The organism is Curtobacterium sp. BRB10, from assembly GCF_031844325.1.
Lineage (GTDB): Bacteria > Actinomycetota > Actinomycetes > Actinomycetales > Microbacteriaceae > Curtobacterium > Curtobacterium poinsettiae_A.
In genome coordinates, this window is sequence record NZ_JAUZVA010000002.1 from 1 (window position 1) to 56,106 (window position 56,106).

General features: G+C 71.7%; 52 protein-coding genes and 2 pseudogenes (1 of these 54 only partly in view). 23 read left to right on the top strand and 31 right to left on the bottom strand.

Translation table 11 applies throughout. From position 1 onward, the window contains the following. Positions 1-116 precede the first annotated feature (116 nt). Complete coding sequence (locus Q9R26_RS03810) at positions 117-1,055, bottom strand: serine hydrolase (RefSeq protein ID WP_311226584.1); 939 nt, start codon at positions 1,053-1,055, stop codon at positions 117-119. Beyond that, a complete protein-coding gene (locus Q9R26_RS03815; protein ID WP_311226585.1) occupies positions 1,055-3,019 on the bottom strand; it encodes a M13-type metalloendopeptidase in 1,965 nt (654 codons plus the stop codon). The genes Q9R26_RS03810 and Q9R26_RS03815 overlap by 1 nt, the downstream gene beginning before the upstream one ends. Before the next feature lie 81 nt (positions 3,020-3,100). On the opposite strand from Q9R26_RS03815, the gene Q9R26_RS03820 reads away from it, so the two are divergent. Both Q9R26_RS03820 and Q9R26_RS03825 read left to right on the top strand, forming a co-directional pair. After that, positions 3,101-4,438, top strand: a complete 1,338-nt coding sequence (locus Q9R26_RS03820) for a solute carrier family 23 protein (RefSeq protein WP_311226586.1) — start codon at positions 3,101-3,103, stop codon at positions 4,436-4,438. Positions 4,439-4,622: 184 nt separating this feature from the next. Beyond that, positions 4,623-5,054 (top strand): hypothetical protein, encoded by a 432-nt coding sequence (locus Q9R26_RS03825; protein WP_182064221.1) that lies wholly within the window; start codon positions 4,623-4,625, stop codon positions 5,052-5,054. Positions 5,055-5,119: 65 nt separating this feature from the next. Here the strand turns inward: Q9R26_RS03825 and Q9R26_RS03830 are convergent, their stop codons facing one another. Beyond that, entirely contained in the window at positions 5,120-5,377 is a 258-nt protein-coding gene (locus Q9R26_RS03830) for a hypothetical protein (protein ID WP_182064220.1), read from the bottom strand. Between the two features lie 172 nt (positions 5,378-5,549). Between Q9R26_RS03830 and Q9R26_RS03835 the strand changes: the two genes are divergently transcribed. From Q9R26_RS03835 to Q9R26_RS03845, 3 genes are all read left to right on the top strand, one after another. Then, positions 5,550-6,860: an MATE family efflux transporter gene (locus Q9R26_RS03835; RefSeq protein ID WP_311226587.1), complete on the top strand. Its 1,311-nt coding sequence runs from the start codon at positions 5,550-5,552 to the stop codon at positions 6,858-6,860. Between the two features lie 92 nt (positions 6,861-6,952). Continuing rightward, positions 6,953-8,125, top strand: coding sequence for a hypothetical protein (locus Q9R26_RS03840; RefSeq protein ID WP_311226588.1), 1,173 nt, complete (start codon positions 6,953-6,955; stop codon positions 8,123-8,125). Between the two features lie 292 nt (positions 8,126-8,417). Next, the gene (locus Q9R26_RS03845) at positions 8,418-8,609 is read left to right on the top strand and encodes a YtpI family protein (RefSeq protein WP_311226589.1); all 192 of its coding nucleotides are present in this window, start codon (positions 8,418-8,420) and stop codon (positions 8,607-8,609) included. Here Q9R26_RS03845 and Q9R26_RS03850 read toward each other — a convergent pair. Together Q9R26_RS03850 and Q9R26_RS18595 are read right to left on the bottom strand one after the other, a co-directional pair. Then, positions 8,606-8,851 (bottom strand): annotated as a pseudogene (locus Q9R26_RS03850) (MFS transporter); the annotation flags it as partial. The gene Q9R26_RS03845 and the pseudogene Q9R26_RS03850 sit on opposite strands and share 4 nt — an antisense overlap. A gap of 625 nt (positions 8,852-9,476) precedes the next feature. Further along, the gene (locus Q9R26_RS18595; RefSeq protein ID WP_396136815.1) at positions 9,477-9,647 is read right to left on the bottom strand and encodes an LPXTG cell wall anchor domain-containing protein; all 171 of its coding nucleotides are present in this window, start codon (positions 9,645-9,647) and stop codon (positions 9,477-9,479) included. 142 nt (positions 9,648-9,789) lie between these two features. Here Q9R26_RS18595 and Q9R26_RS03855 point away from each other — a divergent pair, with 142 nt between their 5' ends. From Q9R26_RS03855 to Q9R26_RS03865, 3 genes are all read left to right on the top strand, one after another. Further along, a complete protein-coding gene (locus Q9R26_RS03855) occupies positions 9,790-10,320 on the top strand; it encodes a matrixin family metalloprotease (RefSeq protein ID WP_311226590.1) in 531 nt (176 codons plus the stop codon). An 11-nt stretch (positions 10,321-10,331) separates the two neighbouring features. Continuing rightward, positions 10,332-10,886, top strand: a complete 555-nt coding sequence (locus tag Q9R26_RS03860) for a hypothetical protein (protein ID WP_311226591.1) — start codon at positions 10,332-10,334, stop codon at positions 10,884-10,886. A gap of 175 nt (positions 10,887-11,061) precedes the next feature. Next, positions 11,062-11,211 (top strand): hypothetical protein, encoded by a 150-nt coding sequence (locus Q9R26_RS03865; protein ID WP_311226592.1) that lies wholly within the window; start codon positions 11,062-11,064, stop codon positions 11,209-11,211. Positions 11,212-11,277: 66 nt separating this feature from the next. Here Q9R26_RS03865 and Q9R26_RS03870 read toward each other — a convergent pair whose 3' ends face one another. Continuing rightward, complete coding sequence (locus Q9R26_RS03870) at positions 11,278-12,402, bottom strand: substrate-binding domain-containing protein (protein WP_311226593.1); 1,125 nt, start codon at positions 12,400-12,402, stop codon at positions 11,278-11,280. A gap of 105 nt (positions 12,403-12,507) precedes the next feature. Here Q9R26_RS03870 and Q9R26_RS03875 point away from each other — a divergent pair, with 105 nt between their 5' ends. Next, on the top strand, positions 12,508-13,791 hold the full coding sequence (locus Q9R26_RS03875) for an MFS transporter (protein ID WP_311226594.1): 1,284 nt from the start codon (positions 12,508-12,510) through the stop codon (positions 13,789-13,791). 12 nt (positions 13,792-13,803) lie between these two features. Here Q9R26_RS03875 and Q9R26_RS03880 read toward each other — a convergent pair whose 3' ends face one another. The 6 genes from Q9R26_RS03880 to Q9R26_RS03905 form a co-directional block, all read right to left on the bottom strand. After that, positions 13,804-15,327 (bottom strand): helix-turn-helix domain-containing protein, encoded by a 1,524-nt coding sequence (locus Q9R26_RS03880; protein ID WP_311226595.1) that lies wholly within the window; start codon positions 15,325-15,327, stop codon positions 13,804-13,806. Then, positions 15,324-16,418, bottom strand: coding sequence for a DUF917 domain-containing protein (locus Q9R26_RS03885; protein WP_311226596.1), 1,095 nt, complete (start codon positions 16,416-16,418; stop codon positions 15,324-15,326). Before Q9R26_RS03885 ends, Q9R26_RS03880 begins: the two co-directional genes overlap by 4 nt. Positions 16,419-16,513: 95 nt before the next feature. Further along, positions 16,514-17,638: a DUF917 domain-containing protein gene (locus Q9R26_RS03890; RefSeq protein ID WP_311226597.1), complete on the bottom strand. Its 1,125-nt coding sequence runs from the start codon at positions 17,636-17,638 to the stop codon at positions 16,514-16,516. Then, complete coding sequence (locus Q9R26_RS03895; RefSeq protein ID WP_311226598.1) at positions 17,635-18,789, bottom strand: DUF917 domain-containing protein; 1,155 nt, start codon at positions 18,787-18,789, stop codon at positions 17,635-17,637. Before Q9R26_RS03895 ends, Q9R26_RS03890 begins: the two co-directional genes overlap by 4 nt. Then, complete coding sequence (locus Q9R26_RS03900; protein WP_182064213.1) at positions 18,786-20,342, bottom strand: hydantoinase/oxoprolinase N-terminal domain-containing protein; 1,557 nt, start codon at positions 20,340-20,342, stop codon at positions 18,786-18,788. Before Q9R26_RS03900 ends, Q9R26_RS03895 begins: the two co-directional genes overlap by 4 nt. 149 nt (positions 20,343-20,491) lie before the next feature. Then, the gene (locus tag Q9R26_RS03905) at positions 20,492-21,865 is read right to left on the bottom strand and encodes a cytosine permease (RefSeq protein WP_311226599.1); all 1,374 of its coding nucleotides are present in this window, start codon (positions 21,863-21,865) and stop codon (positions 20,492-20,494) included. Between the two features lie 174 nt (positions 21,866-22,039). Between Q9R26_RS03905 and nucS the strand changes: the two genes are divergently transcribed. The 4 genes and pseudogenes from nucS to Q9R26_RS03925 form a co-directional block, all read left to right on the top strand. Continuing rightward, a complete protein-coding gene (nucS, locus tag Q9R26_RS03910; protein WP_182064211.1) occupies positions 22,040-22,735 on the top strand; it encodes an endonuclease NucS in 696 nt (231 codons plus the stop codon). 103 nt (positions 22,736-22,838) lie between these two features. Beyond that, positions 22,839-23,513, top strand: coding sequence for an HAD hydrolase-like protein (locus Q9R26_RS03915; protein WP_209132610.1), 675 nt, complete (start codon positions 22,839-22,841; stop codon positions 23,511-23,513). After that, the gene (locus Q9R26_RS03920; RefSeq protein ID WP_311226600.1) at positions 23,510-24,787 is read left to right on the top strand and encodes an MFS transporter; all 1,278 of its coding nucleotides are present in this window, start codon (positions 23,510-23,512) and stop codon (positions 24,785-24,787) included. Before Q9R26_RS03915 ends, Q9R26_RS03920 begins: the two co-directional genes overlap by 4 nt. A gap of 314 nt (positions 24,788-25,101) precedes the next feature. Continuing rightward, positions 25,102-25,647 (top strand): annotated as a pseudogene (locus Q9R26_RS03925) (ArnT family glycosyltransferase); the annotation flags it as partial. A gap of 1,380 nt (positions 25,648-27,027) precedes the next feature. Here Q9R26_RS03925 and Q9R26_RS03930 read toward each other — a convergent pair. After that, positions 27,028-27,861 carry an SDR family oxidoreductase gene (locus Q9R26_RS03930; RefSeq protein ID WP_311226601.1) on the bottom strand — a complete coding sequence of 278 codons (834 nt, stop codon included), beginning with the start codon at positions 27,859-27,861 and terminating at the stop codon, positions 27,028-27,030. Between the two features lie 94 nt (positions 27,862-27,955). Further along, positions 27,956-28,597 (bottom strand): nucleoside/nucleotide kinase family protein, encoded by a 642-nt coding sequence (locus tag Q9R26_RS03935; RefSeq protein ID WP_311226602.1) that lies wholly within the window; start codon positions 28,595-28,597, stop codon positions 27,956-27,958. Positions 28,598-28,651: 54 nt separating this feature from the next. Here Q9R26_RS03935 and Q9R26_RS03940 point away from each other — a divergent pair, with 54 nt between their 5' ends. Further along, on the top strand, positions 28,652-29,020 hold the full coding sequence (locus tag Q9R26_RS03940; protein ID WP_311226603.1) for a VOC family protein: 369 nt from the start codon (positions 28,652-28,654) through the stop codon (positions 29,018-29,020). A gap of 9 nt (positions 29,021-29,029) precedes the next feature. On the opposite strand, the gene Q9R26_RS03945 is transcribed toward Q9R26_RS03940, so the two are convergent. The 4 genes from Q9R26_RS03945 to Q9R26_RS03960 form a co-directional block, all read right to left on the bottom strand. Beyond that, positions 29,030-29,470 carry an NUDIX hydrolase gene (locus Q9R26_RS03945; RefSeq protein WP_182064205.1) on the bottom strand — a complete coding sequence of 147 codons (441 nt, stop codon included), beginning with the start codon at positions 29,468-29,470 and terminating at the stop codon, positions 29,030-29,032. Between the two features lie 277 nt (positions 29,471-29,747). After that, the gene (locus tag Q9R26_RS03950; RefSeq protein WP_182064204.1) at positions 29,748-30,338 is read right to left on the bottom strand and encodes a TetR/AcrR family transcriptional regulator; all 591 of its coding nucleotides are present in this window, start codon (positions 30,336-30,338) and stop codon (positions 29,748-29,750) included. A gap of 77 nt (positions 30,339-30,415) precedes the next feature. Further along, complete coding sequence (locus Q9R26_RS03955; protein ID WP_311226604.1) at positions 30,416-31,738, bottom strand: carboxylesterase family protein; 1,323 nt, start codon at positions 31,736-31,738, stop codon at positions 30,416-30,418. Positions 31,739-31,909: 171 nt separating this feature from the next. After that, positions 31,910-33,208 (bottom strand): MFS transporter, encoded by a 1,299-nt coding sequence (locus tag Q9R26_RS03960; protein WP_259578604.1) that lies wholly within the window; start codon positions 33,206-33,208, stop codon positions 31,910-31,912. A gap of 250 nt (positions 33,209-33,458) precedes the next feature. On the opposite strand from Q9R26_RS03960, the gene Q9R26_RS03965 reads away from it, so the two are divergent. Further along, the gene (locus Q9R26_RS03965; RefSeq protein WP_182064199.1) at positions 33,459-34,259 is read left to right on the top strand and encodes a sugar phosphate isomerase/epimerase; all 801 of its coding nucleotides are present in this window, start codon (positions 33,459-33,461) and stop codon (positions 34,257-34,259) included. Then, positions 34,256-35,371 carry a Gfo/Idh/MocA family protein gene (locus tag Q9R26_RS03970; protein ID WP_182064198.1) on the top strand — a complete coding sequence of 372 codons (1,116 nt, stop codon included), beginning with the start codon at positions 34,256-34,258 and terminating at the stop codon, positions 35,369-35,371. The genes Q9R26_RS03965 and Q9R26_RS03970 overlap by 4 nt, the downstream gene beginning before the upstream one ends. A 125-nt stretch (positions 35,372-35,496) precedes the next feature. On the opposite strand, the gene glgX is transcribed toward Q9R26_RS03970, so the two are convergent. The 7 genes from glgX to Q9R26_RS04005 form a co-directional block, all read right to left on the bottom strand. Beyond that, positions 35,497-37,515, bottom strand: a complete 2,019-nt coding sequence (gene glgX, locus Q9R26_RS03975) for a glycogen debranching protein GlgX (RefSeq protein WP_311226605.1) — start codon at positions 37,513-37,515, stop codon at positions 35,497-35,499. A 59-nt stretch (positions 37,516-37,574) separates the two neighbouring features. Then, a complete protein-coding gene (locus Q9R26_RS03980) occupies positions 37,575-38,189 on the bottom strand; it encodes a TetR/AcrR family transcriptional regulator (RefSeq protein WP_071248778.1) in 615 nt (204 codons plus the stop codon). Between the two features lie 134 nt (positions 38,190-38,323). Continuing rightward, complete coding sequence (locus Q9R26_RS03985) at positions 38,324-38,860, bottom strand: MarR family winged helix-turn-helix transcriptional regulator (protein ID WP_182064196.1); 537 nt, start codon at positions 38,858-38,860, stop codon at positions 38,324-38,326. An 18-nt stretch (positions 38,861-38,878) separates the two neighbouring features. Beyond that, the gene (locus Q9R26_RS03990; RefSeq protein WP_071404431.1) at positions 38,879-39,061 is read right to left on the bottom strand and encodes a hypothetical protein; all 183 of its coding nucleotides are present in this window, start codon (positions 39,059-39,061) and stop codon (positions 38,879-38,881) included. Between the two features lie 148 nt (positions 39,062-39,209). After that, on the bottom strand, positions 39,210-39,779 hold the full coding sequence (locus Q9R26_RS03995; protein ID WP_311226606.1) for a hypothetical protein: 570 nt from the start codon (positions 39,777-39,779) through the stop codon (positions 39,210-39,212). Position 39,780: 1 nt separating this feature from the next. Beyond that, a complete protein-coding gene (locus tag Q9R26_RS04000) occupies positions 39,781-41,814 on the bottom strand; it encodes a primary-amine oxidase (RefSeq protein ID WP_311226607.1) in 2,034 nt (677 codons plus the stop codon). 49 nt (positions 41,815-41,863) lie between these two features. Then, a complete protein-coding gene (locus tag Q9R26_RS04005) occupies positions 41,864-43,357 on the bottom strand; it encodes an APC family permease (protein ID WP_182064191.1) in 1,494 nt (497 codons plus the stop codon). A 193-nt stretch (positions 43,358-43,550) separates the two neighbouring features. On the opposite strand from Q9R26_RS04005, the gene Q9R26_RS04010 reads away from it, so the two are divergent. The 4 genes from Q9R26_RS04010 to Q9R26_RS04025 all read left to right on the top strand — a co-directional run bounded on the left by Q9R26_RS04010 (position 43,551) and on the right by Q9R26_RS04025 (position 46,610). Continuing rightward, positions 43,551-45,068, top strand: coding sequence for an APC family permease (locus Q9R26_RS04010; protein ID WP_311226608.1), 1,518 nt, complete (start codon positions 43,551-43,553; stop codon positions 45,066-45,068). Beyond that, complete coding sequence (locus Q9R26_RS04015; RefSeq protein ID WP_259362633.1) at positions 45,065-45,718, top strand: helix-turn-helix domain-containing protein; 654 nt, start codon at positions 45,065-45,067, stop codon at positions 45,716-45,718. Before Q9R26_RS04010 ends, Q9R26_RS04015 begins: the two co-directional genes overlap by 4 nt. Positions 45,719-45,827: 109 nt before the next feature. Continuing rightward, positions 45,828-46,271 carry an Hsp20/alpha crystallin family protein gene (locus tag Q9R26_RS04020; protein ID WP_182064189.1) on the top strand — a complete coding sequence of 148 codons (444 nt, stop codon included), beginning with the start codon at positions 45,828-45,830 and terminating at the stop codon, positions 46,269-46,271. 12 nt (positions 46,272-46,283) lie between these two features. Further along, positions 46,284-46,610 carry a hypothetical protein gene (locus tag Q9R26_RS04025; protein WP_182064188.1) on the top strand — a complete coding sequence of 109 codons (327 nt, stop codon included), beginning with the start codon at positions 46,284-46,286 and terminating at the stop codon, positions 46,608-46,610. Positions 46,611-46,692: 82 nt separating this feature from the next. On the opposite strand, the gene Q9R26_RS04030 is transcribed toward Q9R26_RS04025, so the two are convergent. After that, positions 46,693-47,574, bottom strand: coding sequence for a manganese catalase family protein (locus tag Q9R26_RS04030; RefSeq protein WP_182064187.1), 882 nt, complete (start codon positions 47,572-47,574; stop codon positions 46,693-46,695). A 300-nt stretch (positions 47,575-47,874) separates the two neighbouring features. Here Q9R26_RS04030 and Q9R26_RS04035 point away from each other — a divergent pair, with 300 nt between their 5' ends. Both Q9R26_RS04035 and Q9R26_RS04040 read left to right on the top strand, forming a co-directional pair. Then, positions 47,875-49,086, top strand: coding sequence for a sensor histidine kinase (locus Q9R26_RS04035; RefSeq protein WP_259362632.1), 1,212 nt, complete (start codon positions 47,875-47,877; stop codon positions 49,084-49,086). Then, complete coding sequence (locus Q9R26_RS04040) at positions 49,083-49,754, top strand: response regulator transcription factor (protein WP_182064186.1); 672 nt, start codon at positions 49,083-49,085, stop codon at positions 49,752-49,754. Before Q9R26_RS04035 ends, Q9R26_RS04040 begins: the two co-directional genes overlap by 4 nt. Here the strand turns inward: Q9R26_RS04040 and Q9R26_RS04045 are convergent. Continuing rightward, entirely contained in the window at positions 49,751-50,503 is a 753-nt protein-coding gene (locus Q9R26_RS04045; RefSeq protein WP_311226609.1) for a TetR/AcrR family transcriptional regulator, read from the bottom strand. The two genes, Q9R26_RS04040 and Q9R26_RS04045, sit on opposite strands and share 4 nt — an antisense overlap. A 79-nt stretch (positions 50,504-50,582) precedes the next feature. On the opposite strand from Q9R26_RS04045, the gene Q9R26_RS04050 reads away from it, so the two are divergent. After that, positions 50,583-51,425 carry an NAD(P)H-binding protein gene (locus Q9R26_RS04050; protein WP_311226610.1) on the top strand — a complete coding sequence of 281 codons (843 nt, stop codon included), beginning with the start codon at positions 50,583-50,585 and terminating at the stop codon, positions 51,423-51,425. On the opposite strand, the gene Q9R26_RS04055 is transcribed toward Q9R26_RS04050, so the two are convergent. The 4 genes from Q9R26_RS04055 to Q9R26_RS04070 all read right to left on the bottom strand — a co-directional run. After that, entirely contained in the window at positions 51,418-52,179 is a 762-nt protein-coding gene (locus Q9R26_RS04055; protein ID WP_311226611.1) for a triose-phosphate isomerase family protein, read from the bottom strand. The two genes, Q9R26_RS04050 and Q9R26_RS04055, sit on opposite strands and share 8 nt — an antisense overlap. Then, positions 52,176-53,882: a dihydroxyacetone kinase family protein gene (locus Q9R26_RS04060; protein ID WP_311226612.1), complete on the bottom strand. Its 1,707-nt coding sequence runs from the start codon at positions 53,880-53,882 to the stop codon at positions 52,176-52,178. Before Q9R26_RS04060 ends, Q9R26_RS04055 begins: the two co-directional genes overlap by 4 nt. Continuing rightward, positions 53,879-55,270 (bottom strand): MFS transporter, encoded by a 1,392-nt coding sequence (locus tag Q9R26_RS04065; protein ID WP_311226613.1) that lies wholly within the window; start codon positions 55,268-55,270, stop codon positions 53,879-53,881. Before Q9R26_RS04065 ends, Q9R26_RS04060 begins: the two co-directional genes overlap by 4 nt. A 120-nt stretch (positions 55,271-55,390) precedes the next feature. Then, positions 55,391-56,106, bottom strand: partial view of an SDR family NAD(P)-dependent oxidoreductase gene (locus tag Q9R26_RS04070; protein ID WP_311226614.1) — the 3' portion only. Its footprint extends 70 nt past the window's final position; the window shows 716 of its 786 coding nt (coding positions 71-786); its start codon lies beyond the right edge, outside the window; it ends in the stop codon at positions 55,391-55,393.

Sequence of the window (56,106 nt, forward strand, 5' to 3'; positions counted from 1 at the left end):
GGTCACGAAGAACTTCCTTCCGAGCGCGGAGGTCGCGCCTCGCACCGATTCGTACCCGTCGGACGCTGGGCACCGGTCGGAGGGCTATCCTCCTCGCGCGTTGCCCGGGCGCGCGGTCAGCGCCGCGCCGGAGCGTGCACGGCCTCGAGCACCTCGGTCCCCATGGTGCGCAGCGCCTCGACGACGGCCAACCGCCGCTGCAACGAGGCGTCGTCGAACGTCACCGTCACGGCATAGCTGACCGACGACTCAGGCCCCCGCAGGATCCCCGCCTCGGCGCGCACGCCGGTACTCGACCCGGTGACCGCGACGACCTGCAGCCCGTGGTCGAGCGCACGGTGTGCCAGGGGGTCGAGCCCGAAGGAACCGGCGACCAGGTTCAGGTCACTCGCCAGGGACAACCAGCCGAGCACCCGGTTCGACACCGCCTCGTCGACGACCTCGCCGAGCGCCAGTCCGCGCATCACCCACGACAGCTCCCCGGTCGGCGCGACGGAGGCGTCGGGGGCGTCGTCCGGGCCGCGGCGGTCCCGCACCCGGTCGATCAACGCCGTGCGCTCGATGCCCAGGGACTCCGCGCGCTCCCGGACGGCGTCGATGCCCACGGTCGACAGCAGCGCGTTCACGGCCCAGGCGTCGGCGGTGGCCCCGACCAGGGTCGCCAGGTCGGGTACCTGCATGGTCGGCTCCTGCAGGAACTGCCACAGGCCGGCGCCGGTCGCGGTGTCCCGTGCCATCCGCTGCAGGCGGTCACCGTGCAGGCGGCCGTCCTCGAGCTGGGCGGCGACCTCGATCAGCAGCAGGACCCGGCCCAGGCTCGCGACCGGCTGCACCAGGGTGTCGTCGATCGCGAGCAGGGCCTTGCCGCTGGAGGTGTCGATCACCGAGGCGCTGACCCCGGCGCCCTCGAGCGCGAGGGCGCCGAGGGCCTCGGTGGTGGCGGTGAAGCGGTCGTCGGCCCGGCCGCTGTGCCGACCACGACCGCGGCCGCCACCTGCTGGGCGGTCGTCCGGTCGCCGGCGGCGCGACGACCGGGCCGCGTCCGGCTCCGTCATCACCAGATCGCGACCCGCTCGGCGGGGTCGAGGTACATCGCGTCCTGCTCGGTCACGCCGAAGGTGTCGTACCAGACGTCGATGTTCCGCACGACCTGGTTGCAGCGGAACTCGTTGGGCGAGTGCGGGTCGATGCTCAGCAGACGAGCCGCCTCTTCCGGGCGGATCGCCATGCGCCAGGCCTGGGCCCAGCTCAGGAAGAAGCGCTCGGCACCGGTGAGGCCGTCGACGACCGGGGGCTCCTGGCCGTCGAGCGACAGCAGGTACGCCTTCCACGCGATCGACAGGCCACCGAGGTCACCGATGTTCTCGCCGATCGTCAGGGCACCGTTCACGTGGCTGTCGGGCACCTCGGTCGGCACCAGGGCGTCGTACTGGGCGATGAGGGCCTTCGTGCGCTCCTCGAACGCCGCGCGGTCGGCCTCGGTCCACCAGTTCTCGAGCTTGCCGTCGCCGTCGTACTGCGACCCCTGGTCGTCGAAGCCGTGGCCGATCTCGTGGCCGATGACGGCGCCGATCGCACCGTAGTTCGCGGCGGCGTCGCGGCCGGCATCGAAGAACGGGAACTGCAGGATCGCAGCCGGGAACACGATCTCGTTGAACCCGGGGTTGTAGTACGCGTTGATGGTCTGCGGGGTCATGAACCACTCGTCGCGGTCGATCGGCTTGCCGATCTTCCCGAGCTCGCGGTCGACCTGGAACGACGCGTTGGCGCGGACGTTCGCGACGAGGTCGTCGGCGCGGACGGGCAGCGCGGAGTAGTCGCGCCACTTCACCGGGTAGCCGATCTTCGGCGTGAACTTGTCGAGCTTGTCGAGCGCGCGCGCCCGGGTCTCGTCGGTCATCCAGTCGAGCGCCGTGATGCTCTGCCGGTACGCCTCGACCAGGTTGGCGACGAGGTCGTCCATCTTCGCCTTCGAGGTCTCGTCGAAGTGCTCCTGCACGTAGATGCGGCCGACGGCCTCACCCATCGCACCCTCGACCAGCGAGACGCCGCGCTTCCAGCGCTCGCGCTGCTTGGGCGCACCGGTCAGTGCGGTGCCGTAGAACGAGAAGTTCGTGGCCGAGAACGCGCTGTTCAGGTACGCGGCCGAGCCACGGATGACCTGCCAGCGCAGCCAGTCCTTCCAGACCTCGAGCGGCTGGTCGTTCAGCAGGTCGGCCAGGCCCGTGATGAACGAGGGCTCGCGGACCACGACGGTCTCGAAGGCGCCGGCCGGGGCGTCGATGGCCTGCCACCAGGTCTGCAGGTCGACGCCCTTCGCGAGCGCGGCGACCTCGGCCCAGGGCAGCTTGTTGTAGGTCTTCTGGCTGTCACGCGTGGTGACGTTGTCCCAGTGCTGGGCGGCGAGCGCCGTCTCGAGCGCGATGACGTGCTCGGTGCGGGCCCCGCCGTCGTCGAGGCCGGCGAGCGGGAACATCGCCGCGACGAACTCGCGGTACTTGGTCCGGATGTCGGCGAAGCGCTCTTCGCGGTAGTACGACTCGTCGGGCAGCCCGAGGCCGGACTGCTCCAGGAACACGACGTAGGACTCGGGGTCGCCCGGGTCGTTGTCGACGAAGAGCTGCAGGAAGCTCGGCAGGCCGAGGCGCTCGAAGCGGCCGACGGCGGCGATGACCTCGGGCACGGACTGGATCTCGGTGATCTCGGCGAGCAGGTGCTCGATCGGTGCGGTGCCGAGCTCCTCGAGCCGGGCTTCGTCGGTGAACGAGGTGAAGAGGTCGCCGACCTTGCGCTCCTCGGTGCCGGGGGCGGCCTGCTGCGAGCGTTCGATGATGTCGCGCACGGCGATCTCGGCGGCTTCGGCCAGCACCGTGAAGGAGCCGTACCGGGCCTTGTCGTCGGGGATCGGCGTCGCCTCGATCCAGGTCCCGTTCACGTGGCGGTACAGGTCGTCCTGGGGGCGCACCGCGGGGTCGAGTTCGTCAGTGTGGATGCCGGAGGCACGTGCGACGTCGGTCATGCGGTCCACGATAGCCACCGACCCCATGGGGCAGGCCGATCCGGGTCGTCACCGGCACACGGCTGCCGGTACGGTCATCGCATGGGACTTCCGTGGAAGCTGCACGGAGACGGCAAGACCGTCTCCGCGACGACGATCGTGGCACCCGATGAACGGCTCACCTGGCCCCGGACGATCGGTCTCGGCGTGCAGCACGTCGTCGCGATGTTCGGCGCCACGTTCCTGGTGCCGCTGCTGACCGGGTTCCCGCCGTCGACGACGCTGCTGTTCAGCGGCATCGGCACGATCCTGTTCCTGCTCATCACGGGCAACCGCCTGCCGAGCTACCTCGGCTCGTCGTTCGCCTTCATCGCCCCGATCGGTGCGGCGACCAAGATCGGTGGCATCCCGCTCGCCCTGTCCGGCATCATCGTCGTCGGCGTGCTGCTGGCGATCGTCGGGCTCGTCGTGCACCTGGCCGGCGCCGGCTGGATCGACCGGTTGATGCCCCCGGTGGTGTCCGGCGCGATCGTCGCCCTGATCGGCTTCAACCTGGCCCCGGCGGCCCGCGACAACTTCACGGCGGCCCCGGTCATCGCGCTCATCACCCTCGCGGCGATCATCCTGGTCACGGTCCTGTTCAAGGGCCTGATCGGCCGGCTGTCGATCGTCATCGGTGTGCTCGTCGGCTACGTCGCGGCGCTCATCGGCGGCCAGGTCGACTTCTCGAAGGTCGACGCAGCACCGTGGATCGGTCTGCCGGAGTTCACCGCTCCCGCCTTCGACCCGTCGCAGCTCGCGATCTACCTGGCGTTCGTGCCGGTCGTCCTGGCACTGGTCGCCGAGAACGTCGGTCACGTCAAGGGCGTCGGACAGCTCACCGGCCGTGACCTCACCCCGCTCACCGGTCGCGCACTCCTGGCCGACGGCGTCTCGACCGTCCTCGCGGGCGTCGGCGGCGGCTCCGCCACCACCACCTACGGCGAGAACATCGGCGTCATGGCCGCCACCCGCGTCTTCTCGACGGCGGCCTACTGGGTCGCCGCCATCGCCGCGATCCTGCTCGGCCTGTCGCCGAAGATCGGCGCCGTCATCTCCTCCGTCCCCGCCGGCGTGCTCGGCGGCGCCACCACCGCCCTGTACGGCCTGATCGGCGTCATCGGCATCCGCATCTGGGTCGAGAACCGCGTCGACTTCGCGAAGCCGAAGAACCAGCTGACCGCGGGCATCGCCCTGATCATCGGCATCGCGGACTTCACGTTCCGGTTCGGCCAGGCCAGCTTCGGCGGCATCATCGTCGGCACGATCGCCGCGATCGTCGTCTACCACGTGATGGATCTGATCGGTCGGGCCCGCGGCACGGACGAGCCCTCGACCGAGGTCGCCGACCCGGCACACGCCGCCACCGGCGGCGTCCCCGCCGAACCGCGCGCCGACTGACGCGAGTGGTCGGCCGGAACGCGCGTCCGGCCCGACGACGTGGGACCACCGGACTGGAGGCCCGTGGCGGACACGGCCACGGGCCTCCAGTCCGTCACGGTGCGGGGTGCAATCAGGAACGCGTCCGGCTCGGGCTGAGCAACGGGGACGACGCCCACGGCAGATCAGCGGCAGACTCGTCCCCGTGAACCTCCGCACACCCGCTGTCTCCGGGATGCTCCTCGCCGCTGCGCTGTCGATCACGAGCTGCGCCCACCAGGGCCAGGAAGACGGGTACCTCACGCTGACTGCGGGCGAGGCCACCCTGTCGGCTTGTCCGACCGCGGCGCCGGTGCAGGTCGAGGCGTTGCGGACCGAGGAACTGCCCACCTGTGATCCGATCGGGCAGACCCTCGTCTTCCCCGACGGCGAGCAGATCCAGCTGCCGGAGCAACAGGGCGGCGGCGGCGCGTCGACCTCGGAGTCGGGCGACCACTACGCGTACCAGAACGTCGGCAACTGGGGACTCGTCGCGGCCCGGGCGGACGCCGACTGCTCGCACGTGCAGGAGTGGGGCAACCCGGAAGCCCTCCGACGCGTGCACGAGGCGTTCGGGAGCGGATGGGTCTGTCCCTGACCCTGCCCGAGTGACGAGCGCGCAGCTCCGCCGCGGCGTGGACGAGGGCGTTCGCCGTGCCCGATTCACCCGTCCGTCTCGGTCGCCGTTCCGGTGGGCGAGCGCTCGGCGTGGTCGTTCCACAGCGCTCGGCGACGCCGGACCGCCCTGAGCGTCACCTGCCAGCAGACGAGATAGCCGATGCCGACGAACGGCAGGACCGCCCACTGCGGGGCACCGAGCCAGCCGGCAAGACCTGCCAGGGCGACCACTCCGAACATCGACCCGACGAGGATCAGTGACTGGACGTTGCGGAGACGGCGTTCGCGTCTGCTCGGCTTCACCCGCTCACGATAGCGACCACGATCAGGAACCGGGGACGGCGGACTGGAGGCCCGTGGCGGCGCCGCCACGGGCCTCCAGTCCGCCGTGGGGTCGCGCCCACCCCGCTCGGCGACCACGACGTGTCGGCATCGCCGACAGAATGGGTCGGTGCACCGACCCAACCGACCCGCTGTGACCGCTGAGCGGCGCGCGGTCGACCGCGACATCGTGCGGCTGGCGGTGCCGGCGCTCGGCGCGCTCGTGGTCGAGCCGCTGTTCCTGCTCACCGACACCGCGCTCGTCGGGCACCTCGGGGCGACGCCGCTGGCGGCCGTCGGGCTCGCGAGTGCCGTGCTGTCGACGGTGACCGGGCTGCTGGTGTTCCTGGCGTACTCGACGACCCCGGCCGTGGCACGGGCGCTCGGTGGTGGCGACCGTCGCGGAGCCGTGCACGCGGGCATCGACGGCATGTGGCTCGCGCTCGTGCTGGGGGTGGTGCTGGCGCTGGTCGGGTGGCCGCTCGCCGGGCCGCTCGTCGACCTGTTCGGCGCCTCGGTCGAGGTGTCGGCCGCCGCGACCGCGTACCTGACCGTCTCGCTGATCGGGCTGCCGGGCATCCTGGTGGTGACCGCCTCGACCGGACTGCTGCGTGGGCTGCAGGACACGAAGACCCCGCTCGTCGTCGCGACGATCGGGTTCGTCGCGAACGGGCTGCTCAACGCCCTCTTGATCTACGGCGTCGGCTGGGGCGTCGAGGGATCCGCCGCGGGCACGGTCATCGTGCAGTGGGCGATGGCCGTCGTCTACGTGCGCATCGCGGTGCGGGCTGCTCGCTCGTCAGGGGCGCCGCTGCGCCCCGGAGCCTCCGGCGTCGCACGAGCACTGCGGTCGGGCGCGTGGCTGTTCCTGCGGACCGCGTCGCTGCGGATCGCGATGCTCGCGACCGTCGGGGCCGCCGCCGGGCTGGGGACCACCGGACTGGCGACGACCCAGGTCGGGCTGACCGTGTTCTCCACGCTGGCGTTCGCGCTCGACGCCCTGGCGATCGCCGGGCAGGCGCTGGTCGGACACGGACTCGGCGGACGTGACCCGGAGCGGGTGCGGCTGGTGACCAGGCGGCTCGTGCTGCTCGGGATTGCCGGTGGAGTGGTGCTCGGGGTGCTGACCCTGGCCGTGAGCGGGCTGCTCGGGCCGGTGTTCTCGGACTCGCAGGCGGTGCGGGACGCCCTGCCCGTCGTGCTGGTGCTCATCGCGGTCGGGATGCCCGTCGCCGGGTACGTCTTCGTGCTCGACGGGGTGCTGATCGGCGCCGGGGACGCGCGGTACTTGGCCATCGCCGGAGGCGTGAACCTGGTCGTGTACCTGCCGCTGCTGTGGTGGGCCGGTGGGACGCTCGCGGGGCTGTGGGCGGTGTTCTCCCTCGGGTACATCGGAGTCCGGGCGGTGACGCTCGGGGCGCGGGCGCACCGTCGCGGCTGGGTGGAACAGGCGTTGGCGCGGTGAGCGGGTCTGCTCCTTCTGGGCCCGCTTCGTCTGCCTCGCCTGCCGGGCCTGATTCTCCTGCGGCACCGTCGTCTTCGGTCGCTTCGTCGGCCGTGCTCGCCACGGTCGGCATCGGGGTGCAGGGCGTCGCGAAGCTGCTCGTGACCGTCGTCGTCGGGCGGGTGTTCGGCACCGAGACCCTCGGGCAGACCACCGCGCTGCTGTCGCTCTCGGTGTTCGTCGCGCTGCTCTGGCCGAACGCCGCGGGTAACACCGCGTCGCGGTTCCTGGCGATCGCGCTACGGGGTCGACGGTCGGACGCCGCGGTGAACCGGCTGCTCGGGGTGTCCATGCTGTTGTCGAGCGTGGTGCTCGCAGCGGTCACCGTGCCGATCGCGCTGGCCTGGGACAACGGCCCCGGCATGGTGCTCGGTGGTGCCGCGGTCGTCGTCGGCTACGGCCTCTACTGCTACGCCCGCGGCGCGCAGCTCGGCTACGACCGGGCACCCCGGGTCGCACTCTGGGACTCCGTGACGAGCGTGCTGGCGCTCGGGTTGCTCGTGGTGGCGTGCGTCGCCCGGCTCGAGCCCTTCGTGCTGCTGCCCCTGGCCGTCGGGTACACCGTGTTCGCGATCGCGTGCTGGCCGCGGGGAAAGGGCTTCGCTGCTGCTTCGCGCGAGCCCGCTGTCGGGGTGCTCGGGTTCGCGGCGTGGAACGTGCTGGCGGTGGTGACCTCGAACGGGTTGCTGCAGCTGACGATGATCTCGGCGCAGGTGACGGCGTCGGCGTACGACGCCGGTGTCTACGCCGCCGCCTTCACCCTGGCGACGCCGGCGTCGATGCTCGGGCAGGCGTTGGGGCAGGTGCTCGTGCCGGCGTTCGCGCACCGGACCGATGGTGGATCGCTGCGCTCCCGCGGCGCGCTGCTGCTCGTCGTCGGGTTCGCTGCAGCATCCGCCGTCGTGTTCGGCGTGGTCGTTCTGCTCGCCGGGTGGTTCTTACCGATCGTGTACCCCGCCGAGGGCGCCGCTGCCGTCGCCGACCTGCGGTACCTGATGGTCGCGGTGTGGGTGTTCACCGTCGGGCTCGTGCCTGCCGCGTTGCTGCTCGCCGCTGGGCGTTCACGGCAGGTCGCCCTTGCCTCGGTCGCCGGGTTCGTCGTCGGCGCTGGGCTCATGGCGGCGCTCGGACCGGTCGCCGGGGCCGCTGGTGGGACCACGGGATTTTTGGTCGGGAGTGCGGTGAACCTGGTTGCGGTTGTGGGGCTGGGGGTGCGGCGGCGGTGAGCGCCGCACGCAGGGGGAGCGTCAGCGCGCTGTGACGTTTAGCGTCCCCTCAATGAGAATCATTGCGGACCAGCTATTCGAAAATCCCTTGGTCAGGAGGTAAGGGACGGCAGGGGAACCAGGCCACCTGGGAGGAGGTAGCGGTGGACGACCGGCTTACGGGACGGCAGCTGCCAGCTGATCACCTGGCTCACCGCCGTGCCGTCTCAACAGGCGGCAGCCGCCGTTTGGGGATCGGACTGGTTGACTCAGGGGGCGGAGTTCACCCACCCCAGAGCAAGGATCTGCGCCAGTGCTGAAAGCCAAGAAGCCGAAGACCGCCATCGTCTTCGGGCTGTTCTTCGTCCTGTTCGGAATCGCCGAGATGATCTTCAGCCGCGCGGATGCTGCGGGGCAGATCATCTTCGCGGTAGTCCTGATAGTCCCCGGGTTGCTGTTCATCGCGGCCGGCGCACGGGCATTGACGCACGGAGATCACTCCTAGCGACTCGGCACGCGGCGCCTCTCCGGAGGTTGAAGACCTTTCGGTCCGCTGAAGTATCGACTACCGGGTGGAGGCACGCGCAAAAGAGCTAGTCTGAAGTGGCGGGGTGGCTGTGGCTCCGGCTCCTCCCGCACAACGAGGACGACTCCGACGAACAGGAACGCAGCGACCGGTGCGTTGACCCAGAACACCGCTGGCCAGCCGAGCACCGTCGTAAGCAGTCCACCGATGAGGAACCCGGTTGCACCGGCTGCGTAGCTGGTCGGCTTCGGACGGGACTGGACGTGGTTCGGGTCCGTATCCGCTCACCTGCTCGTTAGGGTTTCCGCCTGCGCCTTGACTTGGAACGCGACGGGTTGCGCGCAGCGCTTCTTCTGGACGAGAGCCCGCTCGTCACCGTGGAGTCGCGAACGTTCCTGCCGATCACCAAGGGGCTTCTTGCGGTGACATCGACGCGGATTCTGTACACGTCAAAGAAGTGGAGTCGGGCGTCGGAGCTGCAACACGTCACTGCTGTATCTCTCACGCAGGAACGGGCACGTGGCACGATCCGGATCAACTCGTCCAAGATCGAGGTCTTCGGTTCGGGGTTGTGGGATGCGCAGCAGGTCGGCAGGGCGATTCAAGTGGTACTGGCAGGTCGGCAGTAAAGGAACTGCCGAGCCGGCCGCGGCCGACCGGCTGCGGTGATGAGAGGCTTCCCAACGGGATGTGTGCCCCACCATCCGAGATCGTCAGCATCGACGCCGAGGATGTCGATGTAGGCACCCATTGGCTCTGCAAGGTTGAAGTCCGCCACCTCCTGATCGAACTCCTCAGGGGTCGTCACGTCGCCCGGCGCATCCCGGTACCCCCTCGCAGCTGGAGCTAACGCCGCCGTCGCCGTCGGAGAACGACCCCGACCAATGCTGCGACCGCGACGACGACCACCGCGGCCACGACCACAAGAGGGTCGAAGTCTCCAGTTGACGGTCCGAGGGTGTCCTGGCAGTCGGTGGTCGCTGTTGCGCACGAGGAGGCCGCTTCGATGAGGCTCATTCCGGCAGTGAAGCACGAACGCGAGTGCGGCGGCGAAGCCGAGGCGATTCGTTATGCAGGACGGCTGGTGAACCCAGGTGCGCTGTGCCAGAGTGAGCCCTGAGTTGAACGCAACTCATCTCTTCGAATCAAGGAAGCGTCAATGAAGACAGCTGTGATCAGGGTGGGGGCGGCGCTCGTGCTCGTAGGCGCAATGGTGAGCGTGAGCGTGGCACCTGCAAGCGCGTATGCCTTCCTCGGACCGAAGTGGGGAAACAGCCCCGTCACCGTGCTGCAGGACGGCTCGAACTCCGCCGCCACTAGATCCGCGTGGCGCGGGGGTAACTCAGATTTCAACTCGATGACTGACATCAAATTGGAAAGTGCGCCGGGTTCGGTAGCCATGATCTATCAACGGTCAGTCAGTAGCGCAAACGTCACCTGGGACGGAATCACCTACCCGAAAGTGCGGAGTGGTAAGTACCAGGCGAGCACGAATATGTATCTCAATACGAGGTACACGGGCAGCTACACCAACGCCAAGCGGCGTGGGGTCGCCGCCCACGAGCTTGGACATGGTCTCGGGCTGGATCATGTCAGCGGTTGCCACCTCATGAACGGAGCCACCCCTTCGCGTTGCGGCATCTACCGGCCCACCGCGGACGAGATCGCCGGCATCAACAAGCTGTACTGAGGAGAACGCGCATGAACACATGCAAAGCAGCCGTCGCTCTCGCAGCGATCGCCATCACGAGCATCGCTCTCACCGGCTGCGCGCAGCAGGACACCGAACCGGTAGCGCAGAAGACAGTCGTCAGTCATCCGAGCTACGCGGAGTCGTTTGCAACCTTGGGTGATATGAGCACCAGCGCTGACATCGTCGTCCATGGCGTCGTCACTGCGTCCACGCTGGGGGAGCCGATCGGAGACATCGCGACGTCCGAGTACACCTTCAAGGTGGACAACTGGATCAAGGGAGCCTCCACCACGAATGACGAGGTGACAGTGTTCCAGACCGGCGGCGTTGTCGATGACGTGACCTATGTGGCGGAGGACGATCCGCTGATGACGGTCGGTGAGGAAGCCATCCTCTACCTTGGCGAAGGGGACCCAGGGGTCTTCCACACAGTGGCCGGCCCGACCGGCCGACTCGACGTAACAGACGGGCAGGTGCGCAAGCTCGCGGGGTCCTCGATCGCCGTGCCCATCCCGTCGACGGTCAAGTCAGTCGAGGAGGCAACCGAGGCCGCCCTGCGATAGTGGCTGCTACACGGGTGGGCGCACATACGAAGGGGGGCGCTGAACTTTCCAGCGCCCACCTCCGCCGGCTGAGCTCGCATGGGTCGGGTTCACCAAAACCCAGCACGACCTCCTTGAAACGCTGCACACCATCGGTAACAACGGGTGGGATCGCAACGGACAGACCGACGAGATGATGCCGAGGCTGCTCGACCGCGCTGCTGCCGAGGACCTCTCGCTTGCCCGCATCAAGGAAGCGATGTTGGCAGTCGGTCATACCCGGAACGCGCTGCACCAGCTCGACCGCTGGGAGTCCAAGCGCACCACAGGCAAGTTCGGACGATGAGAGCGCACATGGCACCGGTCGACCGTGCGCCAGGTCCTCGGTATGGCGGATTCGGACGACGTGGGATCAGCGCGAAGGCGGCGGCCCCGTCGTGTCCCCCACCCGCAACTCCGAGACGAACGACGCTGGCTGCGGCTCCGCACCCTCGAGCATGGCCAGGGCGGCGCGGGCTGCGGCTTGGCCCTTCTGCACGAAAGGCTGCACCAGCGTGGTCAGGTGCCGGATCGGGCTGCGGTGGAGCAGGCTGTCGTCCACCGTGATGCCGTCGAAGCCGACGACACTGACGTCCTCCGGGACACGGAGCCCGGCGTCGAGCGCGGCCGAGATGACCCCGACAGCGATCAGGTCGCTCTGCGCGATGACGGCGGTGGGGCGGGGGCCGTCCGGCGCGAAGAGCTGGGTGCCGGCGAGACGTCCCTCTTCCACCGAGCTGCCAGCGGTCTCGATCGCGACGGCGTCCGGGTAGACCTGGCGCACACCACGCAGGCGTTCGAGCGTGGTGAAGGCGATGCCCTCGGCCTGCCGGGCTGCCTCGATCGGGCCACGGCGGCGTGCGGCATCGAGGGGCAGGGTCACGACGGTCACGTCCCGGTGCCCGAGCCCCTGCAGGTACTCCGCGGCACGGCGTGAGGCATCGCGGTTGTCGAGCTGGACGGGGACAGCGCCCTCGATCTCGTCCGCCTCGATCGCGACGACGGGGATCTGCCGACGCCGCAGCACGGCGACGGCGGGGTCGATCCGGACGTTGCACCCGACGAGCACGACGGCGTCCATCGGGGCATCCACCAGCGGGCCGGCACCCTGCTCGTCATCGAGCGGACTCCGCACGAGCAACAGTGAGGCACCGGCGGCACCCGCGACCTCGGCGATGCCGTCGAGCGTCAGGACGTTGACCGGATCACGGAAGGCATCGCTCAGACGCTCGTCCATCACGACGCCGATGACGCCGGAACGACCGCGGCGCAGCGAACGGGCACGGGGATCGGGGCCGCCGTAACCGAGGTCGGCGGCGGCGGCGAGCACGCGGGCCTTGGCGTCCTCGGACACCGGGCCGAGACCACTGAAGGCGAGTGAGGCCGTCGACGGCGCCACGCCGGCGGCACGGGCGACTGCGGCCAGCGTCGGGCGCGACGAACGGGTGACGCCGCCGCGGGAAGGCGACGCGCCGGGTCCTGTTGCCGGTTCGTCCATCGCCCGTTAGCGTAGCCGGAACGAGCGGTCGAATCGATTCGACAACCGCAACACCAGCACCGGAACGCGCAGCACCGAGCGCGCCGCAGCACGATGGGAACCACCATGACGACGCCGTCCACCCGCACCGTCCCGACCACCAGGGCCTGGATCATCGCGGTGTTCGTGGTGTTCACCCTGTCGGGGCTCGACATCGCGACGTGGCTCGGCCGGATCCCGAGTGTCCGCGACTCCCTCGGGGCGAGCACGTTCGAGATGGGCCTGCTCGTGCTCGGCATGGCCGTCGGTTCCATCGGCGGTCTGACCTTCGCGGGTCACATCGTCGCGAAGCTCGGCGCAAGGCGGGGCGTGCAGGTGGCTGCGGCATGCCTGGCGGTCGGGATGATCTTCGCGGGGGTCGCGGTCACGCTCGGGTGGGGCTTCGCCGCCATCTGGATCGCGCTCATCGCGTTCGGCTTCGGCAACGGCCTGTGCGACGTGTCGATGAACGTCTCCGGCGCCGCCGCCGAGAAGGCCGGCGGCCGCACGATCATGCCGCTGTTCCATGCCGCGTTCAGCCTCGGCACGCTCGCGGGTGCAGGCCTCGGTGCGCTGGCCGAGCGGTTCGAGATCCCGGTGTCGTGGCACTTCATCGTGCTCGTGGTCGTCACGAGCGCCGCCATGCTCGTCGCCGTCACGAGGTTCCAGGACGAGCACCGCTTCGAGCAGCCGGTGTCCACCGACACCAGCCCGGTCGCGACGCCGCTCACCCGCTGGCAGGTCTGGGCACAGCCCTCGACGCTGCTCATCGGCGTGATCGTGCTCGGCATGGCGCTGGCCGAGGGGTCCGCGAACGACTGGCTGCCCCTCGCGATGATCGACGGCCACGGGCTCGACAACGCCGGCGGTGCTGCCGTGCTGACGGTGTTCCTCGCCGCGATGACCGCCGGCCGCGTCGCCGGCAGCCCGCTGATCGACAAGTTCGGCCGCGTGCCGATCCTGCGCATCAGCGCCGCCGTCGCGGTGGTCGGCCTCGGCATGCTCATCTTCATCGACAACGTGCCGCTCGCGATCGTGGGCGTCGTGTTCTGGGGCCTCGGTGCCAGCCTCGGCTTCCCGATGGGCATGTCCGCCGCGGCCGACGACCCTCGCACCGCGGCCGCCAAGGTCAGCGCCGTCGCGACGATCGGCTACGTGGCGTTCCTGGCCGGGCCGCCCCTGATCGGGTTCCTCGGTGAGGAGATCGGCCTGCTCGGCGCGCTGCTCATCGTCTTCGTGTTCATCATCGCGGCCGGCCTGGCCTCGGGTGCGGCACGCGAGACCGGCGCCGCCGCCCGGCCCGCCCGCGGGACCGAAAAAGCGAGCGGGGTCACGAAGCGCGAGACCGAGAACGCCAGCGACCGCAGCTGACGCAACCCGCGCTCAGTCGCCCTCCCCCGCCCGCGCCCGCGTCGCCAGGTGCAGGGCGAGCCGGGTCTCCGGGTCGGACAGGTCCACCCCGAGCAGCCGCTCCACCCGCGCGATGCGGTCGGACACGGTGTTCCGGTGGACCCCGAGCACCGCGGCGGTCTCGGTGATCGACGACTCCGCGTCCAGGTAGGCGGCGAGCGTCGTCAGGAGCGCACCGCCACCACGTTCGAGCGGTGCGAGCAACTGCCGTGATGCCGGCAGGAACGTGTCCGTCTGCGTCCACGCGAGCAGCAGCTGCGCGAGCCCGAGCCGGTCGACGTGCACGAAGTGCCCCGACTCCGGACGGCTGGCGGCCAGACGGGCGGCGTCGCCCGCCTCACCGAGCGTCCGGACCAGCCCGGCAGGGCCCGCCTGCAGACTGCCGACGCCCACGTTGGTCTCCACGGTGGTGCGGAGCGTGTTCTGCGCGCGCCGCAGCCGACCCGCGATGTCGGCCACTGCCTCCCGGCCGGGTTCGTCGGGTTCCGACAGCCACAGCACCCAGCCGTCCGCCTGTTCGACGACGACCGCGTCGAGTCCCTCGGCGCGCACCGCGGCGTCGACCTGCTGGCGGAGCGCGACCAGGTCGACGCCCTGCCGTGCGACCACGCGTGCGCCGACGTGCCAGGCGTCGAGCCGCCACCCGGCGGCGATGGTCCGCTGCACGAGCTGCGGGGCGGGCGCCCCGTCGGCCGCACGGAGTTCGTCGAGCATCGCCATCCGGTAGCGGGCGTCGCGCTCGTCGTCGAGCCTGGTGAGCAGCAGCCGGTGGCCGACGGCGACGGCGGCGACCTGCAGGGCACTCGCGACCACCTGCTGTTCGGCGGCGATCGGGACGGACAGGCCGACGGCCAGCCAGGCGCGCGGTCCGATGCCGGTGCCGACCGGGATCGCCACGAGCGTCTCGTCGATGCCCTCGGCGGTCAGCACGTCGCTGGTGCCGGCGCGGCGGACGAGCACGGCGCGGGCCGCGTCGTCGACGGCGGCTCCGCGGAGTGCCAGGCCCGAGGCGTCGAGGAACCGCACCGGGTGACCGAGCGACCGGTCGAGCCGGGTGAACAGGTCGTCGAGTTCGGGGCCGGCGTCGAGGGCGACGCGGGAGGCGTCGAGGGCGGCCCGGGCCGCCGGGCCCATCCCGGTGCCGATGAGTTCGTGCAGGCGGACCGAGGTCGCCCACGGGTCCGGGGTGGCGAGCACGGCGACGCCGAGCCGTTCGGCGAGCGTCGTGGTGCCGGGTCCGAGTTCCAGCGCCCCGTCGACGACGAGCAGGGTGGTGCCGGCCGCGGACGCCCGGCGCAGCAGCACGTCGAAGCGCGCGTCCGCGCGGTCGACCGGGGTGAGCAGCACGACGACGTCGTCGCCCTGCGACAGGGACCGGCCGACCTGGTCTGGGGTCCCCACCACCCCGCGGACGCTCCGGACCGCGGTGCTGCCGGCGCCGACGAACAGGCGGGTGCCGGACGGCAGGAGCGGGAGCAGGTCGCCGACGGCGTTCACGCGAGCACCTGGCCCGCGGCCTCGGGGACGACGTCGGCGTCGATGCCGAACGCCCGCGGTCCCATGTGCGCGGTGCGGTCGGGGTCTGCCCACCACCACGGCGCCGACGGCAGCACGAGCACCGCGAGCTCGTTGCCGACCCGCGTGCGGTCGGTCGCCACCGGCGCGAGCGACCGCGCGTCGACGACGGTGATGACGCTCGGCGTGCTGGCGACCGGCAGGCCGTCGACCAGGCAGTGCACGTACTCGCTGCCCGCCTCGACCCGGGCGATCGCGCCGGTGTCGGCGTCGCGGATGGCCAGGCTGCTGCGGACGAACGCGAGCGCATCCCCCTCGCGCTGGACGTCGATGACCCGGCCCTGTGCGACGACCCGGCCGCCGATGAGCGCGGCGAGTTCCGCCGCGTCGCGTGCGCCGCCCGCTGCGCGTCCGATCCGGAGGGCGCGCTGCACGCTGCCGACGACGGCTCGCTCGCGCAGCAGCGCGACCGGGACCGGGCCGATCGCGAAGGCCGCCCAGCCGCCGCTGTGCGAGACGGCCTCGCGCCAGACCGTCTCGACGTCGTGGGGGTGCCGGGCGTCGACGACGATCCGCAGACCGCTCGTGGTGGCCGCCGCTGCCGTGACCGTCGTGGTCGGGCCGACGAAGACCGACAGCTGGTCGATGCGCGGGACCGCGCGGCCGACCAGGTCGGCGTCGACGAGCGGCAGTCCGGCGGCGTGGGCGGTGAGGGCCGCGGCCGGTCCGGTCACGCCGCCGATCTGCGCGGCGACGACGGCGTCGGCACGGGTGCCCGTCCAGCGTTCGACCGCCGCGAGCGCGGCCGGCAGCTCCTCGCCGCTCGGCATCTTCTCCTCGAGCACGGTCGTCGACCCGATCAGCCCGACGGCCACCACCGAGCCGAGCGCGGGGTCGTCGAGGTCGACGACCGGCACGCTGCGGTCGCCGAGTGCGACGCGGAGTGCGCTGACCATGTGGTCGACGCGGCCGCCACCGCCGCAGCCGAGCAGGGCGGTGCCGCGTCCGAAGACGGTCGCGTCGTCGGCCTGGAGGCCCGCCACACCGCCGCCCCGCCGCTCACCGTGGTCCATGGGTCCATTCTGCTGCCGTGGTCGCGTCCCGGGGGGGGGCAGAGCCCGGCGCCGGGTGCACGGGCCGGGCGCCGGGGTCGGCGCGCGGCCGTCGGTCAGCCGACCGCCGGGGCGGCCGGGCGGACGTGCTCGTGGAGGTCCTCGACCGGGACGAACGGTTCGTCGAGCCCGAAGCACGACGGCCCGAACACGGCGAGCGCCTCCGGGGTCCGCATCAGGTCGGGCGTCGAGATGCCGATCACCCGGACGCGCTGCCCGAACCGCAGCCGCTCGGTGGTGATCGGCTCGGCGGTCTCGGCGTCGAGGACGCAGATCAGGTCGGGCACGACGGCGACGAGCTGCCCGTCCCGCCGGGCGACGAGGTTCTCGTTCTGGAACCGGAGCTCGAGCTCGGAGCCGTCGGTCCCCTGCACGGTGGCACGACCGCGAGCGAACCCGTCGACCGTGCGGCGCTCGACGTCGACGACCTTGCCGTCGAACAGTTCGCGCAGGTGTGTGTAGATCGTCGTGCCGAGGGCCTCGGCGAGCGCGTCGATGGGGTCGCGGTGCGCTTCGCGGGCGATCCGGATGGCCCGACCGACGGCGAGTGCCAGGGACAGCGTGCGTGGGACGGCGGTCTCGCGGACCTGGCGGCCGGACATGGCGTACTCGGCGATGTAGGCGACGCCGCCGAGCCGGATGGTGACCCCGCGGGCGAGCCACTCCATCTGCTTGTTGTCCGTGCCGGTCTCGATGATGACGCCGTGGCCGTTCTCGTCGCTGATCGCCAGTGGACTGCCGGGGACCCCGTAGACCGAGAACGTCTCCATCTGCAGTTCGGGGAACGCGCGGCCCATGCCGTCCGCGTCGACGACGGGCAGGCCACCGGTGGCACCGACGAGCAGCGGGATCATCGAGTTGATGCCGCCGCACTCGATGGGCATCGTCGCGGTCGCCGTCCGGCCCAGGTGGGCTTCGAGCCGACGGAGTGCGCCGAGGGGTTCCGGTCCGGCCGGGATGCGTTCGAGCACCACGGTCGGTGCGCCCATCTGCGCGGTGGGGATGACGAGGGCGTCGTCGGGCACCTCGGACGGGTCGAGGATCGTGACGGGGCCGTGCTGTTCGATCGCGGCACGGACCAGGAGCATCCCGATGGTGGGGTCGCCTCCGCCGCCGGTGCCGAGCAGCGCGGCGCCGCGGGCCAGGTCGGGCAGGTCGTCGACGTCGAGGATCCAGCTCATCGGTGCGCTCCCGTGTTCGTCTCGCCCGCGCTCGTGGTGCCGTCGTGGCGGACCGCGGGGGTGTCGTAGCCGAAGTACCGCGGGCCGGCCAGGCGCAGGCCGTCCGGGGAGTGCCAGCGCTCGTCGGCCGGTGCCGTGACGATCCGGATGCGGGCACCGAACCGCAGGGCCTCGGTGGTGATCGGCTCGCCGGTCTCGGCGTCCAAGGTGATGATGAGGTCGGGAGCCGTGGTGCGGACCTCGCCGGCCACCTCGACCAGCAGGTGCTCGTTCTGGAACCGGAGCACCGCCTCCAGGCCGGTGTCGCTGCCGGAACCGGCGATGCGGGCCGTGCCACGGGCGAACCCGGTGACGGTCTTGCGCTCGATGTCGGCGACCTTGCCCTGGAACACGACGGTGCCGCCGAGCACCTCGGTGACCGCCGCGACGGGGTCCGCGTTCTCGCTGCGTGCACGGACCAGCGTCTCGCCCAGTCGGACGCTCAGTGACAGGCTGCCGCGGACGAACGACTCCTTCACCTGCGCGCCGGACATGGCGTACTGCGCCGTGATCGCGGAGCAGCCCATCTCGACCGTCGCCGTGCGGGCGAGCCGTTCCGCCCACCGGTTGTCCACCGTGTCGAAGACGACGGTGTTGCCCTTCTCGTCGGCCAGGGCCATCGGTGTCGCGCTGACCCCGGACAGGGTCGGCAGCACCATCTGCACCTCGGGGAAGGCACGGCCCATGCCGTCGCCGTCGACCAGGGGCAGGCCGAGCTCGGCAGCGGCGACGATCGGGGTCGTCGAGTTCACGCCGCCGACCTCGATGCAGGCCAGGTGGGTGGGGGTGACCCCGAGGAACGCCGACAGGCTGCGGATGGCCTCGGCGAACTGGCCGGCGGACGGCAGCTTCTCGACCATCACCGTGGGAGCGCCGATCATCGCGACGGAGAGCACCACGGCGTCGTCGGGCAGGTCCTCGACCTGGACGATGTCGACCGGGCCGTGGGCGCGGACGGCGGCCTCGGCGAGCAGGCGTCCGATGTAGGGGTCACCGCCGCCGCCGGTGCCGAGGATCGCGGCGCCGCGGGCGAGGGCGGAGCAGTCGGCGCCGATGGCGGTGAGGGGTGCTGTGGGCGCGGCGGCGCGGGGCGCGGCCTGCGTGGCGCTCATCGGACCAGCGCCCCGAGTGCCAGGTCGCCGACGGCCTTGGCGCGGATCCGCGTCGCGTTGCCCGGCAGGTACGGGATCGGGACCTCGTCGAAGTCCACGATGTCGACCGAGCCGGGGTCGGCGCCGGCCGCGATGGCACGGTCGACCGCCTCTTGCCGGGCCTCGTCGACCACGGCCGACCGGCGGCCGTCGCTGATCGCGTAGACCTTGTCGACCTCGCCGCTGACCTGCGCGATCGCCGCGCCGATGGCGTTGGCGACCGAGTAGTGCTCCGGGCGGTGCACGGTGCCGAGTCCGGGCAGGGTGTCCGGCAGCAGCACCGAGCCGCCGCCGACCGCCACGACGGGCAGCGGGTCGGACGAGGTGCGCATCCGCTCGACGATGTCGGCGACGCGCTCCGCGATGACGTCGAGCGCGCGGGCGGCGACCTCGGCGGGCACCCCGGCGACGAGCGACGGGTCCCCGATCGCGCCACGGCCACCGCGGACGGCCACGTCGGTGGCGGTCAGGGTGGTGCCGCCGAAGACCAGACCCTCCTCGGTCAGGCGGTACCCGACGGAGTCCGGTCCGACGACGCTGCCGTCCTCGCGGATGCGGGAGCCGCCGCCGATGCCGACGGACAGCACGTCGGGCATCCGGAAGTTCGTGCGGATGCCGGCGACGGCGACCTCGCCGGTGGCCTCCCGCGGGAAGCCCGCGGTCAGGACGCCGACGTCGCTCGTCGTGCCGCCGACGTCGACGACTGCACAGGTGTCGAAGCCGGACAGCACCGCGGCGCCGCGCATCGAGTTCGTCGGGCCCGACGCGAACGTCGCGACCGGGTAGCGACGGGCGTACTCGACGTCCATCAGCGTGCCGTCGTTCTGGCTCAGGAACAGCGGTGCGTCGATGCCGCTGCCCGTGACCGACCCGGACAGGCCGTCGACGATGCGGTCGGCGAGCTCACGGAGCGCCGCGTTGATGATCGTCGCGTTCTCGCGCTCGAGCAGGCCGATGCGACCGATCTCGGACGACAGCGAGAACGCCACGTCGGGCCCGAGCTCGGCGGCCATGATCTCCTGCGCGCGCTGCTCGAACTCGTCGTTGATCGGCGAGAACACCGACGAGATCGCGACGGACCGGATGCCCGCGGCCGCGATGGCACCGGCGTGCCGCTTGAGTTCCTCGGGGTCGAGCTCCGAGATGACGCGGCCGTCGAACTCGTGGCCGCCGTGGGCGAGGAACGGCTGCGCGTGCACGGCCGACACCAGGTGCCCGGGCCAGTCCGTGAACGGCGGCAACGACGCCGTCGCCGGCAGGCCCAGGCGGACCGCAGCGGTCGGCGCGAGGCCGCGCGCCTCGACCAGGGCGTTGATGAAGTGGGTGGTGCCGATCATCACGCCGTCGATGTCCGTGGCACCGAAGGCGTGCTGCTCGCGCAGGCCGTCGAGCGCGGCGACGATGCCCGAGGTGACGTCGGGGGTGGTGGACCGCTTGACCGCCGCTCGGACGGTGCTGCCGTCCATCAGGACGGCGTCGGTGTTGGTGCCGCCGACGTCGATGCCGATGCGCATGGGGGTTCCCTTCGGTGGTGCGGTGGAGCGGGTGCTGGGTCGTTCGGGGGTGCTGGTGGTTCGTGGGTGCTGGTGGTTCGTGGGGACCGGCCGCGCCGTCACGCGGATCAGGTGCGCGACGACGCGACCGGCCGTTCGGGGAGCCTGCGTCAGGCGGCAGGGGTGGCTGGGGCCGACGCCGGGGCCGGCGCGGCCTCGGTCCGACTGACCCCGACGCCGCGGATCAGCCCGACCTTGCCGGCGACGACGTAGAGCACGAAGGCGATGACCACGGAGTTGATCGACGGGATGCCGACGGCGACGAAGTACCCGATGAGCGACGCGATCGCCCAGATGACCAGGGTGGCCGGCACCCAGGTGGGCGAGGTCGCCGGGATGTTCTCGGCGTCGCTCAGCTCGCGGCGCCAGCGCTTCACGACGAAGTACTCCGCCACCATGATCCCGGCGATGGGCGGGAAGACGACTCCGAGCACGGACAGGAACGGCGTGAGGGCCCCGAGGAACCCGACCGCGGCGAGCACCGAGCCGACGACGCCCATCACGAGCGTCACGAGCCCGCGGTTCACCTGCTTGCCGAACACCGCGTCGATGAAGTTCGTGACGCCGAGGCTCGAGCTGTAGATGTTCCAGTCGTTGATCTTGAACGTGCCGAGCAGGATCACGAGGATGCCGACCCAGCCGACGCTCGAGGTGATCACGCGGGTGATGTCCGCGGAGCCGACGGCGTGGGCGAGCAGGACGCCGGCCAGGCCGATGACGTACTCGCCGAGCGTCACGCCGAGCAGCGTCTGCTTCACGACGTCGCCGACCGACCGGTTGAAGCGCGTCATGTCCGGCGTGATCACCGCACCGACGATGAACCCGCCGGCCACCAGGGTGGTGCCGGCGACGAAGCTCAGCTCCGGACCGGCCGGGGCACGCGCGGCGAGCTCGGCGATCGAGTGCCGGCTCAGCTCGACGATGACCGCCCAGCCGACGAGCACCAGGAACAGCGGCACGGTGACGTTCGCCAGCCACTGCATGGAGTGGAAGCCGCGCAGGACGATCGCGGTGACGAGCAGCCCGAACACGAGCGACCACGCCCACGCGGGCAGGATCGGCAGGATCGCGACGAGGCCGGCCGCCGAGACGCCGGACTGGATGCCGAACCAGCCGATCAGGCTCAGCCCGATCGCCAGCCCGACCAGCGCCGAGCCGGCCTTGCCGAACCCGGTCCAGCGGGCGATGACCGAGGTGTTGAGCCCCTCGCGCACGCCGATGACGCCGACGAGCACCGACACGATCTCCAGGATCACGGCCCCCAGGGTGATCGCCCAGAAGGCGTCCCAGAAGCTCATGCCGAAGCCGAGCGTCGCACCGAGCAGGAACTGGGACAGGGCCGAGATCTGCCCGAAGCGCTGCACGGCGACCTGGAACCAGCCGTAGCGCGCGGACATCGGGACTCGGCTGAGCGAGTAGTCGTCGACGGCGACCGACTCGGAACGGGGGGTTCGTGGTGCTGACACTGCGGTCTCGCTGGCCATCGTGGCTCCTCGGGGAGGGGGTCGGCGTGGGCCGATCGGGGTGTCAGCCACGGTAGGACGGCGTCGGACCGCCGTACATGTGCAGAACGTCGTTACGGGCATGTGAATCCGTGCGCAGTGCACAGCCCGCGCGCCCGGTCCGGGTCACGACACCACGCCGGTTAGGCTTCCGGGGTGCGTCTCGTCATCGCCCGGTGCTCCGTCGACTACGCGGGCCGGCTCTCCGCCCACCTGCCGCTCGCGACCCGCCTGCTCATGCTCAAGGCGGACGGCTCCCTGCTCGTGCACTCCGACGGCGGCAGCTACAAGCCGCTGAACTGGATGAGCCCGCCCTGCTCGATCGAGATCACCGAGCCGGACGACGAGCAGTCGGGCGCCGGCATCACGCAGGTGTGGACGGTCACCCAGAAGAAGACGCAGGACAAGCTCATCGTCTCGCTGTACGAGGTCGTGTCCGACGAGTCCCACGACCTGGGCGTCGATCCGGGCCTGGTGAAGGACGGGGTCGAGGCGCACCTGCAGCAGCTCCTGGCCGAGCAGATCGAACTGCTCGGCGACGGCCACACCCTGGTCCGCCGGGAGTACATGACGGCGATCGGGCCGGTCGACATCCTGGCGCGTGACGACGCGGGCGCGAGCGTCGCCGTCGAGATGAAGCGCAACGCCAACATCGACGCGGTCGAGCAGCTCACCCGGTACCTCGAGCTCATGAACCGCGACCCGCACCTGCGTCCGGTGCAGGGCGTGCTGGCTGCGCAGACGGTGGCACCGCAAGCCCGCACCCTCGCCGAGGACCGCGGCATCCGCGTCCTCGTGCTCGACTACGACGCGATGCGCGGCATCGAGGGTGGCCACACCCGCCTGTTCTGAGCGGACCACGCCACCCCCGGTCTGGAGGCACGGCGCACCCCCGCCCCGCGGCCGACGGGATCCCGGATGGTCGCCGCCACGGCCCGGCTAGGGTGGGCAGGACATGACCAGCCCGTTCTCCGCCATCCTGTTCGACCTCGACGGCACCATCAGCGACTCCGCGCCGGGCATCCTCGAGAGCCTGACGCACACCTTCCGAACCGTCGGCGTCCCGGTGCCGGACCACGACACCCTGATGTCGTTCGTGGGCCCGCCGATCATGGACACGTTCCGGGTCGCGATGGGCATGGACGAGGAGCTCGCCGACCGCACCCTCGCCGTCTACCGCGAGCACTACTTCTCGCACGGGGCGCTCGACTCCGCCATGTTCCCGGACATCGACGTCGTGCTGCGCACCCTGCACCAGGCGGGGCTGCCGATCTCGACGGCGACGAGCAAGCCGGAGACCCCCGCGACCTACATCCTCGAGCACTACGGCCTCACCGGGGACATCGACATCATCACGGGTGCGAGCGACGACGAGGTGCGGTCGAGCAAGGCCGACGTCGTCGAGGAGGCACTGCGACGCCTCGAGGCCCACGGCTTCGACACCAGCCGCCCGGTGCTGATCGGCGACCGGAAGCACGACGTCGAGGGCGCGACCGTGCACGGCGTCCCGGTCGTCTTCGCCGAGTGGGGCTACGGCTCCCCCGACGAGGCCGAGGGCACCATCGCCCGTGCCGCGACCCCGCTCGACCTGCTGCCGATCCTGCTGCCGTCCACGACGCCGTCCGCATGAACGACGTCGCACGCCGGAGCCTCCGCGGTGCCGCCTGGCTGCTGCCCGCGGCCATCGTCCTGATCGCCCTGAACTTCCGCGGCCCGATCGTCGCGACCGCCCCGGTCATCGGGGACGTCCGCGCCGACCTCGGCCTGACCGCGACGATCGCCGGGCTGCTGACGACGATCCCGGTGCTGTGCTTCGCGCTCGCGACACCGTTCGCCAGCTGGGTCATCGCGAAGGCCGATCCGGAGCGCGCGGTCTCCCTGTCGCTCGTCATCGTGCTCGCCGGCACCGTCGTGCGCTCGATGCCCTCGTCGGCGGCGCTGCTGATCGGCACCGCGGTCATCGGCATCGGCATCACGATCGGCAACGTGGTGATCCCGGTGGTCATCCGACGGGACACCTCGCCGGAGCGCGTCGGCCTGGTCACCGGCGTCTACACGTCGGCGCTCAACGTCGGGTCGATGATCACGTCGCTCGGCACCGCTCCCCTGGCGGCCCTGTGGGGGTGGCCGGTCGCCATCGCGATCTGGGCGGTCTTCGCGCTCATCGCCGCCGCTGCCTGGACCTACGCGGTCGGTGCACGGGCGGCCTGGCGACGCCCGGTGCCGTCCGACCACGACGAACCGCTGCCGATCACCGGTCCGATCGACCAGGTGCTGGACACCGGGGCGATCCGCACCGCGCGCGCCGCCGAGGCCGCACGGGTCGCCGCCGCCGAACCGATCCGGCCGGCACGACGGCTCATCACCTGGGGCCTGACGCTGGCGTTCGGCGGCCAGGCGTTCTCGTACTACGCCCTCACCGCGTGGATCCCGACGCTGCTGCACGACGAGATCGGCTTCTCGAAGGCGTCGTCGGGCGCGAGCTCGTCGGTGTTCCAGATCCTGGCCGTCGTCGGGGCGCTCGGTGTCCCGCTGCTCGCGACCCGGTGGCGTCCGGCGGCGATCATCGCCCTGGTCGGCACCCTGTGGCTGGCTATGCCGCTCGGGCTGCTGTTCGCCCCGCAGCTCTGGCTGCTGTGGTCGGTGCTCGGCGGTGCGGCGCAGGGCGGCGGCATCACCGTGATCTTCATCGTGATCGTGCGGATCGTCTCGAGCGACGCCGACGCCCGACGGATGTCCGCGTTCGTGCAGGGCGGCGGGTACCTGCTCGGCTCGGCCGGGCCGCTCGTCGCCGGTGCCCTGCACGGTGCGACGGGGAACTGGACGGCACCGCTGCTCGTCGTGCTCGTCGCGGTGCTCACCCTGGGCGTCGTCGGGACGTTCGCCGCACGACGGGTGCCCTGACCCCGAACCCGAACGCCGGCTGAGACCCCGCTCCGGCTCGACCCCCGAGGCGCTGACCGACGGGGGCCGCACCCGCACGACCCCTCAGCGCGCGGACCGGCTTCGCGGCCAGCTGGCGGCACGGTCCCGGCCGGTCGTCATCCCGGACGGCCAAGGTCCGGAGGGTGGACATCCGACGACCCGCCCGGTGGCGGGACCAGCCGCTCACGGCACGGCTCACCCTGCTCGTGATCGCGGCTGGCACGACCGTGCTGCTCGCCTGGAACCTGGGCCGTGGTGGGGACTTCAGCTTCTACCAGGCATCGGCGCGGTCGATGTCCGAGTCGTGGCCGGCGCTGTTCTCGGGGGCGTTCGACCCCTCGGCGACGGTGACGCTCGACAAGCTCAGCGGCTTCGCCGTCCCGCAGGCGCTGAGCCTCCGGCTGTTCGGGCACTCCACCGCCGCGCTCGCGTTCCCCCAGGTCGTCGAGGGGCTCGTCACCCTGTGGGCCTGCTCCCTGGTCGGACTCCGCTGGGCCGGGGTCGGGACGGGCCTCGTCGCGGCCGCAGCAGCCGGGTCGACGCCGGTCTTCGTGTCGATGTTCGCGCACCCGATGGAGGACGGCATGGTCACCGCCGCGCTCGCCGTCGCCCTGCTGTGCTGGCAGCACGCGGCACTGACCGGGCGCTGGTGGCCGCTCGTCGCCGCGGGCCTGGCGGTCGGCGTCGGGTTCCAGGCGAAGATGGTGCAGGCCTGGTTCGTGCTGCCGGCAATGCTGCTCGGCACGCTGCTGGCCTCGGCCCGACATGACGGCCGTCCCTTCCGGTTCGGCACCCGGGTGGTCCGCGCCGGGGTGCTCGGGATCGTCGCGGTCGTGGCGTCGGTGTCGTGGGTGACCGCGCTGGCGCTCACGCCGCCGGGTTCGCGGCCCTGGGCGGACGGCTCCACCGACGACAGTCCCCTCGCCATGGTGTTCGGGTACAACGGCGTCGACCGGTTCCTGCCGGGCGCGGTACCGGGGTCCGTCCGGTCGTTCGCCGTGCCGTTCGGTCCGCACACCTGGCGCGGTGGTCCGGCCGGGTTCGGCAAGCTGCTCGGACCGCACCTGGCGTCACAGGTCGCCTGGCTCCTGCCCGCGGCGATGTTCGGCGTGGTGGTCGCGGCCGTGGTGCTGGTCCGACGGCGAGCGAGGAGGATCACGCCGTCGTCGACGCACACACCCCACGACACCGTCGGCACCCCCTTCGGGCACGCGTTCGACACCCGTGCCGGAGCCGCCACCCTGGCCGTCCTGGTCGTGTGGCTCGGCACCGCCGCGGCCGTGCTCTCGGTGGCCGCGGTGCCGCACACCGCCTACGTCGCGGCGATCGGCGTGCAGCTCGCCCTGCTCGCCGCCCTCGGGTGGCGCGGTGCGGTCGGACTGGTCCGGGCGCAGGCTCGAGGGCTCCGGGCGCTCCCGGTCGTCCTCGCTGCGGCACAGCTCGGCTGGGTGGTGTTCCTCGCGCGGGGCACCGCGATGCCGAGCGTGCTCGCCGTGCCCGCGATCACGGTCTCGACGGTCGCCGTCGTCGCGACGCTGGTGGCGGTGTGGTGGCGACCCCGCTGGGAGGCGACGCGCGGGCCGGACCGGCACCGGGCCTCCCGGACGGTCATCGCACTCGCAGCCGGGCTCGCGCTCATCGCCGGACCCGCCGCGTTCTCCCTGCAGGCCCTCGACGCGACCCGCGACGGCAGCGGCGTCGACGCGTCGGTCGGGCCGTGGCCCGCGCGCTGGCCGATCCCGGCCGGCAGCCCGGACGTGTTCCACGTGTCGAGCCCGGACCCGTGGGGCGGATCGACCCCGTACCCGCGTGCCCTCAGCCGGCTCGTCGCGACCGCGCGACGCCTGGAGGGGTACCGGCACGACGAACCGCTGTTCCTGACGGACACGTGGCACATCTCCGCACCCGTGATCGACGCGACCGGACTGCCGGTGCTGACCGACGGCGGGTTCTCGGGCACCGTACCCGTCTTCACGACGCACCAGATCCGTCGCCGGATCGCCGACGGGCTGCGCGTCCTCGTCGTCCAGGCCCACGCGCCCCGCACCGACCCGGTCCTGCGCGCCGCGCTGGCCGGCGGCTGCCGAGCGCTGTCCCACGGCACCCGGCACGCACGTCTGCCGATGCAGCCGCGCCGGGCGGACGGCATCACGTGGACCGTGTGGCACTGCGGGCTGCCCGGCCCGTCGGTCGGCCCCGGTGCGCACCACCGGCACGCGTCAGCCCGCGGCGAGCACCTCGCGCAGGGACATCGGCGCGCGTCCGGTGATGCGTTCGACGTCGCCCGACACGTGCGCGAGCGCCCCCTCGGCGATGGCCGTGTAGGTGCTCACCCAGGCGTCGGCCTGCCACGGCTCCGGGTTCCACTGCGCACGTGACGCGTACGCCTCGTCGAGGGTCTCCGGGTGGTAGCTGACCGTGCGGCCGCGGACCTCGGACACGATCGCCGCCGCCTGGGCGAGGGTGATCGCCTCGGGGCCGGTCAGCTCGTACGTCTGGTCGCGGTGCGCGTCCGGGTCGTGCAGCACCGCGGTCGCGACGCGGGCGACGTCGGCACGGGCCACCGCGGCCATGGCGCCGTCGCCGGCCGGGCCGCGGATCACGCCGTCCTCGCCGACCAGGTCCTCGACGAAGTCCAGGTAGAAGCTGTCGCGCAGGAACGTGAACGCCATCCCGCTGTCGCGGATCGCCTGCTCCGTCGCCCAGTGGTCGCGTCCGAGCGTGAAGGTCGCGTCGGGAGCCGCGCCGAGGAACGACGTGTAGACGACGTGCCGCACGCCCGCGTCGGCCGCCGCGGCGACGAACGCCCGGTGCTGGTCGAGGCGGTCCTGGGCCTCGGCCGCCGAGACCATGAGCAGCACCTCGACCCCCTCGAGCGCCGCTCGGCTCGCGTCGACGTCGGCGAAGGTCGCGACGGCGACCTCGGTGCCGGGCAGCTCGGGCGCACGCGAGGCGTCGCGCACGAGCATCCGGAACGGCACGGCGTCCGCGGCGAGCGCAGCGCTCACGGCGCCCCCGATGTTGCCGGTCGCTCCGGTGATGGCGATGGTCATGGTCGCTCCTCGTGTCGGTGTCGCGTCGTGGTGGTCGGGGTCACGTCGTCGTCGGGGTCGCCTGGTGGTCGTCGACGATCGCGTTGGTCGGTGGTCACGTCCACACCGTCCTGGAGGCCCGGATCACCGTGGGTGCGACCCTCGCGGCGTTCACGCCGTCCACCTCCACCGCCCACGCGCGGGCGGCGTCGTGGTCGCGGCCGTGCCGCATGTGCCGGCCGACCAGGCGGTCGAGCCGCACGTCGTCGGGGACGGCGCAGAACCAGGTCTCGGTGAAGAGCTCCGGCAGCGCCGACCACGGTGCGGCGTCATCGAGCAGGTAGTTGCCCTCGGACACCACGAGTCGGGCCGCGCGGGGCACCGCGATGCTGCCGGCCACGGGTTCGTCCACGCGACGGTCGAAGTCCGGCGCCCACACGACGTCCTCGTCGGCGGTGACGAGTCGGCGGACGAGCGCGACGTACCCGTCGGCGTCGAAGGTGTCCGCCGCGCCCTTCCGGTCGTGCCGGCCGAGGGCGTCGAGCGCCGCGTTCGACAGGTGGAAGCCGTCCATCGGGACCTGGACCGCCGTGCCGGAACCGAGGCGGTCGTCGACGGCGGCGACGATGCGGCGGGCGAGCGTCGACTTGCCGGCACCCGGTGCTCCGGCGATCCCGAGCACGGTGCGCTTGCTCGAACAGGCCAGCTCGACGGCGCGCTCGAGGGCCTGGTCGAGGGTCGTGCCGGAGTCGCTCACGGCCTCATCCTCGCAGAGCGCACCGACGCCGGGCCGCGGTGGTTCACTTGCCGCATGGTCGATGCGACGAAGGCGTTCAGCGGGTTCTCGGTGCGCGACGTGCCCGAGGCGAAGGCGTTCTACGAGGACGTCCTGGGGGTCGAGGTCACCGAGGACCACGGCATGCTCTTCCTGCAGCTCGGCGGTGGACACCAGGTGCTCGTCTACCCGAAGGGCGCGGGTCACGAACCGGCGGCCTTCACGGTGCTGAACTTCCCGGTGCCGGACATCGACGCCGCGGTCGACGAGCTCACCGCGAAGGGCGTCGAGTTCCTGCAGTACGAGGGGATGACCGACGACCGGGGTGTGAACCGGAAGGGCGGCCCGCTCATCGCCTGGTTCACCGACCCGTCGGGCAACGTCCTCAGCGTCATCGAGGAGTGACGCCAGCGGTCAGCGGGACAGGGCACCCGCCCAGCCGAGGGCGATCGGCACGAGCAGGCCGTGGCGGTGGTGCGGGAGCTCGGCGACGGGGATCCACCGCGACTCGTCGGTCGAGCCGTCGAGCTCGTGCCGCAGGGCTCCCCCGGTGACGGTCGCCCGGAACACCACCTGCACGGCCTTCATCGGCCGGCCGTTGGCGTGGATGCGGCGTTCCGCGGGGACGATGTGGTGCCGGACCCCGAGCAGGGCACCGGCCTGGGCCTCGTACCCGGTCTCCTCGCGGATCTCGCGCACGACGGCCTGCTCCACGGTCTCGTCGAAGTCGACCCCGCCGCCCGGCAGCGTCCACGTGCCCGCGTCGGGGTGACGCAGCTTCGCCAGGAGCACGCGGTCACCGTCCGTGATCACGCCGTAGGCGGCGAGCCGGGTGTCGTAGTCCGTGTACTCCATGGGCCGACCATGCCAGGTGGGTGCACCGACGTCTGCCAGCCGCGCCGGGCCTCGAGGCCGTGGACCGGGGTGGGGCGGACGCTCCACCAGTCCGCCGACCGGTCACGACCCCCTGCGGCCCGCACGCCGAGCGGTCACAGACCGTCGGCCCCGCCACCCGCAGACGACGGAACGTGACCACGCGACGCTGCACGCGCGGGGAGTCGTGACCGCTCGCCGCGCACGGCCCCGGACCCGCTTGATGCGGACCGGACCCGACCTGCCCGCCCGACCCGGATCAGGCGTCGACGCGTGCCGCTGCCCAGCCCACGCGCATCCGGGCGACCGCCCGGTCGAAGGCACTGAGCGGCTCCCCGTCGTCGCGGATCACGGACTGCAGCTGGAGCCCCTCGTACAGCGCCATGAGCTGCTCGGCGGCGTGCCGGGGCGAGGCACCACGGGACTCCCGGCCGGCGACGACGTCACGGACCAGGGCGAGGGTGACGTCCTCGAACGCCCGCGTGTACTGCGTGCGGAACCACCCGGCGGCGGGGTGGTCGGGATTCGAGGCGGCGCTGAGCACGGCGACCCGCAGGCGCACGAGGGCCGGATCGTCCACGCCCGCGGCGAGCCGGGCACGCAGGTAGGCGACCGTGCCGTCCCGCTCCGCGATCGGCCAGAGCTCGCGTCGGCTGCCGTTGTTCCACTTGTCCATGACCGCGACCACCAGGAGTTCCCACATCGGGTACGCCCGGTGGAACTCGTCGGCCGTGACCCCGGCGTGCTCGGCGACCTCGTCGGGCCCGACACGGTGGAAGTCCCCGGCTCGGTAGGCACTGATCGCCCCGGCGACGATGCGTGCGCGGAGGTCGACATCGGTCGTGGGCATGCTGACGATTGTGCGGGGCCGGTCAGCGGGCCGCGACCGCCAGTTCTGGGGGCGCGGCCGCCGTCACCGGCTCCCGGTCAGCCGCGGTCGAACGTCAGCGTCTCGTCGTCGGGCGCCCGGACCTCGCCGGAGCGGGCGAAGTCGGCCCAGATCGTCCGGAAGGCCCGGCCGCGGCGCTCGACCTCGGGCCAGTCGCGTTCGGGGACGAAGCGGGTGCCGGCCCAGGCCTCGCGGCCTCCCAACAGCAGCGGCAGGTCGCTCATGTGCACCGCCCCGGTCGGGGCGCTCGTGACACCGCGGTGCAGTCGGTACGAGGTCGCCCGACCGCCGCCGCGTCGGTGCCGCTCGGTGAACCGTCGGGCATCGCGCCCGTAGATGACGTCGGACAGCGGACGCACGACCCACCATCGCAGGGCCGACCGCAGCACCCGCGACCGGGTGACCCGACGCAGGCCGGGCACGAGCGGCACGTACATGCCGGCCTCGTCCGAACCGGACCCGATCAGCACGTCGACCTCGGGGGCGGCCCGGCTCCACGCGGCGTCGACGTCACGCTCGGCGGGCAGCGGCGCGAAGCCGTACTGGGTGCCGAACGGCATGCCGGCGGCGAGCCCGTACGGCGCTGCGGCCCGGGTACCGAGTGCCTGACGGTCGAGCAGGTCCTCGAGCGGGGTGTCGGCGTGCACGGTGCCGACGGCCCGGACCATCGCGCGGTTCATCCGTGCCCGACGGCGGGACAGCCCCAGCGGAGCGCTCTGGATGATCGCCCGGCGGAAGAGCCCTTCGGCGCCGGCACTGATCATCAGGTGCGCGGCCGCGTCCCCGCCGGCCGACTGCCCGAAGACGGTGACCAGGTCGGGGTCGCCGCCGAACGCAGCGATGTTCGCGCGCACCCAGCGCAACGACTCGACCAGGTCGAGGAGCCCGAGGTTCGCCGGGATCGTCTCGCCGTCACCGAGGAACCCCAGCACACCGAGCCGGAACGTGACCGACACCACGATCACGCGCTGCTCGGTCACCAGGTCGCGGGCGTCGTAGATCGGTAGGTCGCCGCCGCCGATGACGTACGAGCCGCCGTGGATCCAGACCATGACGGGCAGCTGCTCGTCCGGCCGCGCGTCGGCGGGCAGCGTGATCGAGAGCCGCTGGCAGTGCTCGTCGACCTCGATGCCCTGGATCGGGTTGAGCAGCAGGTCGACGAACTCCTCGTGCGGCTGCGGTGCGACCGGCGACGGGGTCGACGCATGCAGCTCACCCTCGAACGGTGGCATCGGCTGCGGCGGGGCGAACCGTTCGGCCTGCGCGTACGGGATCCCGAGCACCCGCACCACGTCGCCGTCGACCGTCCCGACGATGCGGCCGGCGGGGGTGTCGAACGGGGCTGGGGCGGCGGCGAGCATGTGGATCACGCTATCGGGGCCGGCTGACGCGACCGGGCAGCGGACGGGAGGCCCTGGCGGGTCCGCCACCCCTCCCTCGCAGGCTCGGTCGGCGCGGCCCGCGGGTCGCTGGCGCGACACCGCTGAGCGTGCCGCGCCCGTCCGTCCATCTGTCGCGTCGCGCGACGGGCGCTACCGCACCCGCTTGATGGGGATCACGACGAGTGCGCCGATGAGGGCGATCGCGCCGGCGGCCCAGCACATGAGCTCGTAGTTGTCGGCGGCTCCGTCGGACCCGACCTTCAGGAAGAACAGGGCGATCGCCGGAGCGAGCGACTGCGGCAGCGCGTTCGCGATGTTGATGACGCCGAGGTCCTTGCCGGGCCGGTCGGCGTTCGGCAGCACGTCGACCACCAGGGCGGTGTCGATGGCCGAGTAGATGCCGTAGGCGAAGCCCATGATGATCTCGGCGACGTAGAAGCCCGTGACCGTGTCGGCGTGCGCGAGTGCGACGAGCCCGACCGCGAACATCGCCGTCGAGCCGCCGACGAACACCTTGCGGCGACCGAGCTTGTCCGAGGCCCAGCCGGACAGCGCCGCACTGACCAGGAGCGCGATCGTGTAGAGCAGGACGCCGAAGGCGACGGCAGCCGTGGCGTCCTTCGCCTTCTCGATGCCGATGTGCTCCTGCATGTAGAGCAGGCGGTACGTCGTGAACATGAACGTCGCGAGGATGATGAGGAAGCGGGACCACCAGGCGAACGCGAAGTCCGGGTTCTTGACCGGGTTCGTCCAGAACGACGCGACGAGGTTCAGGAACGTGAACTTCTTGAGCGTGTAGGTCGGCAGGTCGTCGCGCGCGACGACGGCGTACACGGCGACCAGGATGATCGCCAGGATGCCGGGCGCGATGAACAGCACGGGCAGGTTCGCGACGAAGAACACCGACAGGTAGGTGCCGGCGAGCACGGCGATGTTCTGCGCGAGCGCGATGATGCTCGAGGACCGGCCGCGCTGCAGCTGCGGGACGTTGTCGGCGAAGCTCGCGAGCAGGGTGGCGAGCGTCGCGTTCGCGGCGAGCTGGGCGAGCAGCCAGGCCAGCGTCAGGTTGAGGACGTCGGGCGAGTAGGCGATCCAGGCGAGGGCGATCGCGAAGACCACGACACCGCTGAGCAGCCAGGGGCGACGACGACCCCAGCGCGTGCGGGTGCGGTCGGACAGGGCGCCCGCCAGGGGGTTCATGATGAGCGCACCGAATGCGCCGATCGGCAGCACCGAGCCGATGACGTTCGCGGCGTCGTCGCCGACCAGGGCCTGCGCCTTGAGCTGCATGCTCACGTAGACGGGCGCCATGAGCGCGACGAAGAGGCCGAACTGCCCGAGGAACAGGGCGATCTGGTAGCCGATGCCCACCTTCACCGTGCTGACGGGCTGGGTGATGCCCTCTTCCGGGTTGAGCAGTGCCGGGCTGCCGGGTTCGGGTGTGCTCATGACGCCTCCTTGAGTCGATGAAAACCTTGCCTGACAAGGTTTTTCCGACGCGAGCATACATCGACACGTGTTGTCTGCAACACCGGCCGCGTCCCGGGCCGTGATGCGCGGGCCATCCGGGCCGCGTCACACGGGGCAGCAAAAACTACACACCGGGTGGTTTTTGGGGTAGCGTCGTGATCGATCTCGCCGCGGAGCATCGCTCCTCGACGGGCCGCGACACCCAGACAGGATCGAAGGAGCCTCTGCAATGCCCACCACTTCTGTGCAGCTGTACTCGCTGCGCGACGCCATCGCCGAAGACCTCGACAAGGCCATCGCCCGTGTCGCCGAGATCGGGTACGAGAACGTCGAGCCCTACGCGTTCGTCGAGCGCGCCACCGACCTCGAGCGTGCGTTCGCGGCCACCGGCCTCAAGGCTCCGTCCGGCCACGTCGCCGTGATCGACGCCGAGGACACCGCGCCGATCTGGGACGCCGCCGAGCGCCTCGGCATCCGCACCGTCATCGACCCGTTCATCCCGACCGACCGATGGCAGACCGCCGACGACGTCGCGAAGATCGCCGAGCGCGTCAACGAGCTGACCGCCGAGGCCGCCGGCCGTGGCCTGCAGTTCGGGTACCACAACCACCAGTGGGAGTTCACGAACAAGGTCGACGGCCGCACCGTCTACGACCTGTTCGTGTCGCAGCTCTCGCCGGAGACCGTCCTCGAGGTCGACACCTTCTGGGCGACCGTCGGTGGCGCCGACGCCCCTGCCGTCCTCAAGGGCCTGGGCGACCGCGTCGTCGCGATCCACGTCAAGGACGGCAAGGTCGACGGTGACATCCGCACCGCGCTGCCCTCGTCCGAGAGCGCCCTCATCGTGCCCGAGGCGCTGCAGCGCGCCTTCGAGAACCAGACGCCCGCCGGCCAGGGCGACGTCGACGTGGCGGGTATCCTCGCCGCGGCACCGCAGGCCATCCGCGTGGTCGAGTTCGACGCCTACTCGGGCGACGTCTTCGAGGGCATCACCGAGTCCCTCACCTGGCTCAAGGACAACGACAAGTGAGCCGTGTCGGGATCGGCATCATCGGTGCCGGCAACATCTCCAGCCAGTACCTCGAGAACCTGACCAAGTTCGCCGACGTCGAGGTCCGCTTCGTCGCCGACGTGCTGCTCGACCGTGCCGCTGCCCAGGCGGCGGAGTACGGCGTCGCCTCGTCGGGATCGGTCGAGGAGCTCCTGGCCCGCGACGACATCTCGATCGTGATCAACCTGACGATCCCGGCCGCACACGCCGAAGTCGACCAGCAGATCATCGACGCCGGCAAGCACGTCTGGAGCGAGAAGCCGATCGCGACCGACCACGCGTCGGCCGCCGCGGTGCTCGAGTCCGCGAAGGCCAAGGGCCTGCGCGTCGCGACCGCCCCGGACACCGTGCTCGGTGCGGGCATCCAGACGGCGCTCCGTGCCATCGCCCGCGGTGACATCGGCGAGCCGCTCTCCGCGACGACGCTGTTCCACGTCCCCGGACCCGAGGCGTGGCACCCGAACCCGGACTTCCTGTTCGCCACCGGTGCCGGCCCCCTGTTCGACATGGGTCCGTACTACGTGACGACCCTGGTGCACGCGTTCGGCACCGCCTCGCGCGTGCAGGCCGTCTCGTCGAAGTCGCTCGACCGTCGCACGATCGCGTCCGGCCCCCGCGCCGGCGAGACGTTCCCGGTCGAGGTCCCGACGCACCACGCCGCCCTGATCGAGTTCGCCGGCGGGCAGTCCGCCCAGTCGACGTTCTCGTTCCAGCACGCCCTGCCGCGCATGGGCTTCGTCGAGATCAACGGCACGCTCGGCACGATCTCGCTGCCGGACCCGAACACGTTCGAAGGCTCGTCACAGCTCTGGCGCTACGGGCAGGACGAGCCGGAGACGCTCGAGGCGGTCGGCTCCACCTGGGGCCGTGGCACCGGTGTCGTCGAGCTCGCCCGCGCCATCGCCGAGGACCGCCCCGAGCGTGCCTCCGGCGCCGTCGCACTGCACGTGCTCGACGTCCTGCTCGGGATCCGCGACGCCGCCGAGTCGGGTTCCGCCGTCGACATCACGTCGACCGTGGACGCGGTCCCGCCGCTGCCCGAGGACTTCGACCCCGCGGCAGCCGTGCTGACCGCGGGCGCGAACGCCTAGGAGCGCCGCAAGCACCACTTCGTGAGCAGGAATGGTCGGGTCCCCCAACGGGAACCCGACCATTTCTGCTCACCAAGCGAAGCCGTGCGAAGCCAGGCGAAGCCGTGCGAGCCCCGCGCGACCCCTCAGACCAGCGCGGTGAAGGACGCGTCGCGCACGAGCAGCGTCGCCGCGTCGCCGACCACGGCCTGGTCGGGGTCGCTCGACAGCCCGAGGGACCAGCTGCCCCCACCCGGACGCTCCGGCAGCGTGAACTCCACCGTGGTGTCCGACGCGTTCAGCAGCACGGCAACGGTGTCGTCGCCCTGGTGCAGCACGAGCGCCACGGCCCGGTTGCCGCCGTCCGCCCAGTCGCCGTCCTCGAACCCGGCGGCGTCGGCACGGAGCACGGTCACCGTCGACTCCGAGTCACCCGGCGCGGTGCGGAACCACTCCGGACGCAGGGCCTGGTGCTGCCGACGGAACGCGATGGCCGCCGTGGTGAAGGCGAGCAGGTCCTGGTCGGCGGCGGCCCAGTCGAACCACGAGATCTCGTCGTCCTGGCAGTACGCGTTGTTGTTGCCGCCCTGTGACCGGGCGAGCTCGTCGCCACCCAGGATCATCGGCACGCCGGCGGAGAGCAGCAGGGTGCCGAGGAAGTTGCGACGCTGCCGGTCGCGGTAGTCGTTCACCGCGCCGTCGTCGGTCGGGCCCTCGATGCCGCCGTTGAACGAGGTGTTGTCGCTCTCGCCGTCGTTGTTGTCCTCGCCGTTGGCCTCGTTGTGCTTGTCGGCGTACATCGTCAGGTCGGCCAGGGTGAAACCATCGTGGGCGGTCACGAAGTCGATCGAGCACAGCGGGGAACGCCGCGAGCCCTCGTAGACGTCGGGGCTGCCCAGGACCCGCTGCACGGCGTCGCCGAGTGCGCCCTCGTCGCCGCGCCAGAAGGCCCGGAGGTCGTCGCGGTACTTGCCGTTCCACTCGGACCAGTCGGCCGGGAACCCACCGACCTGGTAGCCGGCGGTGTCCCACGGCTCGGCGATCATCTTGACCTCGCGCAGCACTGGGTCCTGGTGGATGATGTCGAGGAACGCGGAGTGCTTCTCGGCCTCGCCGTCCTGGCGGGTGAGCGTCGTGGCCAGGTCGAACCGGAAGCCGTCGACGTGCATCTCCTCGACCCAGTAGCGGAGCGAGTCCATGATGAGTCCGAGGGCAGCCGGGTGTCCGACGTTCAGGCTGTTGCCGGTGCCGGTGGTGTCGAAGTAGTTCGCCTCGTCACCCTCGACCAGCCGGTAGTACGACTGGTTGTCGATCCCCTTGAACGACAGCGTCGGGCCCATGTGGTTGCCCTCGGCGGTGTGGTTGTAGACGACGTCCATGATGACCTCGAGCCCCGCGGCGTGCAGGGCCTTCACCATCTCCTTGAACTCGGCGACCTGCTGCCCGGCGGTGCCGGAGGACGAGTACTCGTCGTGCGGCGCGAAGAAGCCGATGCTGTTGTAGCCCCAGTAGTTGCGGAGGCCCTTGTCGAGGAGCGTCGAGTCCTGCACGAACTGGTGCGTCGGCAGCAGCTCGACCGCGGTGACGCCGAGGTCGGTCAGGTGCTTGATCGCTGCCGGGTGGGCCATGCCGGCGTAGGTGCCGCGGATCTCCTCGGGGACGTCCGGGTGCTGCTTCGTGAAACCCTTGACGTGCACCTCGTACACGACGGTGTCGGCGAGCGGCGTCCGCAGCAGGCTGTCGCCGTCCCAGTCGAAGGACCGGTCGGCGACGACCGACTTGGGCATCGCGCTGGCCGAGTCGGTGTCGTCGAGGCGCTCGGGGTCGTCCATGTCGTGGCCGAACAGGGCCTGGCCCCACTCGTAGGTGCCGTCGACGGCGGTGGCGTAGGGGTCGAGCAGGAGCTTCGCGCCGTTGTGGCGCAGGCCGTTCGCCGGGTCCCACGCGCCGTGCACCCGGAAGCCGTAGCGGGTGCCGACGGTCACGCCGGGAACGACGTCGTGGAAGGTGTAGCCGGTGCGGTTGCGGAGCTCGGTTCGGTGCTCGGTGCCGTCGTCGTCGAAGGTGCAGAACTCGACCCGCTCGGCGGTGCTCGAGAACAGGGCGACGTTGGCGCCCCCGTCGACGAGCGTGACGCCGAGCGGGGTGCGCGTGGAAGTGGTCATGCTGCCCTTCTACCGGCCGGTCGCTGTGCCACCGGCGGTCTGGGCGTACCCCTGGCCGCTCAGCGCACCGGCGGGACGAGCTGCTCGAGCAGCCGCAGCACCCGTTCGCCGTCGACGGCGTCGGGGTCGAGCAGCCACTGGACCTGCAGTCCGTCGGATGCCGCGATGCTCAGGCTCGCCAGGTCGACCGGGTCCAGGTCGGCGCGGATCCGGCCGCTCGCCTGGTCCGCCTCGATCAGTGCGGCGAGTTCGGCGCGCAGCCGGGCGAAGCGTTCGCGCATGAAGTCGCGTGTCGCCGGGTGGCCCTCCTGCACGGCGTCGGCCGCGAGCGTCGTGTACAGCTGCACGAGCCCCGGCACGGCCCGGTTGCGCGACGCGCTCTCGCGCATGTCGCCGATGGCCGACTTCATCCGGTCGGGCGCGCCCTGCTCGCGCACCTCGTGCTCCCGGTAGACGGCGAGCAGCAGTTCGTCGCGACTCGGGAAGTAGTGGCGGAGTGCGGCGTGCGTGATCCCGAGGGCCTCGGCCACCGAGCGGAGCGACGATGCGTCGACCCCCTGCTCCGCGACCATCCGGATCATCTCGTCGAGGATCTGCGTGCGCCGCTCGGCGCCCTTGCGGTACCCGCCGCGGCGCGGCTGGGCCGCGTCGGCGTCGTCCGCGGGGTGGGTCATGCACCCAACTTACCGCTGGAAGGTTTTCTCGCCACCGTCGGACGGGAGGCCCGTGGCGGGCCCACCACGGGCCTCCCGTCCGCGTCCGGGTCGCGTCGCACTCCGCCGGGTCGCGTCAGGCGGGCGCGCTCGCGTCAGTCCTGGTCGTCGACCGTGTACTCGTCGACCGGCGCGGGCGTGCCCGCGGCGAGCGCGTCGACGATCTTCGTGAGCGAGTCGGCGAGGACGGCGTTGTCCGCGTCGGGGAGTTGCTCGAGCACCTCGACGACCGCCGCGTGGAAGCGGGCGTACGAGGCGTCGATCTTCTCGGCGGCCCGGTCGGTCGGGGCGAGCACCTGCGCACGGCGGTCGGTGGGGTGCGCCGTGCGGGACAGCAGACCCTTCTGCACGAGCCCGTCGACGATCTTGGTCACCGAGGCGTTCGAGACGGCGAGCATCACGGCGAGGTCCTTCGGGCCCATCGTCCGGCCGTCCCGGTGCGCCTGGAGCAGGTACCGGACGGCGAGGAACTCGTTCTTCGACAGGCCGCTCTCGATGCGGGCGGACTCGATCTGCTGGTCCTCGGCGTGCTGCAGGCGCAGCAGCGCGTCGACGGCGGTCTTCGCGACCCGGGACTCGGGTTCGCGGGCGTAGAGGTGGACGTGCTCTCGACGGACGACGGTCAACGGCATGGGGTCATGCGCTCCTTGCTAAACGGCAGGCGTGGTGAAGAAGTCCGCGTAGGACGGTTCGGAACGACCGGCGAGCAGCGAGGGGTCCTGGATGCGACGCTCGACGTACGCGTCGATGATCGCCGGGTCGGTGAGACCGACGCGCGTGTGACTGCCACCGATCCGTGCCGTCCGAGGCATCCCGGAGTACGTGCTGTGCATGTCGTGTCCCGCCCTTCTTGCTTGCCGTGTGTCCCCTGCGGACGGCTGAACTCTTTCACAAAGTGAACGGTCAGTTCAACGAACCATTTGCAGTGTGTACGTTTTGCGCGCCGAACGGTTCGGCGGCATCCGGCGCGCGGCAAGCGCCTCAGACCATCGCCGCGGACATCACCGCGACCGCGACACCCATCGCCAGGGTCTCGACCAGCGGTAGTGCACGTGATCGTCGCCGGACGCCGTCACGGAGCACGTGGACGGTGAGCACCAGGTACCCGAGGGTCAACCCGCCCAGCACCACCTGCCACGTCACCGCGACCACCCCGAGGTGCTGGTGCATCCCCGCGGCGCCGGCGTCGTGCGCCATGCCGACACCCATCGCGCCCATCGCGCCCATCACGAGCAGGCCCAGGGCAGCGTGCAGTCGCCCGTACCGGCCGTGTGCGGAGGCCGCACCCGGCGGCTGAGCCGACCCGCGCCTCCAGGCGGACGTGGACTGCAACCGGTGCACCCCGGCGACCACCACGGCGAGGAGGGCCAGCACCAGGAACCACAGGACACCCGGCAGGACCCGGGGTCCGAACGCCCCGTCGACCATCGCCGCCACCATCGCGACCGCGGCGACCACGTCGACCGCACGGCCGGGGCGCCATGCCCCGACCGTGCAGCAGGCCCCGGCGGACGCCGGCACGATGGCCGCGAGCCCGAGCAGGTCGGTCACGTCAGTGCCCGACCCCGTGGTCGTGCCCGTGGTCGTGCTGGTGCTCGGCTGCGTCGTGTGCGGCCTCGACGGTGCCGGAGACGTGGTGCGAGCAGTGCGACCCGGCCGACGCCCCGATCGACGCCGGCACGTTCAGGGCCGGGTTCCGCGGGAAGAACCCGTACGGCTTGAGCGTGAACTTGGCGTAGTCGACGGGCATGACGGGCCAGTCCTCGGGCCGGGGGAAGTGCGTGGGACCGAAGGTGTGCCACAGCACGATGTCCTCGCCGTCGAGCGGACGGTCACCCTGCACGTACCGGGCGACGCCGTCCCCGCCGGGGTTCTGGTGCACGAAGTCCCCGGCGGCGAAGCGCTCGGCCGGGTCGTACTGCGTCACGTACAGGTGCTTCCGCGCGAACTCGGCGCGTGCGGCCACCGACGACGAGTCGTCCGCGAGCAGCACCGGGGCGTCCTGCGGGTACAGCACGTACCCGGTCGGGCGATCGAGGTGGTTGCGCTCCTCGGTGTTCGAGATGAACCAGGTCCGTGCCTTCGAGGCGTCGGCGAGACGGCCGGAGGTCGACTCGGACGACAGCCGGGTGACCGACTTCGTGAACGCGTTGCCGTGCTCGTTGCCCGGGCCGACGGGGACCCGGACGGCGTCGACCTCGTCCACCGCGTTCGACAGCCCGTCGACCATCATGTCGAGCCGCGCCGAGAACAGGTGCTGGTGGTACGGCGCACCGAGGCCGGGCGCGACCTCGGACGCGTACGGGTAGTCGTCACCCGACTCCGTCCGACCCGGGTACGACGAGGTGAAGAGGACGCCGGTGAGCTTCGCCTCGCACTCGATCGTGCCGTCGAGGTACAGGTACCAGTAGAACCCGTAGTCGTAGTTGCCGACGGTGGTGAAGAACGAGATCACCAGCCGACGTGAGCGCCGGACCTCCTGCGACCCGGTGTAGATGTCCCCGTGCTTCCACAGCGTGCCGAAGTCCTCCTCGTGCATGCAGATGCCGTTGCGGATGGTCTGCGGGTTACCGAGCTCGTCGGCGAGGACGGCGTCGAAGTACTTGATCTCGCCGACGCAGTCGCAGCCGAGCTCGAGCGAGTTGGTGAAGCGTCCGAACAGGTACTCGCCGGTGTCGAAGTAGTTCTGCCAGAACCGCACCGGCGACGGGTCGCCGTAGGGCACGAGCATCTCGTCGATCGAGGCCCGGTAGACGATCGGCCGCAGCCGCGCGCCGTCCTGCCACGACAGCTGCCGGAGCACGAGCCCCTCTCTGGCGTCGAACCCGACCTGGAACCGCCAGTTCGCCCACTCGACGAACTCGCCGTCGACCGAGAACGACGGCCCCTCGGGCTGCGTGATGACGATCGGCTTGAGGTCGAGCGGTTCGCCCTGCATCGCCGGGTCGTCGAAGTTGCCGGACGTGGCGGGCACGGGCATCTCCGCGACGTCCACGATGCGGGTCACGGCGCGGTTGGCGGCGTCGACGTACACGGACAAGCCGTCCACCGGGTGCGCCCAGACGTGGTCGGCGGGGTGGTCCTGGCGGAAGGCGAGCACGCGGAGGATCCGGCGCCCCGCTTCCTCGGGGTAGTCGTAGTACCCGGCCGAGAGCGGGACGCACTTCACCTCGTCCGGCGTCAGGCCGCGCTTCGCCAGGGCGGCGACCCAGCGCTCGTCCGCGTTCGCGATCTCGCCGACGGCGTCGAACTCCTCGATGAGGACGGGCAGCTGTCCGCGGGACCCGTCGAGCACGTCGGTGGACAGGACGGTCCGGTCGGTGATCGAGACGACGCCGTCGGTGGAACGTCCGGTCGCCATGTCGAGGAGCATCACGCGGGCGCGGCGGTCCGGCAGGGGGCCGTCGCCGGCCTGCCAGGCCAGGACCTGCTGCTTGTGCGGCTCGTCGAGGCCGACGTAGACGAAGCGCGTGGTGTCGGTCCAGTCCGGCTGCGCCGTGACGACGTCGCGGACGGTGGTGAACTCGTCAGGGCTCAGGTTCGCGAGCGGGTGGGTGGTGGCGGTGACGGGATCGGTGAGCGTCATGCTGGTGGTTCCTTCGGTTCGGTCTGGAGGCGCGGGTCGGGTGGGTCGGTCAGCCGTCGCTGGCGAGACGATCGAGCATCTGGTCGTAGCGGCGGCGGTCGCGCCGGCGCAGCACCACGGCCTGCAGCACGCCGACGGCGGGCACGACCACGACGAGGCCGGTGAGCACGGTGCTGACGACACCGAAGACGCTCGCTCCGGAACCGTCGACGTCGCCGACGAGCGTCGGGAAGTTCGCCCAGATCAGGACGGCCGAGGCGACGAGCCCGACGAACCCGAGGACGGGGGCGATGACGGTGTTCCAGATGCGGCGGTCGGCGCGGTTCCGACGGAAGTAGACGATGACGGCGAGGCTCGTCGCGGCCATCAGGATCGCCACGCCAAGGGTGGCGACACCGGCGAACCAGCTGAAGACCTGCAGGACCGGGTCGAGGCCGAGGACGGCGAACAGGACCATGAGCACGGCGGCGGTGACCGTCTGCACGATGCTCGAGGTGTGCGGCGACTCGTGCTTGCGGTGCACGGTGCCGAGACGACCGGGCAGGAGCGAGGCGTTCGCCATCGAGTGCTGGTACCGGGTGATGACGTTGTGGAAGGACAGGACGCAGGCGAACATGCTCGTGAGCAGCAGCACGTTCAGGACGGCCTCACCCGCGGTGCCGATGTAGCGCGCCGCCGTGGTGAGGATGAGGGCGCCCGGGTCCTTCGCGGCCTCGGCGAGCACGCCGTCCGGACCCCAGGCCATCACGAGTCCCCACGACGCCAGCGTGTAGAACACCCCGATGCCGATGACGGCGGTGTAGGTGGCCCGCGGGATCGTGCGCTCCGGGTCCTTCGCCTCGTCACGGAAGATCGCGGTGGCCTCGAACCCGATGAACGCCGCGATGGCGAACATGAGGCCGACGCCGGGCGAGCCGGACATGACGTGGGTCGGTGCGAACGGCGCGAGCGAGAGCCCGTCGGCACCGCCGCGGAACACGATCGCGGCCACCAGGACGAGCACGATCCCGACCTCACCGACGAGCAGGACGCCGAGGACCTTGCTGGACAGGTCGATGTGCCGGTACCCGAGCACCCCGACGAGCGCCACGACGACCAGGGACCACACGTACCAGGGGACGTCCGGCCCGCCGAGGCCCGTGACCGTCACCCCGAGCAGGTACCCGATGTAGCCGTGCACGCTGACCTGGATCGTCGTGTAGGTCAGCAGCGCCAGGGTGGCCGCCCCCGCACCGGCCGGACGACCGAGCCCGTGGCCCACGAACGTGAAGAAGGCGCCGGGTCGTGGCAGGTGCCGGGTCATCGCCGCCAGCCCCACCGAGAACAGCAGCAGGATCACGGCGGACGCGGCGTAGAGCGACGGGAACCCGACGCCGTTGCCGAGCAGCATGCCAAGCGGGGCGGCGCCGCCGACGACGGTGAGCGGGGCGGCGGCCGCGACGACCATGAACACGATCGCGGTGACGCCGAGCGAGCCGCGCATGGTCCGCTGCGGTGCGGGTACGGCTCCGAGTGACGCGGGGTCCTTCGTGATGCTGGACATCGTGGCCTTCCGGTTCGGGTGACTGGGGCGGGGTGGGACCACGGTCCCGCGCCGCCGTTACGCCCCCGTTCCACGGGTGTGAAACCCGCACGCACCCGAATGGGACGGCCCGGGCGAGGCGTCTCATTTGCCCGAGACCACCGCGAAACACGACCGAGACACCGGGGCAACGCAGCCCCCGTACCGTTGCCGCATGACCGCGCTCGACCGTGCCATCGCCGACCCGCCACGGGTGCCGGGCATCGGCACGCGCTCCCCCGTCGACGGACTGTCCCGGCGGAGCGTCGGCCCGGTCGACGTGCTGGCGCAGTCGGTGTCCGCGGTCGCACCGTCGGCGGCGGCCACCACGATCCCGGTGCTCGTCGCGACCGTCGCCGGGCAGGGCGCGACGTGGTCCCTGCTCGCCGCGATGGCGCTGTCGTTCCTGGTCGGACGCACCGTGAACCAGTTCGTCCGACGCGTGGCGGGCACCGGCTCGCTCTACACCTACGTCTCGCTCGGCCTGGGGCCGGCGGCCGGTGTGGTCGCGGGCGCCGCACTGCTGCTCGGCTACGGGTTCATCGCGATGTTCTCGCTCACCGGCAGCGGCTACTACCTCGACTACCTGCTGTCCCGGTTCGTCCCGACCGCCAGCACCGGCTCCCTGGTCACGGTCGTGGTGATCACCGCCATGGGCGCCGCGGTGTTCGCCGTCATCGCCCTCGGCGTCCGGTTGTCGACGCGCCTCACCCTGCTCGTCGAGACCCTGTCCGTCGCCGTCATCGTCGTGCTGATCGTCGCCCTGGTCGCACGCCTGCAGCCCGTCGACACGTCCGCCCTCGCACTCGGCCCGACCGCGCCGGCACCCTTCGCGGTGGGCACGGCGCTCGCGGTCACCGCCTTCGTCGGGTTCGAGAGCGCGTCGGTGCTCGGCGTGGAGGCACGGCGCCCGTTCCAGGCGATCCCCCGCGCGATCTCGTGGACCGTCCTGGTCGCGGGCGTGCTCTACGTCGTGAGCGCTGCCGCCCAGCAGACCGGGTTCGCCGCGATCGGCGCCGACCTCGCCACGAGCGCGTCGCCGGTCAACGAGCTCGCCACGGCCTTCGGCATGCAGTGGGTCGGGTGGGCGCTCGACCTCGGGATCGCCGCCTCGTTCGCCGCGTGCGCGATCGCCTCGACGACGGCGCTCGTCCGGGTGCTGTTCGCGATGGGCCGTGAAGGGGTGCTGCCGGCCGCGCTCGGGCGGGCGTCGCCACGGTTCCGGACACCCTTCGTCGCGGGGGTGCTGGCGTGCTCGGTGCTGACCGCGCTGCCGGTCCTCGGGCTCCTCACCGGCATCCCGACGTGGTCCCTGATGGAGGCCGAACTGGTCGTCGCGGCACTCGGGTACCTGACGGCGTACGCGATGACGTGCTTCGCGGCTCCGGTGTTCCTGCGACGCATCGGCGAGTTGACGACGGGGGTGGCGACCACCGCGGTGACGACCGGCGTCCTGCTCACCGCCGTGCTGCTCACCTACGCCGGGGTCGAGGCCGCGTCGCCCCGATGGCCGGCCGTCGTCCTCGCCGTCGGGGTGGTCACCGCGGTCGTCGTCGCGTTCCTGGTGGCGACCCGTCGGCGACCCTGGCGACGGGGTCGGAGCCGGGCGGTGTACGACGTGCCGGTCGAGGCGGACCTGCTGGGCGCCTCCCGGCCGTCCGCCGGACCCGGCCACGGGACGGGGGTGCGGTGAGCGAACCCGGTCTCCGCGCGCGGCAGCCGAAGGCGATCCAGAACGCCCTCGCGGTGCTCGAGGCGGTCGCGCACGCCGGGCCCGGCGTCACCGCTCAGCAGATCTCGGACGCGCTCGGGATGCCGCGGGCGACCACCTACCGGCTCATCACGCTGCTCGTGGAGGACGAGTACCTGGTGCGGCTGCCGGACCTGCGCGGCTTCGCACTCGGGCACAAGGTCTCGGAGCTCGCCGGCGTCGCCCCGGCCACGGCCCCGTCGGTCCCACCACTCCCCCGCGCCGTCCGGTCTGTGCTGTCCGACGTGCGCTCGGCGGTCCGCGCCGGGGTGCACCTGGCCCGGTACGACGCCGACGGGATCTGCGACGTCGACGTCGACCCGGACTTCCCGCTCCTCGACGCGACCGCCCTGCGATCGGCACCCGGGTCGAGTGCGATGGGGCGGCTGCACGCCGGCGGCGGCGCCTCGGCGTCGCAGGTCGGCGCCTTCGTGCGGGGCTTCGGTTGCTTGGCCCTGCCCGTCCGCGGCGAGCGCGGTGAGCTCGTGGCGGGGCTGACGTTGTCCGCGCCCGCGGCCCGGGTGGAGTCCCCTGGCCAGGCCCTGGTGCACCTGCGGACGGCGGTCGCGCGGCTCGAGCCCCTGCTCGGCTGAGTTCTCGGCGTCCTCCGAGCGATCTTTTGGCACTCACCAGGGTCGAGTGCTAAAACGGTGGCAGTTGAATCGAGGGGACTCAACGAGAACCACGAAGGAGTTGATTCCGATGACGATGAACTTCGACCCGTTCCGCGAGCTCGACCGACTCGCGGGTTCGCTCCTCGGCACCGCCGCTGGCCCGCGCTCGATGCCGATGGACCTGTACCGCACCGGGGACCACTACGTCCTCGACGTCGACCTGCCCGGCATCGACCCGGGCTCCGTCGACATCGACGTGGACGGCTCCGTCCTGACCATCCGCGCCGAGCGCACCCTGGGAGCACCCGAGGGGTCGCAGTGGCTCACACGCGAGCGCCAGCCCGGCACGTTCGTCCGGCAGCTGACGCTCGGCGACGGCCTGGACGCCGAGCGCATCACCGCCGGGTACGACAACGGCGTGCTGAGCGTCACGATCCCCGTCAAGGAGTCCGCGAAGCCGCGCAAGATCGCCGTCACCGTCGGTGGCGGATCCGAGCAGCTCGCGGTCGGTTCCGGCGCCGCCGCCGAGTGAGGAGCGTCAGCGATGACGTCCGTCCTGCTGAACGCGGTGGTGGCGGTCCTCGTCGTCACCGCGGCGCTCGCGCTGACGAGCCTGGACCGGCGCACCGCCGTGCTGCTCGGGGCCGCCGGCAGCCTGACCGGCACGTTCCTGGCCTGGGTCGCCGCGCCACGGCTCTTCGAGCAGTCACTCCTGGCCCCCTGGGTCGCGGCGGTCCTCGGCACGGCCCTGCTGATCGCGGGGTGGAGCGCGGTCCGCGCCTACTCGGGCATCTTCGAGGCACCACGCGACGAAGAACCCGAGACGGGGGCGCTGATGACCGTGGGCGGGTCCGCCCCGTCGGTGCGGTGACCACCTGACGGACAGGAGGCCCGGTGCACGTCGTGCGCCGGGCCTCCCGTCGTTCCGTCGGTCGCGTGGGCGACCGTCGGGACTACTCCTTGTTCAGCTTGTCCTGCACCAGGCCGGCCGTCTTCTCGACGACGTTCGGCAGCTCGGTGGTGCCGTAGAGCCGGACGTCGGGGTGCGTGGGCGGCGGCATCGGGACCGAGGTCGTCGGGCCGTCGTGGTACGAGTACTCACCCTTGCCGTCGAACGAGGGGCCGCTCGCCCACGGGCCGTTCCCCGCCTCGGCACCGTCGGAGAAGTTGAGGTACTGGTAGTTGACCTCCTGGTTCTCCTTCGACTGCGGGAAGTTGCTCGGCACGGGGAAGCCCTCGACACCCTTCTCGCGCAGCTCGGCAGCGGCGGTCGCCCACATGTTCTGGTGCATGGTGTCGCGGGCGATGAGGAAGGACAGCAGGTCCCGCACGCCGTGGTCGTCGGTCATGTGGTAGAGCCGGGCGGCCTGCACTCGACCCTGCATCTCGGCGTTCTCGTTCGCCGTGAAGTCGGCGAGCAGGTTGCCGCTGGCGGTGATGTAGGAGCCCTGCCAGGGGTTGCCGTTGCTGTCCACCGGACGGGCACCCGCACCGGCGACGATCGCGTGCTGGACGTCGGTACCACCGACGATCGCGGCGACCGTGGGATCGTCCTGCAGCGCGTCCTCGGTGATGCCGAGCGGGGACTTCTCGAGCAGCTGCGCGATCATCGTCGCGAGCATCTCGACGTGGCCCATCTCCTCGGCGCCGATGCCGAACACCATGTCGCGGTACTTGCCGGGAATGTGCATGTTCCACGCCTGGAACTGGTACTGCAGCGCGACGGAGATCTCTCCGTACTGGCCGCCGAGCACCTCCTGCAGCTTGCGGGCATACACGGCATCCGGCTTGTCGGGTGTCGACTTGAACTGGAGTTCCTGCTTGTGGAAGTACAACTCGTGCTCCTTCGTCTCGATCGAGCGATTGCACGGCCGATGGTTCGCCGGGGGTACTGAGCGGCGGTCCAAGGTGGCCGGATCGCGCGGATCGGCTTCACCCGGCAGGACGAGGCCCTTCGGTCGACCGCCCGATGCCGTCGGCCGTCCGGTTGCGCAGGCTGGGAGCATGCAGACCTCGACCAAGCACACGATCGCCACCCTGCTGCTCTGCGCGGCGATCGTGGTCGCCACCGTCATCGCACTCATGGCCATGACGCCGCCCGCGTGACGCCGGTACGGCATGGGAGGATCGCTCTCGTGACCGAACGGGGCAGGTTCCTCCGGCCGCTCGCCACCCGGTCGATCGTCGTCGACGTGGCCTGGGCGGTCCTGGCGGCGTTCGTCTTCCTGCTGCCCATCGACCTCGAGCTCGAGCACGCGAGCCTCGCCGCGGTGCTGTCGGCCTCGGTGGCGATCGCCCTGCGTCGCATCTCCCCGTCCGCCGCGATGGCGATGGTCGTCGTCCTCGGCGTGGTCCAGGTCGGCGGCGGCGAGCGCCCGTCGCTGGTGGACCTCGCGATGTTCGTCGTGATCGGCACCGCCGCCGTCGTGGGCACCCGCACCGAGGTCGTCGTCTCCGGCGTGCTCGCGGTCGTCGCCGGGGCGGGTGCGACGGTCTACCTGGCGTCGACCGGCTTCCGGTTCCTCGTGCTCATCAACGGCCCGCGCGACCAGGCGTTCCTGGCGATGGCCGCCCCGGTGACCGCGCTGCTCGGGGTCTGGGCGGGCGGGGTCGCCGTCCGGGCCTTCCGCTCCCGCGACCGCGAGTCGGAGCGCCGTGCCGACGCCGAGGCCGCAGCATCGCGTGCCGAGGCCGTCGCCACCGAGGCCGAGGCCACCGCCACCCGCGCCATCGACGTCGCCGAGTCCGAACGCATCCGCGCCGACATCGCCCGCGACGTGCACGACGTCGTCGGCCACTCGCTCGCCGTGATCATCGCGCAGGCCGACTCGGTGCCGTTCCTCGACGACGAGGCGCGCATCCGAGCGGTCAGCGCCACCATCGCCAGCACCGCCCGGAGTTCCCTGGTCGAGGTCCGGCAGGTCCTTGGGCACATCGACGGCTCCGCCGAGGCGACCGGGCCGGGCTCGCTCGAGGAGATCGTGCAGGGCATCCGCGACGCCGGGGTCGACGTCGACCGCACGGTGCGCGGCGTTCCGTTGGCCCTGCGCCCGGACACCGGCACGGCAGCCCGTCGTGTGCTGCAGGAGATGCTCACGAACGCCCTGCGCCACGGCGCCCCCGGCAACCCCGTCGTCGTGCGGGAGACCTGGCGGAACGCCGACCTGGTGCTCGAGGTCGAGAACGTCGCCGGCGACGGCACCACCGCCGGCTCGGGCCGCGGGATCGACGGCATGGACTCGCGCCTCGGCGCCCTCGGTGGGTCGTTCGACGCCGCCGTGCTGGACGACGTGTTCACGGCACGCGCCCGCATCCCGTTCGACGTCCAAGGGGGACCCGTCCGATGACCGAACCGATCAGGATCCTGCTCACCGACGACCAGGCGCTGTTCCGCGCGGGGCTCCGAGTGGTGCTCGACGCCCAGGACGACATGCGCGTGGTCGGTGAGGCCTCCGACGGGGCCGAAGCGCTCGCACGCATCCCCGAGGTGCGCCCCGACGTGGTGCTGCTCGACATGCGGATGGCCGGCATGGACGGCGTGGAGACCGTCCGACAGCTCTACTCCGGCGCCGTGCCGGGTCCGCTGCCGCGCGTCGTCGTGCTCACCACCTTCGGGCTCGACCCGGCGGCGGCGACCGCGATCCGGCTCGGCGCCAGCGGGTTCCTGCTCAAGGACACCACGCCGCCGTTCCTGTTCGCCGCGGTGCGGGCCGTGCACGAGGGCAGCTCGGTCATCGCACCGAACGACCTCGCGCAGCTGTTCGGCACCGACGTGGCGCGGGCCCCGGCACCGCAGCCGCCGGAGTTCGCGACCCTGACCGAGCGGGAGCGCGTCGTGTTCGGGTGGGCGTCCCGTGGCCTGTCGAACGCCGAGATCGCCACCAGGGAGTACGTCACCGAGTCGACGGTGAAGACCCAGATCTCGAGCATCCTCGGCAAGCTGTCGCTGCGCGACCGGGTGCAGCTCGTCGTCTACGCACACGACCACGGGCTGGCGGGCACCCGCGAGGACTAGTCCGCGGCGATCCGGTCGAGCCACTCCGCGAGCATCGTCCGCTCGGCTGTCGACAGTCGATCGAGCCGGGGCGCTGCGGCACGGAGGGTGATCGCGGCGCTCGTCACGGCGTCACGGCCCCGGCCCTGACCGCCCGGGTCCGCGTCGAAGTCGTCCGTCGTCGACCCGCTCGACACGAGGATCCGCCCGAGCACGGCCTCGAGGACGTCATCAGCGAGTGACGGGTCCCGCTCGTCCGCCGGAGCGGCCAGGATCGCGAGCACCGCACCGGTGCCGGCAGCGTGCACGAGCTCGACCGCGCGGCGCTCCGGCACGGCCAGTCGTCCGGCCTCGGCCACCCGCCGGATGCGCTCGGCGAGCAGCGCGGTCCCGGCGCGGGCGGCTGCCGAGCGACGGCCGCGCTCCGGGTCGCTCAACAGCACGAACAGGTCGGGGTTCGCCAGCCCGAAGCCGATCGTCATCGACCACCCGGTGCGCAGGTCCTCGACGGGGTCGGTCGCCTCGTCACGGGCAGCCCGGACGGCGTCGGCCTTCGTCGCCGAGAACCTTGCCATCGCGTGCTCGGCGACCGCTTCGAGCAGACCGTCCTTGTCGCCGAACAGCCGGTAGATGGTGGGTGCCTGGACGCCTGCGCCGTCCGCGACCGCCCGCGTGGTCACCGCCGCGGCACCGCCTTCACGCAGCATGGTGCCGGCGACCTCGACGATGCGCGAACGCGTCTCGTCGCGCTGGCTTCCCTGCTCGATCACGGAACAACGATAACGGATCTGTGCTATCACTGCGTTACCAGCGATACCACCTCGCTGTTTCCACCGATACGGAGAAGTCATGATCGTCATCACCGGGGCCACCGGAGCCCTCAACGGCGCCACCGCCGACCACCTGCTCGAGCACCTCGCGCCGTCCGACCTGGCGGTGGTGACCCGTGATCCAGCCCGAGCACGGCGGTTCGCCGACCGCGGCGTCGAGGTCCGCCGAGGCGACTACGCCGAACCGGAGACCCTGCCGGCAGCCTTCGCGAGCGCCGACCAGCTCCTGCTCGTCTCGTCGAGCGACCCGGCCGCCGACGCCGTCGCACTGCACCGTGCTGCGGTCGACGCAGCCGTCGACGCCCGCGTCGGCCGGATCCTGTACACGAGCCACCAGGGTGCCGCACACGGTTCGCCCTTCGTACCGGCAGCGCACCACGCCGCCACCGAGGACCTGCTCCGCGACTCCGGGCTGCCGTGGACCAGCCTGCGGAACGGCTTCTACGCGCACAGCGCCGCCTGGATGACGGGCCCGTGGCAGGAGACCGGCACGGTGTCCGTCCCCGTCGACGGCCCGGTGTCGTGGACCGCCCGGGAGGACGCCGCCGAGGCAGCCGCCGCGATCCTGCTCTCCGATCAGCCGTTCGACGGGCCGGTGACGCTCACCGCTCCGGACGCACCGACCTTCGCCGACCTGGCTCGGCAGGCGTCCGAGGTGTCCGGCCGGACGATCGGGTTCGAGGCCCTGGGCGAGGACGAGTGGCGTGCCCGTGCGCTGGCAGCGGGGCAGGACCCGCACATGGTCGGGTTCCTGCTCGGCATGTACCAGGCCGCCGAGCGGGGCCTGTTCGCCGGCACCGATCCGCTGCTCGGCGAGCTGCTCGGTCGCGCCCCACGGCCGGTTCGCGACCAGCTCAGTTGAGCGCCGCGACCTCGTCGAGGATCGCCTCGACCGCGGCGGGGTCGTGGGCGAACCGTCCGAGGAACAGCCCGCCGATCCGCCCCTGCCCCCGGGTGAGCAGCCCGGGTCCGGCGCTGCCCCCGTAGAGGACGGTGCTGCCGTGCAGCTCGGGCCGGGTGGCGAGGTGCTGCTCGATCCCGGCGAGCACCGCCACGATGTGGTCGTCCGGTGCGGGGGCCGGTGCGCCGATCGCCCACACCGGTTCGTAGGCGACGGTGAGGGGTCCGGCGAGACCGTCCGCGACGGCGGTCGAGACGGCCCGGTCGAGCTGCGCGGTCACCGCCGCCACGGCCTCGGTCGGATCGGAGGCCCGGTCCGGCTCCCCGACGCAGACCAGCGGACGCAGGTGGTTGCGGAACGCCGCGTGCACCTTCCCCGCGATCGTCGCGTCGTCCTCGTGGAACAGGGAACGCCGTTCGGCGTGCCCGATCTCGACCAGGTCGACGCCGATCTCCCGCAGTTCGGCGCCGGAGACCTCGCCGGTGAACGCGCCCGCGTCGGCCCACGACAGGTCCTGCGCGGCGAGGAGCACTCCCGACCCGGCGAGCAGGTCACGCACCGGGACGAGGGCCGGGAACGTCGGCGCCACGAACAGCGTCACCGCTCCCGAGCGCACCGCGGGGTGTCGCCGGGCGATGTCGCCGACCTCGGCCGCCCACGACAGCGTCCGGGCGTGCGAGAAGTACGTCTTCAGCGACACCCCGACGGTGATCACGGGGCGACCGTCTCCACGACGAGGGCGAAGGACAGTGCACCGGGGTCCGCGGTGCCGACGGCCTGGTCGGCGTGCGTCCGCGCCCGGCCCATCCTCGGCACGAGGGACTCCGTGGCGTCGGCGGCTCCGCGGGCGGCACGGACGGCATCGCCCCAGGCCTCGGCGAGCGCAGCCCCGGCGTCGAGCCGGGTGCGGAGCACCTCGTCGAACGGCACCAGGGCGTCCACCATCGTCTTGTCACCGACGGTGGCGCCGAACGCGAGCACGGCCTCGGTGGCCGCGCGGACCCCCTGCGCGACGGTGGCACCCGACGGACGCGAGTCGTCCCCGACCACGCGACCCAGTGCCTCCAGGGCGGCACCCCAGATCGCACCGGACGTGCCGCCGGCCTTGTCGGACCAGGCGTCCGCGGCGACCAGCAGGACGGTGCCGGCACCGGCACCGCGGCTGACCGCGTCGGCGGCTGCGACGTCAGCGGCGTGCGATCCGCGCTGCATCCCGATGCCGTGGTCGCCGTCACCGGCCACGGCGTCGATGCGCCCGAGTTCGTCGGCGTGCTCGTCGAGGACGGCGCGGACCGCGGCGAACCCGGCGGCGACCTGGGGGGCGACCGCGCGGGACTCGTCGGTCGCCGGGCCGATGCCGACGCCCTCGGCGTCCGCCGCCACGGTGGACGGGTCGACCCGCTGTGCGGCGACCGCACCGCCCTTGCGGTAGGCGGGCGTGTCCGCGGGTGCTGCCCAGAGTTCCTCGAGCTCGTCGTCGAGCCAGAACAACGTCAGGGAGACCCCGGCCATGTCGAAGCTCGTGACGAGTTCGCCGACCTCGGGCTCCACGATGACGACCCCGGCGTCCGCCAGGCGCCGCTGCACCGAGCGGTAGACGACGAAGAGCTCCTCGTACTTGACCGAGCCCAGGCCGTTCAGGATCGGGACCACCCGCTGGCCCTCGAGCGCCACACCGTCGGGCAGTTCGTCGAGCAGCCGGCACACCAGCAGCTCGGCCAGGCCGTCCGCGGAGGGCACGTCCGTCTCGTCGATCCCCCGTTCGCCGTGGATGCCCATGCCGACCGCCATCCGGCCCTCGGGCACCGTGAACAGGGGTTCCTCGGCACCCGGCAGCGAGCACCCGGAGAACGCGACGCCGAAGCTGCGCGTCCGGTCGTTCGCCCGCTCGGCGACGACGGTGACCGTGTCGAGGTCGTCCCCGCGCTCGGCGGCGGCGCCGGCGACCTTGAAGACGCAGAGGTCACCCGCGATGCCGCGGCGCTTCGCGCGGTCGTCGGCCGGGGCGCTCGTCACGTCGTCGGTGACGCGGACCGTCCGGACCGGGATGCCGCCGGCCTCGAGCGTGCGCGCCGCGGCGTCGAAGTTCAGGACGTCACCGGCGTAGTTGCCGTAGCTGAGCAGCACACCGCCGCCGTGCTCGGCAGCCCGCGCGACACCGGCCACCTGCTGGGCGCTCGGGCTGGCGAACAGGTTGCCCATCGCCGCACCCGCGGCCAGGCCGTGCCCGACCAGTCCACCGAACGCGGGGTAGTGGCCCGAACCCCCGCCGATCACGACCGCGACGGTGCCGTCGGGGCTCGTGGTGGAACGGGCGACCCCGCCGTGCACCTTCCGCACCCACCGCTCGTTCGCGGCGACGAAGCCGTCGGTCGCCTCGTCGGCGAAGTCCGCCGGGTCGTTGAACAGTCTGGTCATCGCTTGCTGCCCTTCTGGTCGGTGGTGCGGACGTGCGAGGTGTCGAGCAGTTCGTCGGCCTTGGCCCCGCGGAAGAACCTGGTGCAGAAGATCATCACCGCGGCGACGAACGCCAGGACGCCGAGCGAGACGATGCCGAACGCACCGCTGTCGGTGGGCACCACCTCGTTGATCGCGGTGCGCATGATCGGGGCGACGAACCCGCCGAGGTTGCCGAGCGAGTTGATCAGGCCGATGCCCGCGGCGGCTGCGGCACCGGTCAGGAACGCCGTCGGGTACGCCCAGGTGATCGGGCCGACGGCCAGGAAGCTCGCGACGGCCAGGGTGATGAACAGGATGCCGAGCACCGGCTGCCCGTTCGCACCCGCCCACGCCGAGCCGAGGATCGACAGACCGGTCGTGACGTAGAACAGGGTGCCCCAGCGACGACGGCGTCCGACGGAGTCCGCACGCGACCCGATCAGGTAGCAGGCGACGAGTCCGACGAGCCACGGGATCGCGGACACCAGACCGACCTGCCAGCCGACGTCCTGCCCGAGCAGCGAGGACACCTGCTGCGGCAGGTAGAACGTCGTACCGTAGACGGCGACCTGCAGGCAGAAGTAGATGATCGTGAAGTACCAGACGCGCCCGCTCGCCATCGCGCGCCAGATGCCCTTCGGGCCGTCCTCGCTGCGGGCGGTGTCCTCGCGCTCCATGGCCGCGGTGAGCGACGCCTTCTCGCCCGGTTCGAGCCACTTCGCCTGCTGCGGACTGTTCGTCAGGAACACCAGGGCCGCGATGCCCGCGAACACCGCCAGCAACCCCTCGCCGGCGAACATGACCTGCCAGCCGTGGAACGGCGTGACCTGGTCGCCGATGCTGATGAGACCGCCGGACAGCGGGGCGCCGATCATCTGCGAGAACGGCTGCGCCAGGTAGAAGATCGCGAACATGCGCACGCGCACCTTGTTCGGGAACCACTCGGACAGGTACATGATCACGCCCGGGAACAACCCGGCCTCGGTCACACCCAGGATGAACCGCAGGATGATGAACATCGTGTCGTTCGTCGTGAAGGCGAACAGTGCGGCGACGATGCCCCACGTGACGGCGATGCGGGCGAGCCAGAAGCGCGCACCGAACCGCTTGAGCAGCAGGTTCGACGGGATCTCGAAGATCGCGTAGCCGATGAAGAAGATGCCGGCGCCGAGGGCGAAGGCGGCGTCGGAGATGCCGCGGTCGACGCGCAGGGCCTCTTCGGCGAAGCCGACGTTCGTGCGGTCGAGGAACGCGACGAAGTACAGGATGACGAGCATCGGCATGAGGTGCTTCGTCGCCTTGCCGATGGCGGACTTCAGTCCGGGGTCGTTCGTCGACCCGAGCGCGGGGGCAGGGGGTAGTGACACGGGTTCGCTCCTTTGCGAGCACGGTGCGGTCGTTCTGGCGTCCGGCGGTCGGTTCGGTCGTCCGGACGGGAGGCACGGATCGCGTCGCCCGGTCGGCGCGCGTTCCGTGGGCGGCTGGCCCTAGTGCATGTACAGGCCGCCGTCGACGTTGAGCGTCTGGCCCGTGACGAACCCGGCGTCCTCGCTGATCAGGTACGCGATCGCGGCAGCGATGTCCCGCGGGGTGCCGATGCGCGGCAGCACGCCGTCGGCGGCCATCTCGGCCTTCCGTTCCTCGGAGAGGGTGCCGCCCATGATGTCGGTGTCGATCGGACCGGGGGCGATCGCGTTGACCGTGACGCCGCGCGGGCCGAGCTCGCGCGCGAGACCACGGGTCAGGCCGATCACGCCGGCCTTCGCCACCGTGTACGGGGTCTTGCTGAAGGTGCCGCCGCCGCGCTGGGCGGAGACCGACGACAGGTTCACGATGCGCCCGTAGCCGGACCGCACCATCGACTCCGCCGCCCGCAGGCTGGCGAAGTGCACACCGTCGAGGTTGATCGACAGCACCCGGTGCCACTCCCCCTCGGGCAGGTCGAGGTAAGCGTGCGCGGACGACACCCCGGCCAGGTTCACGAGTGCGGTGATCGGCTGGAGTCCGGCCTCGATCGTGTCGAAGGCCGCACGGACGGCGGACTCGTCCGCGACGTTCGCACCGACACCGACGGCCCGCACTCCGTGCTGTTCGCGGATCTCGGCGGCGACCTGCTCGCTCGCCGTCTGGTCGAGGTCGATGATCCCGACGTCCCACCCGGCGCCGGCCAGGTGGTGGGCGGTGGCGCGGCCGATGCCCCGCG

Bases quoted from the DNA above. Each gene is read 5' to 3' on its own strand.
- Q9R26_RS03945 (WP_182064205.1), bottom strand. From the start codon at position 29,470: ATGGAGTACACGGACTACGACACCCGGCTCGCCGCCTACGGCGTGATC.
- Q9R26_RS03930 (WP_311226601.1), bottom strand. From the start codon at position 27,861: ATGACCATCGCCATCACCGGAGCGACCGGCAACATCGGGGGCGCCGTG.
- Q9R26_RS04000 (WP_311226607.1), bottom strand. From the start codon at position 41,814: ATGACGCTCACCGATCCCGTCACCGCCACCACCCACCCGCTCGCGAAC.
- Q9R26_RS03860 (WP_311226591.1), top strand. From the start codon at position 10,332: ATGAACACATGCAAAGCAGCCGTCGCTCTCGCAGCGATCGCCATCACG.
- Q9R26_RS03950 (WP_182064204.1), bottom strand. From the start codon at position 30,338: ATGCCCACGACCGATGTCGACCTCCGCGCACGCATCGTCGCCGGGGCG.
- Q9R26_RS04040 (WP_182064186.1), top strand. From the start codon at position 49,083: ATGACCGAACCGATCAGGATCCTGCTCACCGACGACCAGGCGCTGTTC.
- Q9R26_RS04020 (WP_182064189.1), top strand. From the start codon at position 45,828: ATGACGATGAACTTCGACCCGTTCCGCGAGCTCGACCGACTCGCGGGT.
- Q9R26_RS03870 (WP_311226593.1), bottom strand. From the start codon at position 12,402: ATGGACGAACCGGCAACAGGACCCGGCGCGTCGCCTTCCCGCGGCGGC.
- Q9R26_RS04025 (WP_182064188.1), top strand. From the start codon at position 46,284: ATGACGTCCGTCCTGCTGAACGCGGTGGTGGCGGTCCTCGTCGTCACC.
- Q9R26_RS03905 (WP_311226599.1), bottom strand. From the start codon at position 21,865: ATGGCCAGCGAGACCGCAGTGTCAGCACCACGAACCCCCCGTTCCGAG.
- Q9R26_RS03960 (WP_259578604.1), bottom strand. From the start codon at position 33,208: ATGAGCACACCCGAACCCGGCAGCCCGGCACTGCTCAACCCGGAAGAG.
- Q9R26_RS03810 (WP_311226584.1), bottom strand. From the start codon at position 1,055: ATGACGGAGCCGGACGCGGCCCGGTCGTCGCGCCGCCGGCGACCGGAC.
- Q9R26_RS03895 (WP_311226598.1), bottom strand. From the start codon at position 18,789: ATGAGCGCCACGCAGGCCGCGCCCCGCGCCGCCGCGCCCACAGCACCC.
- Q9R26_RS18595 (WP_396136815.1), bottom strand. From the start codon at position 9,647: ATGAGCCTCATCGAAGCGGCCTCCTCGTGCGCAACAGCGACCACCGAC.
- Q9R26_RS03965 (WP_182064199.1), top strand. From the start codon at position 33,459: ATGCCCACCACTTCTGTGCAGCTGTACTCGCTGCGCGACGCCATCGCC.
- Q9R26_RS03920 (WP_311226600.1), top strand. From the start codon at position 23,510: ATGAACGACGTCGCACGCCGGAGCCTCCGCGGTGCCGCCTGGCTGCTG.
- Q9R26_RS04060 (WP_311226612.1), bottom strand. From the start codon at position 53,882: ATGACCAGACTGTTCAACGACCCGGCGGACTTCGCCGACGAGGCGACC.
- Q9R26_RS03915 (WP_209132610.1), top strand. From the start codon at position 22,839: ATGACCAGCCCGTTCTCCGCCATCCTGTTCGACCTCGACGGCACCATC.
- Q9R26_RS03890 (WP_311226597.1), bottom strand. From the start codon at position 17,638: ATGAGCTGGATCCTCGACGTCGACGACCTGCCCGACCTGGCCCGCGGC.
- Q9R26_RS03855 (WP_311226590.1), top strand. From the start codon at position 9,790: ATGAAGACAGCTGTGATCAGGGTGGGGGCGGCGCTCGTGCTCGTAGGC.
- Q9R26_RS04050 (WP_311226610.1), top strand. From the start codon at position 50,583: ATGATCGTCATCACCGGGGCCACCGGAGCCCTCAACGGCGCCACCGCC.
- Q9R26_RS03900 (WP_182064213.1), bottom strand. From the start codon at position 20,342: ATGCGCATCGGCATCGACGTCGGCGGCACCAACACCGACGCCGTCCTG.
- Q9R26_RS03990 (WP_071404431.1), bottom strand. From the start codon at position 39,061: ATGCACAGCACGTACTCCGGGATGCCTCGGACGGCACGGATCGGTGGC.
- Q9R26_RS03940 (WP_311226603.1), top strand. From the start codon at position 28,652: ATGGTCGATGCGACGAAGGCGTTCAGCGGGTTCTCGGTGCGCGACGTG.
- glgX (WP_311226605.1), bottom strand. From the start codon at position 37,515: ATGACCACTTCCACGCGCACCCCGCTCGGCGTCACGCTCGTCGACGGG.
- Q9R26_RS03865 (WP_311226592.1), top strand. From the start codon at position 11,062: ATGCCGAGGCTGCTCGACCGCGCTGCTGCCGAGGACCTCTCGCTTGCC.
- Q9R26_RS04010 (WP_311226608.1), top strand. From the start codon at position 43,551: ATGACCGCGCTCGACCGTGCCATCGCCGACCCGCCACGGGTGCCGGGC.
- Q9R26_RS03955 (WP_311226604.1), bottom strand. From the start codon at position 31,738: ATGCTCGCCGCCGCCCCAGCCCCGTTCGACACCCCCGCCGGCCGCATC.
- Q9R26_RS03820 (WP_311226586.1), top strand. From the start codon at position 3,101: ATGGGACTTCCGTGGAAGCTGCACGGAGACGGCAAGACCGTCTCCGCG.
- Q9R26_RS03985 (WP_182064196.1), bottom strand. From the start codon at position 38,860: ATGCCGTTGACCGTCGTCCGTCGAGAGCACGTCCACCTCTACGCCCGC.
- Q9R26_RS03980 (WP_071248778.1), bottom strand. From the start codon at position 38,189: ATGACCCACCCCGCGGACGACGCCGACGCGGCCCAGCCGCGCCGCGGC.
- Q9R26_RS04005 (WP_182064191.1), bottom strand. From the start codon at position 43,357: ATGTCCAGCATCACGAAGGACCCCGCGTCACTCGGAGCCGTACCCGCA.
- Q9R26_RS03885 (WP_311226596.1), bottom strand. From the start codon at position 16,418: ATGGACCACGGTGAGCGGCGGGGCGGCGGTGTGGCGGGCCTCCAGGCC.
- Q9R26_RS03815 (WP_311226585.1), bottom strand. From the start codon at position 3,019: ATGACCGACGTCGCACGTGCCTCCGGCATCCACACTGACGAACTCGAC.
- Q9R26_RS03875 (WP_311226594.1), top strand. From the start codon at position 12,508: ATGACGACGCCGTCCACCCGCACCGTCCCGACCACCAGGGCCTGGATC.